At 34.3% G+C, this 57,671-nt stretch carries 41 protein-coding genes (2 of these 41 cut by a window edge); 17 read left to right on the top strand and 24 right to left on the bottom strand.

The features are described from left to right. A protein-coding gene (locus tag BM289_RS23625; protein WP_091498542.1) for an outer membrane beta-barrel protein crosses the window boundary here: on the top strand, positions 1-512 show its 3' portion. 145 nt of this gene lie to the left of the window's left edge; only the last 512 of its 657 coding nucleotides appear in the window; its start codon lies off the left edge, out of view; its stop codon occupies positions 510-512. A gap of 362 nt (positions 513-874) precedes the next feature. Here the strand turns inward: BM289_RS23625 and acnA are convergent, their stop codons facing one another. The 8 genes from acnA to BM289_RS23585 all read right to left on the bottom strand — a co-directional run bounded on the left by acnA (position 875) and on the right by BM289_RS23585 (position 9,434). Then, complete coding sequence (gene acnA / locus BM289_RS23620) at positions 875-3,649, bottom strand: aconitate hydratase AcnA (protein ID WP_091498540.1); 2,775 nt, start codon at positions 3,647-3,649, stop codon at positions 875-877. 141 nt (positions 3,650-3,790) lie between these two features. Continuing rightward, positions 3,791-3,928 carry a VOC family protein gene (locus BM289_RS25685; protein ID WP_244165446.1) on the bottom strand — a complete coding sequence of 46 codons (138 nt, stop codon included), beginning with the start codon at positions 3,926-3,928 and terminating at the stop codon, positions 3,791-3,793. Positions 3,929-4,139: 211 nt separating this feature from the next. Continuing rightward, positions 4,140-4,805 carry a YoaK family protein gene (locus BM289_RS23610; protein WP_091498537.1) on the bottom strand — a complete coding sequence of 222 codons (666 nt, stop codon included), beginning with the start codon at positions 4,803-4,805 and terminating at the stop codon, positions 4,140-4,142. An 11-nt stretch (positions 4,806-4,816) separates the two neighbouring features. Continuing rightward, complete coding sequence (locus tag BM289_RS23605; protein ID WP_091498535.1) at positions 4,817-5,290, bottom strand: Dps family protein; 474 nt, start codon at positions 5,288-5,290, stop codon at positions 4,817-4,819. 1 nt (position 5,291) lies between these two features. Further along, positions 5,292-5,720 (bottom strand): DoxX family protein, encoded by a 429-nt coding sequence (locus tag BM289_RS23600; RefSeq protein ID WP_091498532.1) that lies wholly within the window; start codon positions 5,718-5,720, stop codon positions 5,292-5,294. 10 nt (positions 5,721-5,730) lie between these two features. Beyond that, positions 5,731-7,617, bottom strand: coding sequence for an amidohydrolase (locus BM289_RS23595; RefSeq protein WP_091498530.1), 1,887 nt, complete (start codon positions 7,615-7,617; stop codon positions 5,731-5,733). 98 nt (positions 7,618-7,715) lie between these two features. Continuing rightward, a complete protein-coding gene (locus BM289_RS23590) occupies positions 7,716-8,348 on the bottom strand; it encodes a hydrolase (protein ID WP_091498527.1) in 633 nt (210 codons plus the stop codon). 267 nt (positions 8,349-8,615) lie between these two features. Next, on the bottom strand, positions 8,616-9,434 hold the full coding sequence (locus BM289_RS23585; protein ID WP_091498523.1) for an alpha/beta fold hydrolase: 819 nt from the start codon (positions 9,432-9,434) through the stop codon (positions 8,616-8,618). An 872-nt stretch (positions 9,435-10,306) separates the two neighbouring features. Here BM289_RS23585 and BM289_RS23580 point away from each other — a divergent pair. The 3 genes from BM289_RS23580 (at position 10,307) to BM289_RS23570 (ending at position 25,206) form a co-directional block, all read left to right on the top strand. Beyond that, complete coding sequence (locus tag BM289_RS23580; RefSeq protein ID WP_091498520.1) at positions 10,307-22,315, top strand: MBG domain-containing protein; 12,009 nt, start codon at positions 10,307-10,309, stop codon at positions 22,313-22,315. A 71-nt stretch (positions 22,316-22,386) separates the two neighbouring features. Further along, positions 22,387-23,220: a hypothetical protein gene (locus BM289_RS23575; RefSeq protein WP_091498517.1), complete on the top strand. Its 834-nt coding sequence runs from the start codon at positions 22,387-22,389 to the stop codon at positions 23,218-23,220. Positions 23,221-23,943: 723 nt separating this feature from the next. Further along, a complete protein-coding gene (locus BM289_RS23570) occupies positions 23,944-25,206 on the top strand; it encodes a tetratricopeptide repeat protein (protein ID WP_167365493.1) in 1,263 nt (420 codons plus the stop codon). A gap of 20 nt (positions 25,207-25,226) precedes the next feature. Here BM289_RS23570 and BM289_RS23565 read toward each other — a convergent pair whose 3' ends face one another. The 3 genes from BM289_RS23565 to BM289_RS23555 form a co-directional block, all read right to left on the bottom strand. Continuing rightward, positions 25,227-27,227, bottom strand: coding sequence for a GAF domain-containing hybrid sensor histidine kinase/response regulator (locus tag BM289_RS23565; protein ID WP_091498512.1), 2,001 nt, complete (start codon positions 27,225-27,227; stop codon positions 25,227-25,229). A 137-nt stretch (positions 27,228-27,364) separates the two neighbouring features. Then, positions 27,365-27,925: a DUF2461 domain-containing protein gene (locus tag BM289_RS23560; protein ID WP_143102123.1), complete on the bottom strand. Its 561-nt coding sequence runs from the start codon at positions 27,923-27,925 to the stop codon at positions 27,365-27,367. Between the two features lie 33 nt (positions 27,926-27,958). Beyond that, positions 27,959-28,663 (bottom strand): SDR family oxidoreductase, encoded by a 705-nt coding sequence (locus tag BM289_RS23555; RefSeq protein ID WP_091498506.1) that lies wholly within the window; start codon positions 28,661-28,663, stop codon positions 27,959-27,961. A gap of 593 nt (positions 28,664-29,256) precedes the next feature. Here BM289_RS23555 and BM289_RS23550 point away from each other — a divergent pair. From BM289_RS23550 to BM289_RS23520, 7 genes are all read left to right on the top strand, one after another. Then, a complete protein-coding gene (locus BM289_RS23550) occupies positions 29,257-29,805 on the top strand; it encodes a sigma-70 family RNA polymerase sigma factor (RefSeq protein ID WP_091498503.1) in 549 nt (182 codons plus the stop codon). Positions 29,806-29,916: 111 nt separating this feature from the next. Continuing rightward, positions 29,917-31,074 (top strand): FecR family protein, encoded by a 1,158-nt coding sequence (locus tag BM289_RS23545; RefSeq protein ID WP_091498500.1) that lies wholly within the window; start codon positions 29,917-29,919, stop codon positions 31,072-31,074. 337 nt (positions 31,075-31,411) lie between these two features. Next, on the top strand, positions 31,412-34,663 hold the full coding sequence (locus BM289_RS23540; protein WP_167365492.1) for a SusC/RagA family TonB-linked outer membrane protein: 3,252 nt from the start codon (positions 31,412-31,414) through the stop codon (positions 34,661-34,663). A gap of 10 nt (positions 34,664-34,673) precedes the next feature. Further along, positions 34,674-36,086, top strand: coding sequence for a RagB/SusD family nutrient uptake outer membrane protein (locus BM289_RS23535; protein WP_091498553.1), 1,413 nt, complete (start codon positions 34,674-34,676; stop codon positions 36,084-36,086). Between the two features lie 156 nt (positions 36,087-36,242). Beyond that, positions 36,243-37,277: a TlpA family protein disulfide reductase gene (locus tag BM289_RS23530; RefSeq protein WP_091498495.1), complete on the top strand. Its 1,035-nt coding sequence runs from the start codon at positions 36,243-36,245 to the stop codon at positions 37,275-37,277. A gap of 30 nt (positions 37,278-37,307) precedes the next feature. Beyond that, positions 37,308-38,438 (top strand): TlpA disulfide reductase family protein, encoded by a 1,131-nt coding sequence (locus BM289_RS23525; RefSeq protein ID WP_167365491.1) that lies wholly within the window; start codon positions 37,308-37,310, stop codon positions 38,436-38,438. 84 nt (positions 38,439-38,522) lie between these two features. After that, the gene (locus BM289_RS23520; RefSeq protein WP_091498489.1) at positions 38,523-41,312 is read left to right on the top strand and encodes a M16 family metallopeptidase; all 2,790 of its coding nucleotides are present in this window, start codon (positions 38,523-38,525) and stop codon (positions 41,310-41,312) included. A gap of 301 nt (positions 41,313-41,613) precedes the next feature. Here the strand turns inward: BM289_RS23520 and BM289_RS23515 are convergent, their stop codons facing one another. The 5 genes from BM289_RS23515 to BM289_RS23495 form a co-directional block, all read right to left on the bottom strand. Continuing rightward, entirely contained in the window at positions 41,614-42,522 is a 909-nt protein-coding gene (locus tag BM289_RS23515; protein WP_091498488.1) for a helix-turn-helix domain-containing protein, read from the bottom strand. A 100-nt stretch (positions 42,523-42,622) separates the two neighbouring features. Further along, positions 42,623-43,066 (bottom strand): DUF2147 domain-containing protein, encoded by a 444-nt coding sequence (locus tag BM289_RS23510; RefSeq protein WP_091498487.1) that lies wholly within the window; start codon positions 43,064-43,066, stop codon positions 42,623-42,625. 20 nt (positions 43,067-43,086) lie between these two features. After that, a complete protein-coding gene (locus BM289_RS23505) occupies positions 43,087-43,902 on the bottom strand; it encodes an oxidoreductase (RefSeq protein ID WP_091498486.1) in 816 nt (271 codons plus the stop codon). Positions 43,903-44,110: 208 nt separating this feature from the next. After that, complete coding sequence (locus BM289_RS23500; RefSeq protein WP_167365490.1) at positions 44,111-45,088, bottom strand: serine hydrolase domain-containing protein; 978 nt, start codon at positions 45,086-45,088, stop codon at positions 44,111-44,113. A 105-nt stretch (positions 45,089-45,193) separates the two neighbouring features. Next, entirely contained in the window at positions 45,194-45,823 is a 630-nt protein-coding gene (locus BM289_RS23495; RefSeq protein WP_091498481.1) for a nitroreductase family protein, read from the bottom strand. Between the two features lie 269 nt (positions 45,824-46,092). On the opposite strand from BM289_RS23495, the gene BM289_RS23490 reads away from it, so the two are divergent. The 4 genes from BM289_RS23490 (at position 46,093) to BM289_RS23475 (ending at position 49,851) form a co-directional block, all read left to right on the top strand. Beyond that, positions 46,093-47,145, top strand: coding sequence for a DUF1852 domain-containing protein (locus tag BM289_RS23490; protein ID WP_091498478.1), 1,053 nt, complete (start codon positions 46,093-46,095; stop codon positions 47,143-47,145). Positions 47,146-47,175: 30 nt separating this feature from the next. Continuing rightward, positions 47,176-48,207, top strand: coding sequence for a methionine synthase (locus tag BM289_RS23485; protein WP_091498475.1), 1,032 nt, complete (start codon positions 47,176-47,178; stop codon positions 48,205-48,207). A 58-nt stretch (positions 48,208-48,265) separates the two neighbouring features. Beyond that, a complete protein-coding gene (locus tag BM289_RS23480; RefSeq protein WP_091498472.1) occupies positions 48,266-49,258 on the top strand; it encodes a bile acid:sodium symporter family protein in 993 nt (330 codons plus the stop codon). Between the two features lie 140 nt (positions 49,259-49,398). Further along, complete coding sequence (locus BM289_RS23475) at positions 49,399-49,851, top strand: Lrp/AsnC family transcriptional regulator (protein ID WP_091498469.1); 453 nt, start codon at positions 49,399-49,401, stop codon at positions 49,849-49,851. A 258-nt stretch (positions 49,852-50,109) separates the two neighbouring features. Here the strand turns inward: BM289_RS23475 and BM289_RS23470 are convergent, their stop codons facing one another. Further along, positions 50,110-50,586, bottom strand: a complete 477-nt coding sequence (locus BM289_RS23470; RefSeq protein WP_091498465.1) for a CinA family protein — start codon at positions 50,584-50,586, stop codon at positions 50,110-50,112. 607 nt (positions 50,587-51,193) lie between these two features. Between BM289_RS23470 and ku the strand changes: the two genes are divergently transcribed. Further along, entirely contained in the window at positions 51,194-51,973 is a 780-nt protein-coding gene (ku, locus tag BM289_RS23465; RefSeq protein ID WP_091498463.1) for a non-homologous end joining protein Ku, read from the top strand. 5 nt (positions 51,974-51,978) lie between these two features. Here the strand turns inward: ku and ligD are convergent, their stop codons facing one another. The 3 genes from ligD to BM289_RS25585 all read right to left on the bottom strand — a co-directional run bounded on the left by ligD (position 51,979) and on the right by BM289_RS25585 (position 55,311). Next, the gene (gene ligD / locus BM289_RS23460; RefSeq protein WP_091498460.1) at positions 51,979-54,546 is read right to left on the bottom strand and encodes a DNA ligase D; all 2,568 of its coding nucleotides are present in this window, start codon (positions 54,544-54,546) and stop codon (positions 51,979-51,981) included. 12 nt (positions 54,547-54,558) lie between these two features. Further along, positions 54,559-55,014: a hypothetical protein gene (locus BM289_RS23455; protein WP_244165445.1), complete on the bottom strand. Its 456-nt coding sequence runs from the start codon at positions 55,012-55,014 to the stop codon at positions 54,559-54,561. A gap of 99 nt (positions 55,015-55,113) precedes the next feature. Beyond that, positions 55,114-55,311 (bottom strand): hypothetical protein, encoded by a 198-nt coding sequence (locus tag BM289_RS25585; RefSeq protein ID WP_091498456.1) that lies wholly within the window; start codon positions 55,309-55,311, stop codon positions 55,114-55,116. Between the two features lie 318 nt (positions 55,312-55,629). Between BM289_RS25585 and BM289_RS23445 the strand changes: the two genes are divergently transcribed. Continuing rightward, positions 55,630-56,079, top strand: a complete 450-nt coding sequence (locus BM289_RS23445; RefSeq protein ID WP_143102122.1) for a hypothetical protein — start codon at positions 55,630-55,632, stop codon at positions 56,077-56,079. 35 nt (positions 56,080-56,114) lie between these two features. Here BM289_RS23445 and BM289_RS23440 read toward each other — a convergent pair whose 3' ends face one another. The 4 genes from BM289_RS23440 to BM289_RS23425 all read right to left on the bottom strand — a co-directional run. Further along, complete coding sequence (locus tag BM289_RS23440) at positions 56,115-56,495, bottom strand: hypothetical protein (protein ID WP_091498450.1); 381 nt, start codon at positions 56,493-56,495, stop codon at positions 56,115-56,117. 18 nt (positions 56,496-56,513) lie between these two features. After that, a complete protein-coding gene (locus BM289_RS25535; protein WP_167365489.1) occupies positions 56,514-56,654 on the bottom strand; it encodes a hypothetical protein in 141 nt (46 codons plus the stop codon). 181 nt (positions 56,655-56,835) lie between these two features. Continuing rightward, complete coding sequence (locus BM289_RS23430; protein ID WP_091498445.1) at positions 56,836-57,435, bottom strand: YciE/YciF ferroxidase family protein; 600 nt, start codon at positions 57,433-57,435, stop codon at positions 56,836-56,838. 17 nt (positions 57,436-57,452) lie between these two features. Further along, a protein-coding gene (locus BM289_RS23425) for a catalase (protein ID WP_091498442.1) crosses the window boundary here: on the bottom strand, positions 57,453-57,671 show its end. It continues 1,926 nt past the right edge of the window; 219 of the gene's 2,145 nt are visible here — the last part of the coding sequence; its start codon lies beyond the right edge, outside the window; its stop codon occupies positions 57,453-57,455.

Genomic DNA, 57,671 nt, shown 5'->3' with positions numbered 1-57,671 from the left:
AAGATGGTTTTGAGTATGGAATAGGTTTGGAATATTTTATAATGGATAACGCTTCCGTTGAGTTAAAATATAACAGATTGGATACGAGAATGCCTTTGTATACAAAAGGTATTATACCTAATGACGGCAATCCAATTCCTGCAGGAACTCAGGTTAATGCCGGTGATGATAAAGGCGCTATCAATTACATACTGGCAGATTATACCTATTATTTTGGTTCAAGCTCTCAGAAAGCGCTTCCTTTTCTTGGTGCAGGTTTAGGAGTTGCCATACTTGAAACGCCAAAAAGTGGTAGCGGAACCTATTTTGCTTGGGAGATTAAAGCCGGTGTAAAAGTAAAAACCAATTCGCCAGTATCAATTAATCTTCATGCTTATCTACAGTCTATGTCGGCAGCTGTTGGATATGATTATTACTGGGACTATTATTGGGGTCCATTAGTTGTCAATGATTATGTTTCAACATTTCAGTTTGGTCTTGGTGCTTCGTTAAGTTATGATTTCAGTAAATAATCAATATTGTATTAAATTCTTAGCAAAGCCATAGAAGCTGGCACAAGTAATAGTTTATTTTGAATGTTATTCGCTTATAAATCAAGACAGATGTTTTTATATCTGTCTTTTTTTATGGAATTTTATAAAAATAGAAACTAATCTTTTTCTTATCAAGGAATGAGAAAGCAACATGATAAAAATCATAGCCAACATTGAAGCTTCTTAGTAATATTGTTATCATTTTTCTATTCCTTAAACAATCAAAAATAACAATCATGATAATTAAGAAAACCTATATTTCTTTAATGATCTAAAACATAAAATTCCTAACTATGAAGTCAGGAATTTTAAGTTCAACTTGATTTTTTAAGCTTTTTTCTTTATGATTTATGAAGAAACTGTCTTAAAACATATTGCAGAATACCGTCATTTTTGTAGTATTCAATTTCAATCTGTGAATCTAGCCTTGCTATTGCTGTGAAATTAAAAACTTCACCATTTTCTTTAACAGCTGTTATGGCTAGTTCTTTCAAGGGTGTAATATCTTCTGCAATTCCTGTGATTGTGAAGGTTTCTGTTCCAGTAAGTCCAAGACTTGCCGCGTTTTCACCGTTTTTATATTGTAGCGGTAAAACCCCCATTCCAACTAAGTTACTGCGATGGATTCTTTCGTAGCTTTCTGCCAATACTGCTTTTACGCCAAGAAGAAAAGTTCCTTTCGCCGCCCAGTCTCTCGAAGAACCGCTTCCGTATTCTTTTCCGGCAAGGATAATTAAAGGCGTTTCTGCCGCTTTATATTTTTTAGAAGCTTCATAAATGCTCAATTCTTCTCCTGTTGGAAGAAAAGTCGTAAAACCGCCTTCTTGTTTCGCTAAAGCATTTTTGATACGAACATTGGCAAAAGTCCCTCTGATCATTACTTCATCATGACCACGGCGAGAACCATACGAGTTAAAGTCATTTTTCTCAACACCTCGGCTTAATAAATAACTTCCTGCTGCGGAATTCTCTTTAAACGATCCAGCAGGCGAAATATGATCTGTAGTAACGCTGTCTCCTAAAACCAATAAAGTACGGGCATTTACAATATTTTGCAACGCTTTTGGATGATCTGGAAGGTCTTTGAAAAATGGCGCTTCTTTGATATAAGTCGAATTATCGTCCCATTGGTAAATTTTATCTTTAGGAATCTGCAATTGCTGCCAAATTTCATTGCCCTCAAATATGGTTGCATAGCTGGACTCGAATTGTTCTGGAGTCAGAACATTGCTGAGCATTTGACTGATTTCATCTTCTGCTGGCCATAAATCTTTTAGATAAACAGGCTGTAAATTAGAATCATACGCAAGGGGTTCGTTTACAATGTCAATATCCACTCTTCCTGCTATGGCAAAAATTACGACAAGCATTGGAGACATCAGGAAATTCATTTTGATCTGCGGATGAATTCTGGCTTCAAAATTTCTATTCCCCGAAAGTACAGAAGCCAATACAAGATCATGTTCATCTGCTGCTTTAGCCACATGCGGAGGAAGCGGACCTGAGTTTCCAATACATGAAGTACAGCCATAACCCACGACGTGAAATTTCAAGGCTTCAAGATCTTTTAGTAAATCTGCTTTGATTAAATAATCGGTTACAACTTTTGATCCTGGAGCTAATGATGTTTTTACCCAAGGTTTTGTATTTACGCCTCTTTCTCGTGCTTTTTTTGCAATTAATCCAGCACCAATCATAAGGAAAGGATTTGACGTATTGGTGCAGGAAGTAATAGCCGCAATTGCCACAGATCCGTCAGATAAAGTAAAACGTTCTGAACCAATAGTTACTTCGACACTTTTACTGCCATTTTCGATTTTGGGATCAACCTGAATTTCTTCAGGAACAGGTTTGCTTTCGTTTAAAGGCTGGGAACCGCCTTCTGCCAGCCAGGTTGTAATCTGTTTGGCTGGTTTCAAATATTTTCTGCCAAAGTTTTTGTCTAAAGCATCAATAAAAGAAGGTTCCAAATTTTTAAGAAGAATTTTGTCCTGTGGTCTTTTTGGACCTGCAATAACAGGTTCTATAGAAGAAAGGTCCAATTCCAAAACATGAGTATAAGTAATATTTTCGTCGCCTTTTCTCCACAACAAATTCGCTTTGCAGTAATCTTCAACCAAATGAATCTGCTCCTCCGATCTGCCACTGAGTTTCATATATTCTAATGTTTTTTCGTCAGTAGGGAAGAAGGTAACGGTGCAGCCGAATTCTGGAGACATATTTCCAATTGTAGCACGATCTGGAACACTTAAATTATCAAGACCTGGGCCAAATACTTCCACAAATTTACCTACTACGCCAAATTTTCTAAGCAGTTCTGCAATGGTCAGTACCATATCGGTTGAAGTGGAACCAAGCGGAATTTTCCCTGTCAATTTTAAGCCAATTACTTCTGGCATAATAAAATAAATAGGCTGACCCAAAATAGCGGCTTCAGCTTCAATACCGCCGACACCCCAAGCGATAACCCCAATTCCGTTGACCATTGGCGTATGGCTGTCGGTTCCAACAAGCGTATCTGGAAAAACTTCTCCGTTTCGTTCTATAACGCCTTTCGATAAATATTCAAGATTAACTTGATGACAGATTCCCATTCCCGGCGGTACAACGCTGAAATTGGTAAACGATTCCTGTGCCCATTTTAAAAACTGGTATCTTTCGCCATTACGTTTGTATTCCTCGTCCATATTGCGCAGATATGAATATTCGGTTCCAAAGTAATCAACCTGAACAGAATGATCTACCACAAGATCTACAGGAATCAGCGGATTAATCGCATCTGGATTTTTACCTCTTCTTGCTGCTTCGGCACGAAGTGAAGCAATATCAACGACAGCGGGAACACCTGTAAAATCCTGCATTAAAACTCGCGCAGGCTTAAACGGAATATCTTTGTCTGATGCTTCTGGTTTCCAGTTTAATAAGGTTTCGACGTTTTCTCTAGTAATGGCAAAATCATCGAAATTGCGTAAAGCGTTCTCCAAAAGAATTCGGATTGAAAAAGGCATTTTTTCGATTTCAAATCCTTGTTGCTGCATTGCAGCTAGACTGTAATAAGAAAACTCCTTGCCAGAAGTTTTAAGTACTTTTTTAATCTGGTAAATGTCGTTCTGCATGTTGTGGTTCTTTTAAAATTAAAAATATACGATTAGAGATTGGTACTTTTTGAGCGTAGACTTTTAAAGTTCTCCTTGTTTTAATTTGTTTTTATAATAAAAATACTCTTTTTTCTGCTTTTACAAACCTATTTGTTTGGATTAATTGATTTTAGCCAAATGATTTTCAATGGTTTTTCGATGTGCTTTGTAATGAGCAGGAAGTTTTAAGTTTTTTCCCAATTCATATAAAGGTTCATCTACCGTAAATCCAGGATTATCGGTAGCAATTTCAAACAAAACGCCCCCCGGTTCTCTGAAATATAAGAGTGAAAATATTGTCTGTCAGCTGTTATTTCATCGGTTTTCCCAAGGTTTCTATTATCTTCTGTTTTAGATTCGATTAACTCTAGTTTTAAACCGTCTGGATCTTGGAAAACTAAGATATTTTCTCCGAATTTCTTTGCTGGTTTATCATAATTCACTTCCCGCACTCCGAGCCTATGTTTTTCTAGCCTTCACGATGATACCAATAACAAATAATCATAGCAACACCAGGAATAATTAAAGTCCGTAAACCAAAAAATTTTCCGGCAACGGCTCCTAGAAAACAACCGATAAGAAAACCAATGATTGTAACAAATTGTTTTCTAAAACTTAACAAGGTATCAGTATCTTTTAATCCATTTCTCAGTAGATTTCCTAAGTCAAGAGAAGCTTGCGTTACATTTCCTGTCATCATGGTTGTTGGGCCATGCGTTTCTTTGGCGTAAAGCTTTCCAAAAGCATTTTGAAGTCCCATTGCAAATACAGTTGTCATCGCTATTGTGTATACGGTCCATTCGGCTGTATTTTCTAAATAGCCAAAAGTATAAGAAGCAATACCACTTAGAACCAGTATAATACCTTCCCAGCATAAAATGGTGTAACGGTTCGTGCTTTTTAAAGCAATTCTGCCACCGACAATTACAGCTAAAATAAAAACAGGGAAAGTAAGCAGCTTTACCCATGCATGAATGTCTGAGCCTTTGATAATTTGATAAGCAAAGACAATAAAGTTACCCGTAACATGCGCAGAGAATATAGAATCCGCAGCGACAAAGGTTACGGTATCGCAATACCCTGCTATCATGGTGAGAAGCAGGGTTACGTACCAAATATTTTTTTGTATTTCCATAACATTATTTTTTAGCTTAAGTGTGCTCTAAGCATCCAAGCCATTTTTTCGTGAGTTTCTAAAAGCCCAGTGATATAATCGCTTGTTCCAGCATCTTGAAGTTCTGAGGCAAAATTATTGATGTTTTCACGTAAATGAATCAAAATACTTTCATGATCCACCAATAACTCTTTAATATAGCTGATGCTGTCGTTTTGACCTTTTAATTCTTCTGTTAAATGAGTCAGTGCCAGATATTCTTTTAAAGTTCCAGGAGCGTAGTGTCCTAGAGTTCTGATTCTTTCGGCAACTGCATCAACAATTTCGTCAAGTGCTTCGTATTGCTGTTCAAAGAAAAGATGTTTATTGTAGAAATCTGGGCCTTCAACATTCCAATGTGCTTTTTTTGTTTTGGTATACAATACAAATTCGTCCGCTAAAACTTTTGTTAATACATCCACTACTGTTGTGATGCTTTCTTGTTTGATTCCGATGTTTGCTTTCATTTTAAATAAGGTTTAATAAGTAATAATCAAGTGAATAGGTTCCTGCTCCAAGCGTAAGCAGCAGTAATAAGGATAAAGTGTACATATAAGGAACATCGCGTACTTCTAGAGAATCTTTTCGATGCACTACAAAATAACCAATTGCAGTAACTCCAATTGTGGGAAGAACAGCCAGACGAGTTCCTAGACCGAGAATAATAAAAACAGGAACTACGGTATCTGAAAATGTAGCCATTAATGCGTTTAGTTTTTCTGGTAAATGCAGCGGATTCGGAACATGTTCTTTTTGTCCGTTTTCCAATCTGAATTTTTTCATTCCGTGAACTCTGAATAGTTCAACTGCGAGCAATATTCTAAAAACTAAAATTGCCGCATTATTCACTGCTGATCCTAAATCAGAGTGGAGGATTTGTTTTATAATTTCCATCATTTTGTTCAGTTTAAAATGCAAAACAGGAACAGCCTAGAGCGCCCCAAAATGCGTTATAATTATTTACTGGGACATTGCTCATTCTGGCAACATCATGATTGTGAGCGTGAACATCACAGCTTCCGGAGCAACTATGAATTTGTGCCGTCAGTTTTGGCTTTGCATCCGCTTTTGCATTTTTCTCTATGGCACTTTGTAAACCACTTCTAACCGGATATCCGTTGTAGATATTGGTTGGTGACCAATCTGGTAAAATCGGAATGTGAGGCGGTGAGAATGAAGAAAAATCACCATTAGCATACACAATTTTTCCATCGACAATCGTTAAATCCGATTCGATTTTTTTGATGTCTTCATCGTCAATAGTAAAATAGTCACGGTCCAGAACTACTAAATCAGCAAACATTCCTACTTTGATATCTCCTTTTTTATTCTGTTCCTGAGAAAACCAAGCGCTTCCTCTGGTATAAAGTTCCAAAGCGGTTTGTCTGTTCAATCTCGTTTCGTTGTACAATTGTAAACCTCCAACCGTTTTTCCAACCGTCATCCAATACATTGAAACCCACGGATTGTAACTGCTTACTCTTGTAGCATCTGATCCTGCACCAACAGGTACTTCCATTTCAATCATTTTTTTGATTGGCGGTGTGTTTTCAGCTGCTTTTGCACCGTATCGATCCGTGAAATATTCTCCTTGATATGCCATTCTGCTTTGAACCGCAATACCGCCTCCAAGAGCTTTTACACGTTCGATATTTCTTTCATCAATGGTTTCGGCATGGTCAAAAATCCAAGGAAGTCCATTAAAAGGAATTTCTCTATTGATTTTTTCAAAGACATTCAAAAAGCGTGTAATACTTTCGTTATACGTAGCATGAAGTCTGAACGGCCAGCGGTTTTCAACCAAAAGACGAACCACTTTTTCCAATTCGGCTTCCATGTTTTCAGGAAGATCAGGTCTTGGCTGCAAAAAGTCTTCAAAATCGGCTGCAGAAAAAACCAACATTTCGCCCGCTCCGTTATGACGATACATATCATCGCCTTGATATAATTTTACGGTATCAATCCAATCTTCAAAATCTTCAAATTCGTGTTTTGGTTTTTGAGTGAAAAGATTATAGGCAATTCGAACCGTTAATTGTTTCTTTTCGTTCAATTCATTTACCACTTTATAATCATCTGGAAAATTCTGGAATCCGCCTCCGGCATCAATAACACTCGTTATTCCAAAACGATTCAGTTCCTTCATAAAATGACGCGTTGAATTGATTTGATGTTCATACGAAAGAGTAGGACCTTTAGCCAAAGTCGAATACAAAATCATAGCATTTGGTGTTGCAATGATTAATCCGGTTGGTTCGCCTTTTGCATCTCTCTCAATATGTCCTCCCGGCGGAGCAGGTGTATTTTTAGTATAACCAACCGCTTTTAGCGCTGCTCTGTTCATAATGGCTCTATCGTACAAATGCAGAATAAAAACAGGTGTTTCAGGAGCTATCGCATTGATTTCTTCAAGAGTTGGCATTCTGCGTTCGGCAAACTGAAATTCAGACCAGCCGCCAACCACTCGAACCCATTGCGGATTTGGTGTGCGGTCCACTTGTTCTTTTAGCATTCGGAGTGCATCTGCAAGCGAAGGAACGCCGTCCCATCGTAATTCTAAATTGTAATTCAAACCACCTCGAATTAGGTGAATGTGAGAATCGTTAATTCCAGGAACCACTCTTTTATTTTGAAGATCGATTATTTTAGTTTCTTCAGATGCCAATTCCATTACACTGCTGTCATTTCCCACAGCAATAAATTTCCCATCTTTTATGGCAACTGCGGTTACGTTTGGTGTTTCGGTGTTGAAACTATGAATTTTACCGTTAAATAAAATTAGATCTGCTTTCATAATTCAATTGTTTAGGTTTTAAGCTTTAAGCTTTAAGAGTGCTTAATTAATGCTGCCGGAAATACTATCGATTAGATTCCCGACAGGCAAAATAAATTTTAGTGTTTTAGCATATTGTGAGCGTAGTGGATTCCTAAACCATAAGATCCGCCGTGTTTTTTCATTAGATTCGTTACAGGAACATAAGTTTCCTGACGTGCCCAGTCTCTTTGAAGTTCTAAGATATACTGAATAGAAGTCACAGGCTGCGCACCTGCCTGAATCATTCTTTGGATAGCACGTTCGTGAGCTTCGTCACTCACATCACCGCATGCATCTGTAATGATATAGACTTCGTAACCCTCTTCAATTGCCGATAAAGCAGGTCCAACGATACAAACACCTGTCCATAATCCCGCTAAAACTATTTTTTGTTTTTTAGTTCCAGTAATGGCTTTATAAGCATTTTCATCTTCCCAAGTATTCATTGTTGTACGATCAATATAACCTGAAGTAGCGATTGGATAATATTCTTCGATTTCTGGGAAAACAGGACCCGCGAAACTTTCCTCAAAAACAGTGGTTACAATTGTGGGAACATTAAATATTTTTGATGCACCGCAGATAATGGCAACATTATTACGTAGTTCGCTTATGGCAATGTTGTTGGTAGCAAACGCCATTTGTCCTTCAAAATCAATTAATACTAATGCGTGGTTATCTGGAGACAATAAGTTTTTTGATGGTTTCATGATTTTTTATTTTAATGATTTATAATTAGTTAAGCCAATGAAGTGCCAAACTTTTAGTTTGTTGTATAGTAAGACTTTGTGTTTTTTGGGCACCAAAAAACCTTACGATATTTCGTAATTTTATGAAGCCTTATTCGTTATATATGATAAAAAGTAGAAAGTTTCCGTTTTATTCTGGTTCAAACGGAAACCGTTTTGAAGATTAAAAAACTGTCTTTAAAAGCGTCCTTCAGCAGACAGTTTCAGTAGATTTATAAGAATAGCGGTTTATTCTTTAATAAAAGCCAAAATATCGTTATTGATTGTTTCTGCTTCAGTTGTCGGCATACCGTGAGAAAAACCAGGATAAGTAATAAGTTTTCCGTTTTTCAAAAGTTTAGCTGCTCTCGGTGCCTGTTCCCAAGGAACAATTTGGTCGTCTTCTCCGTGAAGTACTAAAACAGGAATGTCTAAACTTTTAAGGTCTTCTGTAAAATCTGATTCAGAGAAAGCTTTGATTCCTTCATAATGAGCATAAACAGATCCCATCATTCCTTGACGCCACCAGTTGTGTCTAATTCCTTCTTTAATAGTTTGTCCTTCGCGGTTCCATCCGTAAAAAGGAATAGGGAAGTCGTAGAAATATTGTGCTCTGTTGAATCCAGTTCCTTGTCTGATTTCATCAAAAACAGCTAAAGGAACACCTTCTGGATTGTTTTCGTTTTGAATCATAATAGGAGTTACGGCGCTAATTATTACTGCTTTTGCAATACGTCCTTTTCCGTATTTTGCAGCGTAACGGATTACTTCGCCTCCTCCAGTTGAATGCCCTACGTGGATAGCATTTTTTAAGTCAAGCGCTTCTGTTAATGCTGCTACATCTGATGCGTAAGTTTCCATATTATTTCCTTCAGAACTTTGACCAGAGCGACCGTGTCCGCGACGATCATGTGCAATAACTCTGTATCCTTGTTTTAGGAAAAACATCATCTGTGCATCCCAGTCGTCTGATGATAATGGCCATCCGTGGTGAAAAACAATTGGCTGACCTGTTCCCCAATCTTTGTAAAAAATTTCTGTTCCGTCTTGTGCTTTAATAGTGCTCATCTTAATGTGGTTTTGGATTAATAAATGTTTATATATAATTGTTTAAAATTCTACTGTAATTAAATCTGTTTTTGATTCAATTGATGTTGTTGATTTTTTTTACAAACCTACAGCAGGAATGAAAGTTTGTTGATTAATGTAGATTAAGAAAGAAAAAAATCTCTTTTTTTGCGGGTTTTTTCGAAGTACTGTTTTCATGTTTTTAGATTAAGAATATTTTCCGTACAGTATTTTCAAAGAATATGCCGTCTGAGTTAAGGTCTTTATTTATAAAGGCTTGACGGTTTTTGAAGTCTTTTTTGATTTACGGTATTTCGTAAATTTATTATTGGGTTTATTGTTTTTTTTAAAATGATGGTTTTATGAAAGAAAAGGTAGTAGAGAAAGGGTGCTTTGTAAAATATATCTAGACAATGACAGCTTATTGATTCAAAATTAACGCTATTTTAAAAATGTCTCTTTTTTGTCCACCCTTCCAAATAGGCTGCTAAACGAAGATATTTTTAGTTTTGAAGTATAATCGAGCGCCCCTTTTAATCTTAGTCCTCCATAGAACAAATAAACTTAATCCTACTTGAAAAAAATGTACCTACCATTATTTTTGATGTGCTTTAGTTCATCTATAATCTTTCAAAATCCCAATATTTCTTGTCTTAGAAATATTGGTGAGTGTCTGACTTCTTTTCAAACTTCTAAAAAGACATTTGGTTTGAATAAAGAACTATTTAAAACGAATATCAGACAGATAGTCTTTAATGAAAAAATTTCCTTCTCATTAAATGTATCTACAATTTACAGTGTAAGCTAACGCTGTAAATAACAGTTTAACAAATAACCAAACTATATAAATCAATTTTATTACTTACTTTTTTATGGAAAAAAACTACTTATTGATTTTAAAGTCTTTAGTTTTTATATGGCATTTCTGTCTGGAGAAAACGAAAGATCTTAGTCTTTTTAGAAAGCAACCCAATTTGTCAAGGTACACACTTGTAACTTGTTTCTTTTTCTTTACTGTTTTAGTACAATCTCAAACAATAAAATATGTAACTGTAAATGGTTCTGGAAGTAAAGATGGAAGCTCGTGGACTAATGCTTCTGATAACTTACAGAAAGTGATTAGTTCATCAGACAGCGGTACACAAATATGGATTGCAAGAGGAACATATACGCCAAAAGTAGCATTAGCGCCTAACAACAGTACACAGGACAGAAACAACACTTTTGGACTAAAAAAGGGTGTACAATTATATGGAGGTTTTATTGGTAACGAAACAAATCTTTCTCAAAGAAACATTACTGCAAATGAAACCATTCTTAGTGGAAATTTAGGCGGTGGAAACTACGCACATCATGTTATACTTATTTATGCTCTTGAAGAGAATGAGAATTATTATTTAAACGGACTGACTATTAGTGATGGAAGAGCTGATATATGGGACTTTTATAAAATATCTACAGAAACTAAAGGAAATTCTATTAATGATAATATTAAAGACAAATACCCGGATTGGTATGTTTCAATGACAGAAAGCCCTTATTATAACTATGCTTCATTTGGTTTGCAACTTGCAGGATTTAGTGCCTTACCTGGCATACCTTCAGTTCCGGGAGGAGACATGACAATAACGGAAATACTTAACACTTCTTACCCAAAAAGTAATGGAGGTGCTATATACAATATTAAAGGTGCTTTAACATTAGAAAATGTAACATTTAAAAATAATAAAGGGATAGTCGGTGCGGCAATATGCTTACAGGAAGGAGCTCATACCACACTTAATAACTGTACGTTTACTAATAACATAGCGACAGATAATGGTGGTGCAATTAACTCCAGTGCTAGTTATTTGACTATTACAGGAGGAAATTTTAATAATAACAGTGCGCCTCTGGGGGGAGCTATTTCTGATTTAGATGGAAAACTTTTAAATCTAAGTAATGTAACATTTAGTAATAACCTGGCGAATAAAATTAAGACTGGTACAGGCTATGGCGGGGCTATTTATATTGAAAAAGTGAGTCAGGATAATTCGTCATCGAGGATTGTCAATAATTGTACTTTTGATAACAATAGTGCAGATGTTGCAGGTGCTATTTATGCTGACGAAAACATACGTAATCTTAAAATTACGAATAGTGCATTTACTGGCAACAACGCTTTGATGGAGGCTTCTACTACAATTGCCGGAGGTGGAGGAGCTATTATGCTTCGCAAAGTTATAAATGCAGAACTAACATCAAATAATTTTAGTAATAACAAAGCTTTAAAAAGTATAGGAGGAGGAACGTTTATAGTTCAAACAAATGGTATTACTTTTTCAGGAAACACATTTTCAGGAAATAGTTCTTTGTTAGGAGGTGCTATGTGTTTACTTGAAAACAAAAGCACAACGACTTTAAACGGAAATACATTTACAGGAAATAGTGTTACAGATATAAGCAGTTATTCTGTTTCTGGATTTGGAGGTGCTATAGTATCTGCTAATGATAATAATATTAAAATCTCTGACAACATATTTACAGGAAATACTGCTAGTAAATTTGGAGGAGCAATTAATTTCGAAACGATTACAGTTAATTCTGTCATTAATAATAATACTTTCAATACCAATACTGCTACCAAATTTGGAGGGGCAATATATGCCAATGCCATTGGCGATAATGTTACTGCTAAGGTAACGATAAACAACAACAATTTCGAAAGCAACAATGCTGTTGAAAGAGGTGGGGGAATATTATTAGCGAACGTAATTGCTGCTGATATACATACTAATTCATTTGTTGGAAATAAATCCAATGTAGGGGCCGTTTTAGATGTTGAAACGTATAAGAAAAGCCAATTTTTCAACAATACCGTTAAAAATAATGTTGGAACCCTAGATAGTAACGGACAATCAGGCTGTATCATTGCCGTGATTGAAGGTGTAAATACATTCTATAATAATGTTTTCACAGGAAATGAAAGTTTTACAGCTGTTTTTTATGATAATTCAACTGTCGATTTTATAAACAACACTGTTTGGAATGAGAAACCGGGTTATAGTATTTACACGTTTAGTAAAAAAGTAAAGCTCTACAATAATATTCTTGAAGAGCTTAATGGTTCAAATACTTCTGCCGATGTTCAGAATAATTCTTTTAGGTACGATAATCAAAATAAGTTTGTGAATAAAAACAATAATATTCGCGAAACGAACCCTTATTTTGCTGATGCAGCCAATTATAATTTTAATTTAACAGGCTGTAGTTCCATAATAAATAAAGGGAATAATTCATTATATACAAGTGAATATCCAAATACCGATTTTGCAGGAAAGAATAGAAAAGTAAGTACCATTGATATTGGTGCTTATGAAAATGAATTGGGTGCATCTGGCAAAACAATACCGACTGTTGTTGCAGCACAATCTTTTTGTAATGAAGCTATTGTAAATGATTTAAAAGCAACAGGTTCAAACATTAAATGGTATAGTCAGGCTGTAGGAGGAAGTCCGTTAGCCAGTAATACGGCTTTAGTTTCTGGTAATACCTATTACGCAAGTCAAACGGTTAATAGTTGTGAGAGTGATAGAGCGAGCGTTACTGTGTCGATAAGTTCGACAGAGCCACCAACTGCACAAACTCCACAAAATTTTATTATTGGCCAATCGGGAGCTAAAATTATAGTAAATGGGAGTAATTTAAAATGGTACACACAAGAAAAAGATGGTACAGCGTTAACAGCAGTTCCTTCTTTAAATATGTCGTCTGAAAATTCTGCTACCTATTGGGTGAGTCAAACCAACGCTAATAATTGCGAAAGCGTTAGAACTAAAATAGTTGTGAATGTAACCAAAATACCGCTTACAATTAAAGCTATTAATAAAGTAAAAGTATTTGATGGGAATGTTTACGGAAATACTAATTATACTGTAACTTATTCTGGTTTTGAGCCTGGTGATAGTCAGTCCAATAGTATCTCTGGAACTCTTGCTTTTTCAGGTGATGCCGCTACTGCAACTGAACCTGGTATTTATAAAATTATTCCTCAGGGTATTACTTCTACTAAATACACCGTTTTGTATGAAGAAGGAACATTAGAAATTAAATCGAATTTAATTTTAAATGATAACATCTTATATGTAAAACAAAACGGAAACGGAGATGGTACTTCATGGAACAGCGCTTTAAGTAATTTGGAGGTTGCTTTAACAAGAGCTTCTAATATTAACTCCGTACATACAGATGATAATGATCCTAAAAAAGTCAAAAAAATATTTGTAGCTAAAGGAACCTATCAACCGGCTTCAGGGAAGTCATTCATAATGCCTAAAAACATAGAAATATATGGCGGATTTGATCCTGATAATGCTATTACAAATCTAACACATCAGCGTATTACAGGTAATTTAAATGATGGAAGTATTTTAAGAGGAAATAATGCATCTGTTATTAAAAATGATGGCAATGGCTTAACCAATAATGCTCTTTTAAACGGTTTTACAATTACAAATGGTAATGCAGCTAATGGAGGTGGTATATACAATAAAAATGTTACGGCAAGATTTGAAAACTGTATCATCAGAGCAAATAATGCTGCTACAAACGGAGGTGCTGTTTATAATGAAAGCGCCAATACAACATGGATTAACTGCTTAATTATTAATAATACAGCACCAAATGGAGCATCTATGTACAACAATGCATCGCTGCCTACGCTGCTTAATGCTACTATAGCAGATAATACAGGTGCGCAGGGAGCAGCATTATATAATGCAAATGGTTCTTCTGCAAGAATTGTAAATACAATTAGTGTAAAAAATAGTTCAGACATTGTTAATAATGCCAGTAATCCTTCTTATGAAAACAGTTTGATACAAGGTATAGGCGGTGTTACCGGTACAACTGCTGTTTTTGACGCGAATTATTCGTTATCAACTACTAGTGCTGCTCTAAATACTGGTAAAAATAATCCTGCTAGTATTGTTTTACCAGCCAAAGATTTAAAAGGCAAATCCCGTATTATTGATACTACTGTAGATATGGGAGCTTTTGAGAGAAATAAAATTCAAACCATAACAGCGGCTGCTATTACAAAAAAATATGGAGATGAACCATTTACACACGGTACAGCATCAAGTGGATTACCACTAGAGTATACATCTTCTAACAATAATGCTGTCGCTACAATTGAAAATGGTAAAATTAAAATACTAAATGTTGGAACAGCGACTATAACAGTGAACCAACCAGGGAATACTGCTGAATATGATGCTGTTAGCGGGAGTTTTTTGTTAACCGTAGATAAAGGAGTCTTAACTGTAAGTGCAGATAATAAAGTTAAAATTCAGGATGGTGCTAAATTTAACGGATTCACGGTGTCTTATTCCGGGTTTGTTTTTGCGGATACTCCGGATAATAGTTTAACGGGAACTCTGACGTATGGCGGAACTGCTGTAGACGCTACTAACATAGGTACTAATTACACCATAATTCCGTTAGGATATGCATCTTCGAAGTATAATATTACATACACTAATGGTAATTTAAGAATTGAACCAGATATTACCCTAACGGATGGTACTTTATACGTTAAAAAAGGAGCAACAGGTAATGGAACATCATGGAATAATGCTCTGGGAGAAGTTAGAGATGCACTGGAAATAGCAAGAATAATTAATTCAAGCACAAGTGCAACTAAAGCAACAAAAATGTTTGTATCTGTTGGGCAGTATACATCTGTAGATAACAAGAGTTTTTATATGCTTAAGGGCGTTAATATGTACGGAGGTTTTGATCCGGATAAAGGTGTTACCACACTTTCTCATAAAAGAAAATTTGCAGAGACTATTCTTGTTCAGGGAGCCAGAGGAAACAGGGTAATCGAAAACAATGATAATGGATTAACTAATACCGACATTATTGATGGATTCACAATCGGAGGGTCTTCTGCTAATATTGCATATGAAGGAGGAGGTATTTATAATAAGAATAGTTCTCCTACTATTGTAAACTGTATAATTAAGGATAATTCATTGTTCCCTTTTCCATACTATCTAAACAGAACATATGGTGGTGGAATATACAACGATAACAGTAATCCAGTACTTATAAATTGTATTATTACCAATAATAAAGTTGGAGTTGATGGAAACGAAGCTGGTAATGCCGGATATTATGGATATGGCTCAGCTATGTACAGTGTTAATAATAGTAATCCAAAATTATATAACTGTACCATTACAGATAATAGATCGATATCCGGAAACAATGGAGATGCGCCGGCAATTGTCAATCTTACAAATTCTGTAACCTCATTGTACAATTCTATATATATGAATAATAACAAAGGAGTTTCCAGCGGAATAGTTTCTTATAATAGTATTGTTCAAAAAGACGATAATATAACAGAAGGTATTTATAACAATGGTGCGACCGTTACTTTTGATGCCATATTTAAAACAAATACTAGAGCGTTAAGAGAAGACAGTTATGCAAAAGATAAAGGATCAAATTCACACTACACTTTTAATAGTCTTTCAACTTATGATATCAACGGGTATAGCCGTTTATCAGGAACTATTGATGTTGGTGCAGAAGAATTGCGAACAGTTCAAAACATTACAGCTGATGATGTAGCAAAAATCTATGGAGATTCAGATTTTATCCATCCATCAGCAACAGTTAGCAGTGGTTTACCATTAACTTACACTAAAAGTAGCAACGTGAATGTTGCTGTTATTAAAGAGGGTAAAATTCAAATACTGAATACGGGTACATCTACTATTACAATCACTCAAGTTGGTAATGGGAGCTATGCTCCAACAGAAAAGACCTTTGTTCTAACTGTAGCAAAAGCAACCTTAACAGTAAAAGCAACCGATAAGACTAAATTTGCCAATAATTTGGCAATGCCAACTGCAGATTATGATGTAAATTTTATAGGTTTTGTTAACGGTGATGATCGTACGAAGTTGACAGGATCAATTACATATTCAGGTGATGCAATAGGAAAAACAGAAGTTGGTATTTATACCAATGGTATAGTACCTGGTGGATTATCTTCTAATAATTATAGTTTTATTTATACAGCAGGAACTTTAAAAATAGTACCAAATACTAAGTTGACCAATAACATATTGTATGTAAAACAGGGAACAGTTGGCGGTGATGGTTCTACATGGGAATTAGCGTTAAACGATTTGTCATTAGCTTTACGTTATGCTACCATTCTGAATAATAATACACCAAATACTGTAAATAAAATCTATGTTGCTAAAGGTACTTATACACCAAAATACAGCGCAAGAGATAACTCGAACTTTATTGACGAAGGAAGAGACAATAGTTTCTTATTATTAGACGGCGTAAAACTATATGGAGGTTTTGATGGAAATATCAGCGATGAGAGTTTAAATGACAGACGTATTCAGGAGAATAAAACAATTTTGGATGGGCAGTCTCTCATCAATCATATTATTACGGTTTCTAATTCAGCAGGCAGTAATGAGATTGATGGTTTCAGTATCGTAAAAGGTGCAGCGGCAAGTGCGGCACATTCGACAGAGGGAACTGTAACTATAAACGGAAAGGCTATTACAAGAGAATATGGAGGAGGAATACGTGTACACAGTTCTAACCTTATTGTAAAAAACTGTATTCTTTCAGAAAACACTTCGGGTTTTAGAGCTGGTGGTATGTATGTTACAGATAATTCTAATGTTTCAGTATATAACACGTTATTTTATAGTAATTCAGCTTATCATGCTGGAGCAACTGGTACTTCGATAGGAGTAAATGCTGCCAATGTAAAAATTGTGAATACTACTTTTGGAGATGATATAACTAATGCATCTCATCTTTTCACCATTGGAGCTTCTAACTTAGAGGTATTTAATGCTGCTTTCAGGGATACTCCGGGTAACAATGATATAAATAGAGAAGGAGGGACAGTTACAATTAAAAACTCTTTGCTGTCTAAAGCGCAATCTTTATACACTTCAATGACATTAGCTAATAATTTCTATGCACAGCCTGCTGATTTTGTTGATGCAAATGCATTTAACTTTGCTTTAAAACCAACATCTGTAGCAGTTAACAAAGGAGATAATACGTTGTATGAAACAGTAATTGGAGGTAATAAAGATATTGCAGGTAACACTCGTTTTCAAAACACTACTATAGACATGGGATGCTACGAGTCTAAAATAATGCAAACGATTACAGCTGATGACATAACAAAAAAATATACAGATGCTGACTTTGTCGTAGGGACTGCATCAAGTGGACTGTCACCCCTTACTTATAGTAGCGGTAATACTAATGTTGCTTCCATTACAAAAGATAACAAAATTCATATAGTAGGGGTTGGACAAGCTACAATAACAGTTGTGCAAAATGGAGATGAGATTTATGCTCCCGCAACCAAAACCTTTAAACTTACGGTTGGAAAAGGAGACTTTTCTGCCACTTTACAACCGGAGACATACACTTATGATGGTGCTGCAAAATATCTAAATGTTTCAGCTTTACCAGCAGGAGCTACTGTGTCTTATGAAGGAAACGGACAAATAAATGCAGGAGACTATACTGTTAAAGCAATTATTAACGGAGGTGAATATTATAATGATATTACATTGTCTAACACACTTAAGATTAATAAAAAGAACCTTTCAGGTATTTCATTTCCTTCAAATACATTTACTTATGATGGTTTTGATAAACACCCTGAAGTATCAGGAATTTTACCTGAGGGATTAAGTGTGGTTTACTCAAACACGCAAAAGAATGCGGGTGTTTATAACAATGTAAAAGCTACGATTTCAGGCTCTAATTACAACACGCTTGAATTAACAACTTCTATGACTATTAATAAAACGGATCTTCCAAGCGGAATATTTTTATTAGAAAAAGAAGAAGTGTATGATGGTACTCCTAAAAGATTATCGCTTGATGGAATACTTCCTGATGGAGTTACAGTAACTTATGCCAATAATGATAATATCAATGTGGGCTCATATAATGTTACAGTTAATATTAACGGAGGAATCAATTACAATAACAAACAGCTTATTGCTAAATTAACCATTGTAAAAGGCAATCTAACAGATAATTTCGTTCTGGCATCCAGCACTTTCACTTATGACGGAAGCGAAAAATCATTAGCGATTCAAGGTAGTCTTCCTAGTCAGGTATCTGTAAGTTATACTAACAACAACAAAATAGAAGTTGGTACTTACAGGGTTTATGCTGTATTGAGCAAACCAAATTATAACGATAAAGTTGTAGAAGCCGATTTAATTATCGAACCAAAAACGATAAATGCTGTAGTACAAGGTACAATATCAAAAGTTTATAATGCTAATGCTGTTATAGCATTAAATGCTAATAATTTTGCTTTGGAAGGAGTTGTTGATGGTGATAATGTACTAGTAGATAATCCTGCAGCTGGTGATTTAGATAATAAAAATGTAGGAGTAAACAAGCAAGTTACTATTAACAATTTAAAACTATCGGGAACTGCTTCTAAAAACTATGTATTAAGTGCAACTACTTTAGTAGCTAATATAGCAGAAGTGAAACTTAAAGAAATAGAGGTTTCATTGAAAGGAAGTGCAACCAAAATGTTTGACGGAACAACTGATGCAGTTTTAACCGCTTCTAATTTTGAGCTCAAAGGAATTGAAGCAAATGAAAATGTAACAGTAAGCAATTCGTCATCAGGAGTATATGATACTAAAAATGTAGGGACAAATAAAACTATAACAGTTGAAAACTTAACAATTAGTGGAAATGATGTTTCGAATTATATTTTAAATTCTCAGACTGTTTCAGGACAAATAGGTGAGATTACATCAAAGACAATCACGGTAACAGCTGATGCTTCACAATCAAAAGTATACGGTGCTGTTGAGCCAGCTTTGAGCTACACTGTCACTCCTGCTTTAGTAACTGGAGATTCATTCACAGGTACTTTAGAGAGAATAGCTGGGGAAAACATAGGAACTTATAAAATTGTGCAGGGAACATTGAGTGCAGGTACAAATTATAGTCTTACCTATGTTGCTAATGATTTTAAAATTACGGCAAAACCAATCACAGTAACGGTAGATGTTTCTCAAACAAAAGTATATGGAACAACAGACCCAGTTCTTACTTACTCTGTTTCACCAAGTTTAGTTGGAAATGATGCTTTCTCAGGTGTTTTGCAAAGAATAAGAGGAGAAAATGTTGGGACTTATGGCATAGAACAAGGAACGTTGACCGCAGGCACTAATTATGCCATTACTTATATTGGTAAAGATTTTGTCATTACTGCGAAGACAATTACAGTCACTGCTGATTCACAAACTAAAGTGTATGGAGAAAATGATGCCGCTTTAACGTATTCATTTACACCAGCTTTAAAAAGTGGAGATGCATTCACAGGAACTTTATCCAGAGTTTCGGGAGAAAACATTGGGGATTATGCTATTACAAAAGGCAGTTTGAGTGCAGGTTCTAACTATAGTATTAATTATGTTGGTGAAGATTACACAATCACGCCAAAACCGATTACTGTAACTACGAATGCTTCTCAAACAAAAGTATACGGAACAACAGATCCAACTTTTAGCTATTCGGTTTCACCAGCTTTAGTAGGAAATGATACTTTCACAGGAGCTTTATCTAGAGAAGTTGGACAGAATATCGGAACTTATGCCATCAAACAAGGAAATTTGAGTGCAGGAGCAAATTATACAATTACTTTTGAAAGTAAAGATTTTGAAATTACACCAAAAGAAATCACGGTAACAGCTAATGCTTTACAAACAAAAGTATATGGTGATACTGATCCTGTTTTTACCTACACTTCAAGCGAAGCTTTGGTAACTGGAGATACTTTTAGCGGAAGCTTAAGCAGAGCAAACGGCGAAAATGTTGGAACTTATAGTTATTCTATTGGCAGTTTAACAGCAGGATCGAACTATGTTGTCACTTTGGTTGGTTCAAATGCCTTCGCTGTTACAGCAAAACCAATCACAGTAACTGCTGATGCTTTTCAAACAAAAGTATACGGAACAACAGATCCGGTTTTAACTTATTCGGTTTCTCCTAGTTTAGTTGGAAATGATATTTTCTCTGGAGTTTTAGAAAGAGCAATTGGAGAAAATGTAGGAACTTATTTAATAAGAAAAGGAACCTTGACTGCTGGTAACAACTATGCGATTACCTATACTGGTGAAGATTTTGAAATTACTGCCAAAACAATTGCAGTTACAGCTGATTCACAAACTAAGGGATATGGAGAAAATGATGCCGCTTTGACATATTCATTCACGCCAGCTTTAGAAAACGGAGATTCATTTAAGGGAACTTTATCCAGAATTGCGGGAGAAAATGTTGGTATTTACGCAATAGGACAAGGAACTTTGAGCGCCGGATCTAATTACGCTATTAATTATACCGGTAAAGATTATACGATTACGGCCAAACCTATTACAGTAACAGCTAATGCTTCTCAAAAGAAAGTTTATGGAACAACAGATCCAGTTCTTACTTATGCGGTTTCACCAGCTTTAGTTGGAAATGATACTTTCACAGGAGCTTTAGAAAGAACAATTGGAGAGAATGTAGGTTCTTATGTTATTAAACAAGGAGATTTGAACGCCGGGTCTAATTATACAATGACTTTTGAAAGTAAAGATTTTGAAATTACACCAAGAGAAATAACAGTAAAAGCAGATGCTTCACAAGCAAAAGTATATGGTGATGCAGATTCTGTTTTCACTTATACTTCAAGCGAAACTTTATTAACTGGAAATACTTTCACCGGTAATTTAAGCAGAGCAAACGGCGAGAATGTTGGAACTTATACTTATGCTATTGGCAGTTTAACAGCAGGATCTAACTATGTTGTCACTTTAATAGGTTCAAATGCGTTTGCTATTACCGCAAAACCAATCACTGTAACAGCAGATGCTTCTCAAACAAAAGTGTACGGAACAGTAGATCCAGCTTTGACCTATTCGGTTTCACCTGGTTTGGTTAGAAATGATACTTTCTCAGGTGTTTTAAAAAGAGCAATTGGAGAGAATACGGGAACTTATGCAATAGGACAAGGAACCTTGACTGCAGGTAACAATTATACCATTACTTATAATGGGAAAGACTTTGAAATTACCAAAGCAGATCAGGTAATCACCTGGAACCAAACTTTAGTTTCAAATTGTGAAGGAGCAACGACAAGTGTTTTAACGGCTACTTCAAATAGTGGTTTACCAATAAGTTATGCTTCTTCTAATGAGAATGTGGTGACAATTTCTAATGATGAGTTGATTTTTAATAATCCTGGTTCAGGAACTGTTTCAGCTTCACAAGCGGGGAATAACAATTACAATGCTGCTGAAACTATAGTATTGCCAGTTTTAAATAGCCAACCAAATTTGATCAAGCAACAGTTTGATAATGTTATTTTCTTTGACAATAGTTCAAAAGAATTTAAATCGTATACCTGGTATAAAGACGGAATTCTAGTTGCAGGTCAGACTTTGCAATATTATAAAGAAGTTGGAGGTTTAAACGGGACATATTACGCAGTTGCAACAAAACTAGACGGAACGGTAATAACTTCTTGTCCATTAACCATATCTTCAAAAGGAACAGTTGAAACAATTAGAATTTATCCTAATCCTGTTAAACCTAATGCTAGTTATCAATTGATTACCAGTTTGGATGCTGCTAAAATGATAAATGCCCATGTTGAGGTATTTGGAATAAGTGGATCATTGGTAGATCAAAAAACAACCAATGAAAATGAGACAACTTTACTGGCTCCGGCAGTTGAAGGTATCTATATTGTAAGGATCACTTTGGCAAATGGTAAAACGTTTACAAAAAACCTTTTAGTGAAAAACTAAATAATGAAAGAGTATGAAGTCCCCATTTTTATAAATGGGGATGGAGTATTCGGGTAAAAAAACTAACATACATGAAATTTAATAGTAAAAACATTTTAGGAATTATATTAATACTATTTTCTACAGTTGCTAATGCTCAATTTTATATAGGTGTACAAGCTGGAGCAGGTAATCTTGAAAGTAATGTAGATGGAACACTAGCCGAAACTAAAATGGGTGGGGCTGTAAAAGCAGGATATATCTATTCATTTACAAAAAATATCGGAATTGGTTCAGGAATAGAATTCTCGCAATACAAGCAAAATCTGTCTTTGGTTTCTCCTTCTAGCACACTGACAAATTATGAAGTAGATGCTTCCGGTTCGGCATTTATTTACAATGTTACGACCAGTAATTATAAAGAAAAGCAAACATTACACGCTGTTCAGATTCCGCTTTTTCTACAATTAAAAACCAACATCAATAAAGGAATCGATTTTAATTTTAGAGCAGGAGTAAAATATTTTTTGCCTCTTAGTTATAAAATAAAAGCCACAGCAGATAATGTGAATGGTACAGCTTATTACCCTGATTTTAATCTTACAATTGATAATTTGCCTGAATATGGAATAGGACAGGAAAGCAGTTATGCAGCATCAGGGGAATATGAAACAAAAGGAATTTTCATGAGTTCTTTCGAGTTTGGATTTACATTTGATATTGGTAAAAAGAATTCTTTGTATGTAGCAATGTTTCTCGAAAAAGGTAGTGGAACGATACTTGACCAAAAAAACAATCAGTCTTATGTAGGATTTAATCCAACATCAACAAACGATAGAAAAGCGAATGGTTTGTACAGTACAGAACAAAATGCTAAAATTACACCAACAGCATTTGGTTTAACATTGGGATGGAATTTTAAATAATTTTATTTTTAAGAAGAAAATTAAAGATTACAATTATACTATCCTCCATTAATCGATTAATGTCAAATAATAAAAAAACAACCTTATCGGGTTGTTTTTTTATTTTTATAATGTCTTAAATCGGGAAAAAAAGTTTAACCAAATCTGATATGAAAGTCGGATGGAAGGTATTAAACAACTTTCAAAGTAGTTTTATGTTAATTTTTTTATTAAATAAAATCTATATTTTTTTAATTTAGCGTTTCAATAACCCCAGTTTCCAAAATGACTTTCTGTACAAAAAAAATTATCTTCTTTTTTGTGTTATATGCATTTGTTTTTTGTACAAAATTACAATCTCAAAAACTATTTTCGTTATCCTCAGATTCCTTAAAAGATATTGAATCTATAATAGTAAAAGAGAATAATCCAAAGAAAGAAGACACTTCAGTAGTAAAAAAAAGACTGGCTTTTTTAAGTAAATCATCCGATAAAAAAAACAATATTTTATATTCTGCACTTTTGGCAAATGGTTATGCTGCTTTTTTTGATAAAATAAATCCAAAAAGTGAGCATTATTATTTACAATCTATTCAGGAAGCTAAAAGGAGCAAGGATTTAAGTCTTATCATCTGGACGCAGTTAAACTATTCCAAGTACTTATATTTTTATTGTCAGATAGACAAACTTATTCCGATAGTTCTCCAAACTATGGAAGAAACCAATCAGATTGACCCTTCTGAAATGATTTTACCAGCAGAAACCTTTCAATTTTTTGGATGGATTATGTTTACTGTAGAAGATGAGTCTGCTTTAGATTTTTTAAAAAAATCAATGCAGTACATGAAAAAACCTTCTTCAGAATCTGCAAGTGTTTTAAACGCAATTGGGAACTGTTATTTCAAAAATAAAGACATTACAAATGCCATGCACTATTTGGATAAATCTGAAGCTATGGCATTAAAAATAGGTGATAGTGTAAGATATGCTAAAGTCTTAGGCGATAAAGCACTTATTTATGAAAAAAAGGGGAATATAAATACTGCTGTAAATCTTTTAAAACAGGATATAGCTTATTCTCAAAAGTTCAAAATTGAAAAAAATGAGATGTATGCGTCTATATTGTTGGCAAAAATTCAGCTTAAAATAAATAATAAAAACGAAGCTGAAAAAATTCTGGAAAGAGCAGGGGAAATTGCCGGCACTAAATCCTACTACAGAAGTTCTTTAAAGGAAGTAATCGAATTAAAGCTTATGCTTTTAAATGGAAATCTTCAAAAAGAATTGATTTTGAGACGACAGCTCAAACAGCTTGATGAGTATTTGCTTAAAACAAATGGAAATACTGTATTGAGAAGGTCGAATTGGCTTATTCAGAAAAATAAGTATGAAAATGAAACCAAACAAATCCGATCACAATTAGAACAAGGAGAAAGGATTAGAAATATCAGTATTTTAATTTTAATCTCAACGATACTGTCCAGTGCAATAGCCTATACTTTTTTAGTCAAAAGATTAGATACAAAAAGAGTAAAGGTAGAAGAATATGAAAGCGATCGTTTGATTTTTGAAGAAAAGCTTAAAGATGCAAGTTCTAATATCGACAGTTATGCTGAGGATCTTCAAAATAAAGACAAACAAATATTAAGTTTGGAGGATGAACTCGAAGGCATTAAAAGTTTTGCTGCAAAACAGTCTGAAGAAGATAAAAGTAAGCTTCAGGAAATGCTCAGTTCTCACTTAGTTACAGATGAAAATTGGAGTGCTTTTAAACGAGAATTTATCAATCAATACAGTGATTTTTATAATGCCATTATAGAAAATTTTCCTCAGTTAAAAGAATCTAATCTTAGGATAATAATGCTCCAAAAATTAAATCTCAATAATTATGAGATGTCTACTTTATTGGGAGTAACAGTTGACGCAGTTAAAAAAAGCAAGCAGCGATTAAAGAAAAAATTAGGAGATAAGTATGAGTTGTTGTTTGAAATTATTGAATATAAATAGTTTAAAAAAATCACTTTTATTTAGTCGCTTTTTTCCTTTTGCAGTTCTTTTATAATTTCCTGAATGTTGCAGTGTAATATATCCAGATTGTCAGCAGTCTCAGCAGTAAATTCTTTTTTATGAGCCTGCTCTTCAATATAAGCGAGCTCCATGCTTAAGCCTTTCAACAGAAAAAGATGCAACCATACTTGAAGCTGTTCAGCAGTTTGCAGTACTGATCTGAAATCTTTTTGATAAACAGCTCGTTGTAGTTCTTTAAGTTCAGAAGGTGCTTTTAGAATAAATTGAGAGGTTACTTCTTTTTTCCAGCCGGGTTTTACAAGGTCAGTTTGCTCAATTGCCGATAAATCTGCTTTAATGGGGATAAAAGGACGTCGCTCTTTTTTCAAAGCTTGTTTGATGGCTTCCAAAAGTTCGTGTTGTTTAAAAGGTTTTGGCACATAACCGTCCATTCCTGCATTTAGGCAACGATGTTGTTCACCAGCAAGAGAATGAGCCGTCATGGCTATAATTGGAATCTCATTTTTAAGTTCTCCGCGAATATATCTGGTGGTCTGATAACCATCTCGCACCGGCATTTGAAGATCCATTAATACCAGATCATATCGATTTTCCGAAAGTAGTTCTATGCCTTGATCTCCATTTTCTGCTGTGTCAATTTCAAATCCAAATCCTTCAATGACATTCTGTGCCAGTTTTTGGTTCAAACGATTATCTTCAAGAAGCAGAATTTTAAGTCTGCCAAGATCATTTACTGGAAGTATTTTTGGAGTTTCTTTTATTTTGGCTGGTTTTTTATAGGCAACGGTAAAATAAAATTCAGAACCTATTCCTTCACGGCTTTTAACCTGTATTTTGGAATTGTGAAGTTCGACCAGTTCTTTGACTATGCTCAGTCCAAGTCCTGTTCCTCCAAATTTTCTGGTGGTGTCTTCCTGGCCTTGTCTAAATCTTTCAAAGATAGTGTCAAGATGCTGTTTAGGAATTCCGATTCCGGTATCTTTAACCGAGAACCGAATCAAATAACCATCTTCGGTTTCTCCTTTATTTTTAACAGAAATAGTCACTTCTCCCTCGGCCGTAAATTTAAGGGCGTTTCCTGCCAAATTTACCATTATCTGATTCAGTCTTCCTTGATCGCCTGTAATAATCTCAGGGAGTTCTGCATCCAGAAATAGATTGAATTCTACTCCATCGGTAGCTTTTACCTTTAACAGGTCATAAACATGTCGAAGCGATTTCTTTAAATTAAAAGGCTGTAATTCGAGTGAAAGTCCGCCTGACTCAATTTTGGAGAGATCCAATATATCATTTACAATAAGAAGCAGATTTTCTCCTGCCGTTTGTACGTCTTGTACAAAAACACGCTGCTGTTTATCGAGTTGGGTTCCTGCTAGTAATTCGGTAAAACCAATAACGGCATTGAGAGGAGTTCTGATTTCATGACTCATGTTGGCCAAAAAGGATTCCTTTGCCAGTATAGCGCTTTCGGCAATTTTTTTCTGTCCATGCAGTTCACTGTTTTTTATCCCGAGTTCCATAGTGGTAATAACATGGCGTGCTACGATATGAAGTGCTCTCCTTTGATTTTCATTGAGAGTTCGGGGTTCATGATCTGCAGCACATAAAACTCCAACCGTATAACCTTCAGGAGTAACCAAAGGCATTCCTGCATAGAATCTTATTTTTAAACCACCTTTTACATCGGGATCATCTTTGAAACGCTCACTAAGCAGTGTATCATGAATTTCAACCAAAGTGGAGTCCATAATAGTATAACGGCTGAAAGTAATCTCGCGAGGCACTATGGAAAAGCCAAGACCAATTTCGGACTTGAACCATTGACGGTTTTCATTGATAAAAGCAATATAGGAAATAGGTACACCACAAATGTATGATACTAAAGAAGTGGCATCATCAAAGGCGTGCTCCGAAAGTGTTTCCAGCATATTGCTGTAACGCTTTAAAATATCTAGACGTTCGGATTCATTATGAGGCATAGATAAAGGGGCATTTCGCATGACGGATAGATTAAACCTTAAATCTATAAAATCGTCTAGATTGTTGGTTATATATTTATGCAGTATTCCTTATATAATTTACAGTTGGAATTTTTTGTTTGTATTAAGTCGATTAATTATAAAATAAAAACGCTGAATCAAAGACCATTAGCCACTTTAAAGGCTTCGGAGGCACTATTAAGAAAAGCCTCTTTTTCATATACCGAATTGTAAAGAGCCTTTTTTTGTTGCAATAAGACCATAAGTTTGTTTTGGACATTCTTCAATTCATCGTTTTTTACTGTTTGCAGAAGCGCTTGCTGTTCTATTTCTTTTTTATCGAATATATGTAGTTCTTTAAGAGCTTTATAATATTCAATAGACGCAGTTTTAAGTTGTTCTCCTTCTTGGATGCCGTCAGTAGAAAGTTTTTTGATGTCAGTAATTAGTTTATCGAACTCTACAGCCTGTTGATCCACAGCCATTGCAGCGCCTTTAAAATCATCCTTTTCCAGATATTCCAGCTTTTTTTCACCCGAACCATTTTTTCCAACAACAATGGCAAAGGCTCTCCGTTCCGATTGATCCAGCAACTCCATAAAATCAGTTGCCTTTGATGATTTACAGGAACTCATAGTTATAATTAGTAATACTGTTATGGAAATATTAAGTCTCATCATCATTATAGTTTTATTCGTCTGAAGTTGAAAAACAGCCATTTCAGGCTGTTTTTTATTCTGGTAATGTTTTAATTACTTTGTTTTTGTCGGGCGGATTTCGATTTTGCTTGGCAGTACATTAGGATTCATTTTCAAAAGATCTACAACCATCTGACCTATATCTGATGGCTGGATTTTCCAATTGTCATCTTCATTCGGAATATTACCATTAAAGTTTGTACTGACAGAACCAGGCATAATCGTGGTGCATTTTACGTCATAATCACGCAGATCCAGCATAGCAGCCTGAGTAAAACCAACAAGTCCAAATTTTGATGCATTGTAGGCAGTTCCTTTGGCAAAAAAAATTGCTCCCGCCAACGATGCTATTGAAATATAGTAGCCTTTGTTTTGTTTGAGCTGTCCGCAGGTCGCTTTCAAGGTATGGAATGCGCCTGTGAGATTGGTATCAATCATGGCATTCCAGTCATCAAGGGATATTTCGTCTATAGACGCAAATTTTCCTATACCAGCGTTGGCAATAACAATGTCCAGTTTTCCAAATTCAGATACAATTTGTTCAACGGCTTTGAGTTCGTCATCAAAATTTCTAACATCAGACTCCAGTACAAGCACGTTCTGGTTTCCTAATGTCTGTTTAGCCTTTTCAAGTGCTTGATTGTCTCTTCCTGAGATGGCTATTTTTACACCGTTATGTAATAAAGCTTCAGCGATGCCGAGACCAATACCTTTTGAAGCGCCTGTTATATAAGCTACTTTGTTTTCTATATTCTGCATTTTTATAAAAATTATTTGAGTTCTTTTGGAATGTTGTTTTTGTGGTTGGTATGCTGGGATGTTCTGTCCTACAAAACATTTGTGTCATAAAAATACAATATTTTTTTTCAAAAGGAAATAGCCAAGATTCCAATATGGAATTGCTGTTTTTTAGGAAGCAAAAGGAGATTCAAAAGTACTGTAACAATAGGAGAAAGCGCTAAATATTTGATTTATAGATTTAAAATTTTTGCCAGCATCGTTTCCTGCTAACAGAAATTAAATTTTAGTAGGATTAATGGATCTGGAGCGATACTATTGCAAAAAAAGATTTGGTTGAAATGATTAAAAAAGAATTACAGTAGCAAATTCCATCTGTACAATTTTCTTTATTACAGTCTGTAATCGACCCTTAAGCTTTAAATGAATACTCTTTAAAATTTAAGATTAAGAATTATTTCTAAATCAATAATAAAACAGCATTAAAATATTATTTTTTAAAGTAAGAGTCTAGCAAATAAAATATACTGTAAAATGACATCGATTTAAATCCTGATATTATTAATTTATTATTTTTACAGCCAGACATAAAATTTTAAAAAGGCACGGAAAAATTGAATTCAGGTAATAGCCCACGTATTAAGGACGATTTAAAAACGGTATTTGACCTATATTACGAAGCTCTCGTATTATATGCAAATCGCTTTGTGATTGTTCTTGATGAGTGTGAAGATCTCGTTCAAGACTTATTAATTGAATTATGGGAAAAAAATCCCTATTTTCCCGATGATATTTCCCTTAAGGTTTTTTTATACAAATCGACACGTAATAAATGTTTGAATGTTATTAAGCATAGTAAGGTTAAAGATAAATATGCTGTAGCAAATTCTATCGCCCAGTTAGAAGATGACAGCTTGTTTTTAGAACAAATTTTAGAGGAGGAAATAGTAAGACAATTGTATCAGGCCATTGAACTGCTTCCAGACCGTAAAAAAGAAATTATAAAATTGAGCCTGAAAGGATTAAAAAACCAAGAAATCTCAGAAATACTCAGTATAAAACTTCAAACTGTAAAAACTCTGAAATCCCAGTCCTATACCATTCTACGACAGCAGTTTCAGGATTTGGGAACTCTTTTATATTTCTTATTATCGGAAGTATAGCCCTTTGTTTTGTGGTGTTTTAACTTTTTTTTTGTTTTTTATGTAAAAAAAATCAAAAAGCGATAGTACTTTTTTATCTCTTTGTTGTTCTATATAAAAAAGGATAACCTAATGCGAGATATTTTCCACTTATCAGTATTGATAATTAAAAAGAAACTTAAGATTTTAAAAGATGATGAAAGGCATCTTCTAAAGTCAATAAGAGCCGAACACTCTATTACTAAGAAAACTGATTTTATAAACATTGTCAAAAAAATTTCAGATTATTCTTTAATAAATAAAGAGAAGGCTTGGAATTCGATTTTGGAAAAAAGAGCACAAAATATAGTTCCACTTTATCAAAGTAAAAAACAGTCATGGTACAAATATGCCGCCGCCGCATCTTTAGTGTTGCTTTTTTCCGTTACTTATTTTGTTTGGAATGAAAAGGCCTTTAAATCACAAGACAAGATTGTAATAAATAAGGATATTGAAATTGGAAGAGACAAAGCGACCCTAACCCTAGAAGACGGATCAGTAGTTGGACTTGAAAAAGGTACTGCTTACAGTAATTCGAATGCTTCCAGCAATGGCGAGAAAATTATTTATAAATCAGGGCAAAAAGCCACTTCCCAAGTTTTCAATGTTTTAACAATTCCGACTGGCGGTCAGTTTAACATTCAACTGGCAGATGGAACCAAAGTTTGGCTTAATTCAGAATCTCAGTTAAAGTTTCCTGTAGCTTTTACAGACGGAGAAACAAGAGAGGTGCAACTTATTTATGGAGAGGCTTACTTCCAAGTTTCTCACAGCACAGAGCATAAAGGATCTCATTTTAAAGTTTTGTCAAAAGGACAAAATATTGAGGTACTGGGAACTGAATTTAATCTTAAAGCTTATCAGGATGAGGAATCTATTTTTACCACTCTTGTTAATGGTAAAGTAAGGTTATCAAGTCCAAATGCAGGAAGTACATTTTTAAAACCGGGACAGCAGTCTGTTTTGGATAAAGAAGGAAATGAATTTATTATAAAAAATGTCGAGGTATTTAATGAAGTTTCATGGAAAGAGGGCATATTCAGCTTTAATGCGATGCCATTAAAAGATATTATGAAAGTGCTGGCGAGATGGTATGATGTAAAAGTGGTGTTCAGAGATCCTAAAAATGAATTAGTTCGCATTAATGGAATATTAGACAAAGATCAAAAAATAGAGGAAATTTTAAATATAATTAGTAAAACAAACAAGATACCGTATGAAATAAAAGAGAAGACAATTATTTTTAAATAAATCTTTAAAAAGGAAAAACGGCTTGAATCTGGAAAATACTAACCGTTTGTTCCCTTAATAAGGTTTATAATTAAACGCAAAGATTAACCAAAAACCAACCAAATTTATGGAAATTAATTTTACCAGTGCTTTTTTGTGGAAGAAAAAAAGCATCTCGATTTATCTTATGAGAGCAATAGTTATTTTTTTATCCTTTTTCTTATTTAGCTTTATACCCAATGAAGTATTGTCGCAAAATGCCAAAATTGTAATTAAGAGCGATATTACTCTAACTCCTGACCAAGTTTTTAATTTAATCAGGCAGCAGACTAAATATAGATTTGCATATCGTTATGATATGTTTGCTAGCCTACCTGATGTTAAGCTTGAAAAAGGTACAATCACAATAGAAAATCTACTAAGGAAGACATTATCAGCAGGAAATTTCCAATATGAAGAATCTGCAGATAATACCATTATTATTAAAGAAGTTCCAGTAAATACGGCACAAAAAACTGTTGCAATAGAAATCACAGGAAGGGTTACAGATAATAACGGAGTGCCGTTGCCGGGTGTTAATGTGATTTCAGAAATGAATTCCGCGCGAACAACTACATTGGTAGTAACCGATTTCGATGGAAAATACTCTATTAGTGTTCCTAACGAACAAACCGTACTGATGTTTTATTTTATGGGATTTGAAAGTCAAAAAATTACCGTAGGAAATAAAAAAGTTATTGATGTGACACTGAAACCAAGTGTGAGTAAGCTGGATGAAGTTGTGCTTATTGGTTATGGTCAGCAAAAAAGTACCAATGTTACAGGTGCCGTTTCTTCTGTAAAAATGACCGATTTTGTACAACAATCCAACGGTGTAGCTGGTTTTGATCGCGCTTTAGGCGGATTGATAAAAGGAGTTCAGGTTTCTCAAAATTCGGGTCGTCCAGGTTCTCCGGTTATGATCAACATTAGAGGAATTACTTCTCCTTTATCAGGAAGTTTAAATCAGCCGTTATATGTTATTGATGGAGTGCCTTTTAATGTAGATGGAATGCCGGGAACTTATGATGGAGGAAGTAATCCGTTATTGACCTTAAATCCTAATGATATTGAAAGTATCAACATTCTAAAAGATGCCGCTGCAACTTCAATCTATGGTTCTAGAGGAGCAAATGGAGTTATCATTGTAACTTCTAAAAAAGGAAAAAAAGGAAAGCCAGTTACCAATGTTAATTACAGTACTTTTTTTGCAACACCAATAAATACTGTACGCAGTTTAAACACGGCTGAGTACAAAGATTTTTACAACAGAATTCTTTCCAGTTCTACAATGTCGCCTTATGATATGGGGATGCTGAATTTTGCCAATATGGATTTCTCCAAAAATCCGCCTACATATTTAGGTTTAAATGAAAAAGCTTTTGGTAAAGAAGATATCAATTGGAATGATAAAGTTTTTCGAGATATGGCTTTGACACAACAAGCTAATATTAATTTTTCAGGAGGTTCAGACATGACCAATTATATTTTCGGATTATCTGCTATTGATCAGGAAGGTTTGATTGTTAACGATAACTATAATCAATACAACACTAGATTTCATATAGATTCTAAGCTTTCTAAGTATGTAAAAGTAGGAGGAACGATGAATGGCGGTTATAATAGATCGAAATCAGGAGAAACTTCTACAAGAACAAATGCAGGAGTAAATACAGCAGCGGTTCAGGCAAGGCCAGATCAGCCTTATTTGGATGCACAAGGAAATTTAATTCCGTGGTCGGATTACACGTATGGATTTGAGACTTTTACACCAAATCCTTTGCAGACACTAAATAATAAAAACATCCGAAATTCATATAATTTTATTGGAAATTCTTATATCGAAGTAACTCCAATTTCAAATTTAACGCTTAAAGCAGATGTAAATTCGGCTTTGTTTATCAACCAGAATTCTATTTTTTCGCCAAAAAGTACAATGGTTAATTTCGGTTACGCAAACAAATCAACTTTAACTGATTTAGAAAACGTAAACAGTAACCTTACCACCAATTTAACGGCTAATTACGATTTTAAAATCAAAGACAATAATTTCGGTTTCCTTGTTGGTTATTCTTGGGACAGAACGAAATACAGAGATAAGAGAAATGCTTATTCAGGTTTCCCAGATGATGAAGTGTTAATCAATGCAAGTTCAGCAGAAAGAGTAACTTCATATTCTGATCAAACTGTAGAATCAGGAATTAACTCTTTGTTTTCTCGTTTGACTTATAATTACAAAGACAAATACAATCTTACGGTTAACTTTAGAACAGATGCATCATCTAAATTTGGTCCAGACAATAAAAGAGGTTATTTTCCGTCTGTTTCTGGGACATGGAATTTAGCCAAAGAAAATTTCTTAGCAGACAATGACTATATTAATAAACTGCAATTGCGCGGTAGTATTGGTAAAGTTGGATCTACCAATGTTGCTAATTTTTCTTATCTGCAATTTTTCAGCACCAGTTCTTCTAACTTATACGGAGGTAGTACAGCCGTAGTAGCATCAAGCACACTGCCAAATCAAAATATCGGATGGGAGACTACAAAAGAGTATAATTTAGGTTTAGATTTCTCAGTTATAAAAGACAGAATCAAAGGTAGCTTTGATTACTACAACAGAAGTACTACTGGAGCATTGGCACAAACTCCTGTTCCATTAGAATTAGGGCCTTCGCAATATTATTCTAATTTAATGGATGTTTCAAACAAAGGAATTGAAATTTCATTAGGTGCAGATATTATTAAAACTCAGGATTTCTTATGGAATTTTAATATTAACTGGTCATTGAACAGAAACATTTTAGAAAAATTAAACAGCGCTACCATAAGTAGCAACATTGCGGATAATTACACAGTAGGAAAACCTGTTGGAACTTTAACAGGATACAAAGTGGTTAAAATAATTCAGACTCAGGAGGAATTAAACAAACTAAATGCTGGAGCACCAGATGGTGTATATAGCAGGGCTTCTTTAAGTGTTGGTGATTATATGTTCGAAGACATTAACGGAGATGGTAAAATTACGTCACTAGACAGAACTGTTATCGGAACAATGCAGCCAGATTATTTCGGAGGATTTTCAAATGTGCTGACCTATAAAGGTTTATCGTTAAGTTCTTTATTTCAATATTCTGTTGGCGCTCAGGCTTATTGGGATATGCTGTTGTTTCAAGGAGGCAATTATTTAGGACAGAATGTGGTGGCAGAATACGGCAACAATACATGGAGCCCAACAAATACAGATGCCAGATTCGCAAAACCAACTTATCAGGATCCATCAGGAAACTCAAGATCTTCAGACAGACAAATGTATAGCACCTCTTATTTAAGACTGAAAAGTATTCAGTTAACCTATCAATTACCAAAACAAATTATAGATAATCTTCATTTAAGTAGTGGTAATGTTTTCGTCAGCGGAACCAACTTATGGACATTAACCAAATGGCCAGGAAGCGACCCTGAATCTTATGGAGAAAGCGGACTTCCGTCAATCACAGGAAGAACTAGAAATAATGATCCGTATCCGCTTGCAAAAGCAATTTCGGTTGGGTTTAATCTGCAATTTTAATTTAGCTATTATGAAAAAAATAAAACATATTAAGTTTATATATCTGTGTATCTGCTCTCTTTCTATCGCAAGCTGTAGTATTGATGAAGTAAAACCAATCAACCAATTGACAGATGAAAATGTCATCAGGGATAAAGAGTCTGCACAAAATGCTTTAAATGGTGTGTATAAACAATGGAGAGAATATAACACAGGATTTTTACCGATTCATTTGGCAGCAGAAGGGAATGAAGGCTTTATTACTGGCGCTATTTCTGGTTCTACAGGTATGAATCTGAATCAGGTAGATCCTGACAATGATTACCTTTCTTCAGTTTACAATAATTACTATGCGATAATCAATCAGGCTAATATTGTAATTGAAAAATTAGAAAACGGCGGTGCAGTAGGAATTGACGAACCTAGTAAATTACAAATGATTGCTCAATCAAAATTTAACAGAGCACTGGCTTATTTTAATCTACTTAGAAATTTTGGACAGTTTTATGATTTAAGTTCAAATTATGGAGTAGTGGTACGAACTAAATTCTCTCGTGACGTAGAAGCTCAGAAAAGAAATACAGTTCAAGAAACCTATAATCTGATTATTCAGGATTTGGAATATGCAGTAACTAACGGACCTAAAAATGTAAAACATTATTACGGAGGAAGTCTGGCAGCAAAAGCATTACTTGCAAAAGTAAAACTGACTACTAAAGATTATACAAGCGCGGCAACTCTGGCACTTGAAGTAATCAACAACACAGAAAACTATGCACTTGAAACGAGTTATGCTGCAATATTTACAAACACATACAATTCAAAAGAAGTAATTTTTGCACCTTATACCAATCTAAATACTACTGAAAAAGATGTTTCGATGAATCAAATCAACAGAACGACTTACAGTACTATTTTAGAAAAAGTGGCAGATGCACAGGTAGCTGGAGCAGGAAATTTAACCGGAAATGGATCAGGGTATGATTCCAGATTTTTATTTGCTTATTCTGCCAACACAAAAGGAACCAATAAGCAAGGTAAATATCCTTTTAACTCAAGTGGAAATACGGGAGTTGGAAACACCAATTACTACCTTAGAATGGCAGAAATGTATTTAATATACGCAGAGGCTATAGTACGTAGCAACGGTGATTCGAGTTTGGCGCTTTCTAAATTAAATGCTATTAGAAATCGTTCAGGAGCAACGGCTAAAGTATTTACTACTAAAGAACAATTGTTAAAAGACATTCGTGAAGAAAAACTCCTAGAACTGTTTTTCGAAAATGGAGAATGCTGGTACGATTTAATTCGTTATCATGCTTTAGGAGATGTTTCTGCATTTACTGAAAAACCTTCTTTAAAGTCTGTGAATCAATTTATACTTCCAATTCCTTTGAAAGCAATGATTGGCAATAAGTTGTTGGAAAAGAATCCAGGATATTAGATATCCATTATTCTTGAATCGGAATTAGTATTCATTTTTTTTAATGCTTAGTGTTTATCTGATAGGTTGTTAAAACCTATCAGGTACACTAAATTATTACCCTATTTTAAAATTTCAACATCAATTATACTTTAACATTTTAGCAAAAAACAAACAATGAAAACAAATTTTAAACAAATACTTGTCCTAATGGTTTCGCCATTCTTTTTAATGAATGCACAAACTAAAAATCCTGACTTTGCAGTAGTTTCAGGAAAAATATCTAAACCGCTTGAAGGCAAAGAATTAAAAATATTGAACAGAAAAGAGAATAAAAACTTTACTGTAAAAATTAATAGTGATGGTACTTTTAAAGAAACTATAAAATTAGATCAACCAGGCTATTATAGTCTTTATTATGCAAAAGGGAATGTGGTATATCTTAAAAGCGGATCGGACTTAAAAGTTAAGTTTGTAAATGAGGCTAAATCGCTAAAATTTGAAGGAAAAGGAAGCATCGAAAACTCGATATTATACTTAAAGGATTCGCTTAACAATGCTTTGATTGGAGAATTTCCATATAGTGATTTTTTAAGTCTGGAAGAGAAGGAATATGACAGACAGATTAATGCTTATAAAAAAACAATAATAGATTTAGTAGAAAAGAATAAAGGCAAAATTGATCCAGCATTTTCAGCCAAACAAATTGAAGATGTTTCTAAATTGAAAGAAAGCATGCAACCAATGTATGAAGAACAGAAAAAAATCTTAAAAGAATTGGCTCCTGGAATGGCATCTCCTGAATTCAACAATTACTTAAATTATGCAGGCGGAACAACTTCATTAAAAGATCTTCGTGGCAAATATGTTTATATAGACGTTTGGGCAACTTGGTGTCATCCATGTTTAAATGAAGTTCCATTTTTGAATGAAATAGAAGAGAAATACAAAGGTAAAAATATCGCATTTGTCAGTATTTCTATTGACAGAGAAAAAGAATTGGAGAAATGGAAAGCTACGATTGTTGAAAAAAAGATGGGTGGCATACAGCTTTGGGCAGGTGGTAATTCTCCTGTAGAATTTTCAGATCGTTATTATATTAAAGGAATTCCTCGCTTTATTTTGTTAGATCCAAAAGGCAATATTGTAAACCAAAATGCACCAAGACCTTCAGATGAAAAATTGGTAAAACTACTGGATAGCTTATTGTAAAAAATGGATCATAAAATCAAAAAAAATATCATGAGAAATACAATTTTAAAATCGGGTTTATTGGCTTTAACGCTGATAAGCACCATAACTTCCTGCTCGAAAAAAGAAGAAGGTTATACCATAAACGGAAAATTTACAGATGTAAAAGAGGGAATAGTTTATCTTGAATTTACAGATGGCGAAAAGAAAATAACCGATTCTTCAACCATAAACAATGGTAGTTTTACTTTTAAAGGTAAAGTAAGCGAACCTTTGTTGTATGTGATAAAACTAAAAGGAGCAGAGTTTGGAACTCGTTTTTTGCTGGATAACGAAACAATCACTTTTGAAGCTAAAAAAGATTCTATTCAAGAAGCAAAATTTTCAGGGGCAAAACAGGATTCTATTTATAAATCCTACTATAAAAACGAATTCAAAGAGGTTAATGACTTAGTGGCTCCAGTTTACAAAATGGCAGATTCTTTAACTCAAAAAGGGAAAGTTAAATTGACTTCAGAGCAAAAAGCATTCTTAGATAAACGTTGGGAAGATTTACAAGCTCAAGGGGATAAGCTGACAGAAGAATTTATCAAAGCTCATAAAGATAAATTGGCAGGAGCTTTAATCATTAATGAGCGAGTTGTGACATTGGGAACTCCCGAGAAAGTAAAAGAATATTATGCTCTTTTAACGCCAGAAGTTCAAAACTCATTTTATGGTAAAAAAGTAAAGAAAGAAATTGAAATTGCAGAGAAAACAGCGATTGGCGCTACAGCTCCTGAATTTTCGCAGACTGATGTTAACGGAAAGGTGATAAAACTTTCAGATTACAAAGGGAAATATGTATTAGTAGATTTCTGGGCTTCTTGGTGCGGGCCTTGCCGTAAAGAAAATCCCTATGTAGTTAAAGCTTACAATATTTATCATGAAAAAGGGCTTGAAATAGTAGGAGTTTCTCTAGATGATAAAAAAGAGCTTTGGGAAAAAGCGATTGAAAAAGACGGATTAACTTGGAATCATGTTTCGGATCTAAAGGGATGGAAAAATGAAGCAGCTGTTTTATATGGTGTAAAGATGGTCCCTACCAACTATTTAATTGACCCTGAAGGTAAAATTATTGACAAAAACCTTAGAGAAGAAGCACTTCACTCTAGATTAAAAGAAATTTTTATAAAGAAGTAAGTTAATTCTGTTTTTATAATATAAAACCATTTTTAAAAGTATGAATAGTTCTATATTTACACGAATAATTTCAATCAACAAAAAATGAAAAAATACATCTTTTTGGGCTATTGCTCACTAGCTTTCTGCACCCTGATTTCAGCGCAGAACAAATCGGTTAATTTTAAGAAAATCAAAGAATTAGGTGGAATTGAAGAATATTTGTACGAACCAAACGGCATGAGTGTGCTGCTGTTACAGGACAATGCCTCGCCGGTTGCAACCGTACAGATTGTCTACCGCGTAGGTTCTAAGCACGAGGTTTTGGGAAACACTGGCTCAACGCATCTTTTAGAACATTTAATGTTTAAAGGAACGCCGACTTTCAACAAAAAGAATAAAACCAGCATACCTGATGTTCTCCAAAATAACGGAGCGCAGATAAATGCCACAACCTGGTACGACCGTACCAACTATTATGAAACACTGCCAAGTGATAAAATCGAGCTGGCACTTCAGATTGAAGCTGATAGAATGCGCAATTCTTTGTTATTAAAAGAAGACAAAGATGCTGAAATGACGGTTGTAAGAAACGAATTCGAACGAGGCGAAAACAACCCTAACAGTTTATTGGACAAAGAAATCTGGGCTTCGGCTTATATTGCACATCCTTATCATCATTCCACAATCGGATGGAAATCGGATATTGAAAAAGCGCCGATTGAGGTTTTGAAGAATTTCTATAATACCTATTACTGGCCGGATAATGCAACTTTAACGATTATCGGTGATTTCAGAAAAGAGAATGTTTTTGAGCTGATTGAAAAATATTTCGGGAAAATTACCAAAGCACCTCATGTAATGCCTCAGCCTTATACGGAAGAACCGCAGCAGTACGGCCCTCGTAAAATTGTGGTTAGAAAACCTGGAGAGTTGGGCGTTGTAAACAAAGCCTACAAAATTCCAGGTGCCTTAAATGAAGATCTTCCAGCTTTGAATATTCTGGCTCAGATTATTGGAAATGGGCCATCTGCAATTTTGAATAAAACTTTTGTTGATACTCGTCTAGGAAATTATTCTTATGCCAGTGCTACAAACTTTAAAGAAGTTGGACTTTTTACCATTGGAGTAGGATTTCCGACAAGTTCCAAACATGAAGATATTGATGCTAAAATCAGTGAGGTTGTGGCAAAAATCCAGAAAGAGGGCGTGACTCAGGAGGAAGTAAATCGTGTCGTGGCGAAAATCAGTGCGCAGACTGTCTTAAAAAGAGATGGTTCTGGTGTCATTGCATCTGAACTAAACGAAGCGATTGCATCGGGAGATTGGACAGATTATATTACAGGTATTGACCGATTGAAAAAAGTAACTCCTGCGGATGTGATGCGTGTGGCTAATAAATATCTGGTGGAAGACCAGAGCACAACGGGTTATTTTATTCCGAAACAGTCTGGAAATCAAAATAAAGACTTGGCAAAAGCTAATAATTTGATAGAAGAAAACGGACCTTTTTATTACAGACATCCAAAAGAAGAGGATAATCACTCAGTAAGCAATTCTTTAGAAGTTTCTTCGACAAAAAATACATTTGAAGAAATTACAACAGCAGAAAATGCAGTTGAAAAAACAGCAGCTTATAAAAGAGAAAAAGTTTCAGGAATCGATGTGGTTTCAGTAAGAACTTCGGCTAAAGATTTTGTGACTGTTGCGGCGAGCATTTCATTAGGAAATTATGCCAGTGAAACTAAAAATGATGTTATTCCGGCCTTAACTGCTTCGATGTTATCAAAAGGAACAACTCTGAATGACAAATTCAAATTCTCAGAAAAACTGCAGAAATTAGGAGTGAATTTAAATGTGAATGCTTCTTCTTTCAAAATAAATATTGGATTTAAATGTTTGAAGAAAGATCTGGATCAGGTTGTTGCTTTACTGGCAGAAGAGTTGAGAAATCCGCTGTTTGACGCCAAAGAATTTGAAAATTTGAAACAGCAGTTTATCGGGAATGTCAAACAGGATTTAAACAATCCAGGAACAAGAGGAGATATTGCTTTATCACAAGCGATTTATCCTAAAAACAATCCAAATTACAGTTTAAGTGTTGAAGAGAATATCGAAAATATTAAAAAAGCGACACTGGATGAAGTAAAAGCTTTTCATAAAAAATATTTTGGTACTGCGTCAATGCGTCTGGTAATTGTTGGAGATACAGATGGAGCGAACTTAAATAATTCCTTAAAAAAATCATTCAAAAACTGGAACGGGGGAGTTTCGGAAAAATTAAAATTTGAAGAAGCTTCAAAAGCAGCTTCAAAAACAGAAGTGGTAACCATTCCTGAAAAACCAAGCGCTGAATTATACATTGGACAATTCACCGGTTTAAAAAGAGCAGATGCCGATTATATTCCGTTTTTCATTGGAAATTATACTTTGGGAGCCGGATTTGCAGGTCGTTTAATGCAGACGGTTCGTGATAATGACGGTCTAACATATAACATTTCATCCGGAATTGGAGGAAATATAGAAACGGGAGGTTATTGGTATGTAAACGCTTCTTTCAATCCGAATTTATTCCAGAAAGGACTTGACGCTACAATGGTTCAGGTTGATAAATGGGTAAAAGAAGGTATCACGGCAGAAGAATTGGAAAACAAGAAAACCAATTTAATAGGAAGCTTTAAAGTAGGAATGTCTACTACAAGCGGAATAGCGAGAACAATTTTAGGTTTTATTGAAAGAGGATTGGAACCAAATTATATCGACCAATATCCAAAAGACATCGAAAAAGCAACGTTGCAACAGGTAAACGATGCGATTAAAAAGTATGTGAAACTGGATAAAATGATTATTATCAAATCGGGGTCTTTGGATAAAGAAGGGAATCCTTTGAAATAAGTTTTCAGTCCCAGTTTTCAGTCCCAGTCCCAGTCCCAGTCTCAGCTTTCAGACTTGAAGATTAAACTTTGAAAAAGTTAGAATGCGACTGCGACTAAAAATCAAAAAAAGTCTTCCCAATACTTCATTTAGAATCTGAATTAGTAAGCAAATTTTATAGGAAAGACTTTCAAGAGCTGTCCTCAGACAGCTCTTTGTCTTTTAACTTAAATTAAAAATGTAAATAGTAAGGATAAATAATTCAGGTAGCATCATGTCATAGTTTATCCATCATGAACATAAATATAAATTGTAAAAAAAATCAATTTAAGTTTCTATACTCCTTAGGAGTTTTTCCTGTTTTGATTTTAAACAATTTACTAAAATACTGAGGGTATTCAAAACCGAGAGAGTACGCAATTTCTGCAACAGATGAATCTGAATTCATTAAAATGTTTTTGGCTTCTTCAATAAGAAAGTAATGAATGTGATCCTGTGCATTCATTCCAGTTTCTTTTTTTAATAGGTCTGTTAAATAATTTGGAGATAAATGAAGTGCATCTGCAAGATCTTTTACTGTTGGGAGCCTGTTGTTTTTTAAATCACTTTTGTTAAAGTATTCCTTAATAAGGTTTTCTACTTTAGCGACAATATCTCGATTTGCGTTCTTTCGGGTTATAAATTGTCGGCCGTAATAACGTGAACAGTAATTGAGCAGCAGTTCAATATTAGACACAATTAAAGTCTGACTGTGATTGTCTATGTTCTCCTGAAGTTCGTTTTGAATCTTTACAACACAATCATATAATATTTGTTTTTCTTTTTCTGATAAGTGAAGGGCTTCTGATGTTTCATAAGAAAAGAAGGTATATTCTTTCATTTTTAATCCCAGAGAAGTATTACGAATGAGGTCGGGATGAAAAAAAAGTCCCCAGCCCATCATGTCGTCTCTTTTTTCGATTTCATTATCCATCGCCATTGTCTGTTTAGGAGCAATACAGATTAGGCTTCCTTCTTGAAAATCATAAGTCTGTTTGCCATATCGCAATCCGTTTGCACAATAATTTTTAAACATTATCGAATAAAAATCACAGCAAATACGGGTACCTTCTTCAACATATTCGTCTACTTTGCTAAAATCAATAACAGCTACTAGCGGATGATTGATATTGCCCTGTTGTACAAACTTATTTATTTCAGAAATACTTTTTAGATTGATTATCGGTTTCATATGTTCTTCATTAAAAAACAAAAATAATTTACTTTTTACAGCTCAATTTTTACATTGTTTAATTCTTTTGGTATCATTTTTAAAGTATGATTGTAAAGATTCATGGTTTATATCTATGCCAAGTTACTGTTTTTCCTAATAATGATATTCCTAAATAACCTCTCAAAGAAAGTTTGCCATCTTCAATCCATGCTTTGCAAGTATAGGTATCGCCACTTGGAGGGTCGTAAATTTTTCCATTAGTATATTCTTTCCCGTTCCATTCTAATCCTGTCAAGCTGATGATGCCAAGAATGTTTCTAGCTCTTAATCTTGCATCTGGATTTTTGCTGTCTTTTTTAGAAGTTATGTCATCTTTTTCAACTACAAGATTTCCCCATAAAAGTTTGGCTGCATAATGGGAACCATCTTTAAAAAACTCCATTCTGACATCCTTTTTATCAGATTCCCAGATACCAATAATAGTTTTTTCGTTAATTTGAGCCTGTATCTTAGAGAACATAGCGAATAAAAGCACAAACAGAATTTTAGCCGTTTTCATCATTTTTTATTTTACAATTAGGACTACATTTGGCTCATTACAATTTTGTCAAATAGCTTATCTCCAAGATAAGTTCTCATCCAGACCATTGGTTTGGCAAATTTTCCAACTCGATAACGTGTTTTCGGATTATTGCTGTTTACAATTTTAAGGATAGTATCAGAAATAACAGATGGATTGGAAGAGCCATTTCCTTCTGCAGATTTTTTAGTTCCGTCAACTATTTTTTCCATCAGATTGATGTAAGCACTTTTTTTGGAGATTTTTGAGAAGTTGTCTAGTAAGACAGAACCAAATTCAGTTGCAATAAAGCCAGGTTCCAAAACCACAACCTTAATGTTAAAAGCTTTCAATTCTAATCGTAAGCAGTCGCTTAGCCCTTCTACTGCGTGTTTGGAAGCGTGATACCAGGCGCCCATAGGAAAGTACATTTTTCCTCCCATAGAAGATGTATTAATAATTGTTCCTGAATTTGATTTACGCATATGTGGCACTACCTTTTGGGTTACAGCCGCAATTCCAAAAACATTTACTTCAAATTGTCTTCTGGCTTCATCTAAAGAAACATCTTCAACAGACCCATATAAACCGAACCCGGCGTTATTCCATAAAACATCAATTTTTCCTTCTTTTCGAATAATTGCATTTATAGTAGCTTCTATTTCAGATTCATTTGTTACATCCATCTGAATAGGATATCCTCCTAATGCTTTTAAATCCTGCATTTGATTAATTCGTCTTGCGGTCGCATAAACTGTATGACCTTGTTTGATAAGTGCTTTTGCAGCTTCTTTTCCCATTCCAGAGCTTGCCCCAGTAATTAAGATTATTTTTTTCATTTCTTATTTTGTTTAAAATTATAAGACAAAATTAGAATGATAACAGAGGTGAAGATTAATACAAATCCATGATAGTTGTATACTTTTCTAATATAACCGCTTAAAAAAGATTCACTAAAAATATTTAGTATTTCTGAACTTGGATTTTTGTTTGCAAAATTGTTTTTTGATAAAATAAATAATCATAAAAATTAAGTATTAATTATACTTAATTTAATGTTTTTTTTATGTCATTAAGAAAATTAAATACAGGAAAGGCATCTCCTTGGTTGGTAAGTACAATAATGGTATTTCCATTTTTTAAATCTCTCCAGAGCAGACTTCTGAAGCCTGCCAATCCGCCAGTATGTTGGGCAATCAGTATTCCATTTGATTTTTCAATAAACCAGCCTAAACCATATTTAGAATTGGAGTGATCTTCTAAAACTGGTGTTTGATACAGGAGCTTAGTACTTTGCTCTGATAATAATTGATTTCTCCTTAATGCCTTGTCGAATTTATATAAATCTTCTGCTGTAGAATAAATACCCCCATCTCCTGTTGTAAGTATGGAATAATCATCTATTTTTTTATTTCTGTCATAGCCTATAGCTTTGTTTGGAATAATTGTATTGGCTTCATAAACTGTTGTTTGGTGCATTTTCAAAGGATTGAAAATCTTTTCTTTCAAAAATTCGGCATAAGTTGCTTTGGAAACATTTTCAATAATTAATGCTAGGATAATGTATCCAGAATTGCTGTATTGAAATTTTGTTCCTGGTTTAAATTCTAATCCATCCTGACTATGTAGCCAATGAATTACATCTTTATTTGTCAGTCCTTGCTTTGTGAGTATGTTTTCATAATCTTTTACTCCAGAAGTATGATTTAACAATTGCTTTATGGTAATTTGTTTGGCGTAGGCTGGAAGATCGTTTAGAAACTTTGCTGCATTATCATTGAATGAAATAAGGCCTTTTTCAGCAAGAATGCAAATAGCTGTTGCAGTAATTGTTTTACTTAATGAAGCAATATAGAACGGGGTTTCTTTTGTTAATAATACTTTATTATTTAGATCTCTGTAACCGAAAACTGTATCAATAATTATTTGATTGTTTTGACTTATTAATACACTGCCGTTGAATTTTCCATCTTCATAATAGCGATTAATTACTTGATTTGCATTTTCATTTTGGCATCCTAGCAACAAGAAAAATGTTAAACAAAAAAATAGATAAAAACGGTTCATATTCAAGTCATCTTTAATTTATAAATCTGTATCTGAAAATTTATCAGCTTATATCTGATAATATTAGTAAATTTTCGTTATCATTTCATCTATAGGCAAACGAACTTTTTTCGTTGCTGCCATATAGTCTTTATCCGAATCACGATATCCTAACGCAAGGATAACTGTGGAATGCAGCCCTTTCTCTTTCAAACCCAAAACCTCATCGATAGTAGAAGCATTAAATCCTTCTATAGGAGTGGCGTCCACTTTCAATTCTGCCGCCGCAATAAGTGCGGTTCCTAGTGCAATATAAGCCTGTTTGGAAGCCCAAATAGCTTTTTGCTCTGCGTCAATAGCACCAAAATAGGCATGCAGTCCATTTCTAAATCCTGACAAGGTACCGGCATCAAGACCTCTTTGTTTTTCTGTCATTGCCATATAATCGTCAATGTAAGTCGAAGTCATGTCATTGAATGCAGCAAAAACCAGCAAATGAGAGCAAGATTCAATTTGTCTATTATACGAATCAGCACCTAATTTTTTTTGGATTTCTGGGTTGCTTACAACAAAAACACGATAAGATTGCAGACCACAAGAAGATGCTGAAAGATTTATAGCCTCTAAAATCTGATCAACCTTTTCTTCTGCTACTTTAATGTCAGTGTAAGCTTTTGCGGCGTAGCGCCATTTCAAATTTTCTATTAAATTCATTTCTATATCTATCTTAAATTTCAGCAAATATAAATTATTAGTTTTCTTTTTAGAGTTTTTGAAGTGCCATGAGAAACTTCAAATCAGTTAGATTCTGGCTCTAGAAAGAATAATTATCTGTTTTCCTTTATTATTATATTTGAAAAAAGGTTAATAATCTTTAAATCGGTATTAAAAAAGAATAATTATCTTAATTTTTGAGTTTTATAAAATATTAAATCTTTTATATTCAAATTTGCAGGGTAAAAAAACTAAAATATTGCCATCAAATGAAAGCGAATATACAAGAAGATTTAGGAATAAGTGAAAAACAGGATATTGAAAACACCCAGAATGCACTCCAGAGGGATTTTGTGTTCACGCTAAAAAACACTTGTTTAGATGAAAACTATCAACCTTCAAGTAAAACGCGTCTGACCACCAATTTTGCCAACTTAGCCAGAGGATCCAATCGTCAGCAAAACTTACGCAATGCCTTAAATATGATTAATAATCGATTCAATGCATTGGCTCATTTGGATAATCCAAAAGGGGATCGTTACCATGTGAAACTTGAAATCCTCACAGTAACGATGAGTATTGATGATAAAAATGGTAGTAATGATCTACCGATGATTGAAGTTTTAAAAACGAATATTATGGACCGTAAGACTGGCCAGCAAATCGAAGGGGTTGCCGGAAATAATTATTCTTCTTATGTTCGGGATTATGATTTCAGTATTTTATTGATTGAGCATAATAAAAATAAAGCTACTTTTTCTATTCCTGAAAATTTTGGTGATTTGCACGGAAAACTTTATAAGTGCTTTGTGAATTCAGCCACTTATAAAGAGCACTTTAAGATGTCACCGATCATTTGTCTAAGTGTATCGAGCAACAAAACGTATACCCGCACTGAGTATCAGCATCCAGTTCTGGGCTTTGAGTATCAGCAGAATGAGTATTCTCTCACTGATGAATATTTCTCTAAAATGGGTTTAAAAGTTCGTTTTTTCATGCCTCCAAACAGTGCTGCACCAATGGCTTTTTACCATTCCGGAGATTTGCTTGCTGATTATACTGATCTTGGACTAATCAGTTCAATCAGTACGATGGAGACTTTCCAAAAGATTTATCGCCCTGAAATTTACAATGCCAATTCTGTAGCAGGAACAATCTATCAGCCAAGTCTTAAACACGAAGATTATTCACTGACTCGCGTGGATTATGACCGCGAAGAGCGCAGCCGACTGGCTGTTGAACAAGGTAAATATGCAGAAGAACATTTCATTAAACCTTACAAAAGTCTCTTGGAACAATGGTCTGCTAATTTTATCCTTTAATTGATTACAACGCATTAAAATTATACTATTATGAAAAAAATATTATTACCTACCTCTATTGTTGGAAGTTTACCCAAACCTGCCTGGCTTGCACCACCAGAAAAACTTTGGTCACCATGGAAATTAGAAGGCGATCAGTTGCTGGAAGGGAAACAAGATGCGTTGCGCATTTCTCTGCAGGAACAACAATTGGCAGATTTGGATATCATTTGTGACGGCGAGCAAACACGCCAGCATTTTGTAACGACTTTTATCGAGCATTTAAGCGGTGTGGATTTTGAAAATCGTAAAACAGTAAAAATCCGTAACCGTTATGATGCGAGTGTTCCAGTGGTAGTGGGTGAGGTTGCACGTCAAAAAGCAGTTTTTGTTGAAGATGCTAAATTTTTACGCAAACAGACTAACAAGCCTATAAAATGGGCATTGCCAGGCCCGCTGACAATGGTAGATACTTTATACGACGACCATTATAAAAGCCGGGAAAAATTGGCATGGGAATTTGCGAAAGCACTCAATGAAGAAGCAAGAGAACTTCAAGACGCGGGGGTAGATATTATTCAGTTTGATGAACCTGCATTTAATGTGTTCTTTGATGAAGTAAACGATTGGGGAATGGCAGCTTTAGAAAGAGCCATTGAAGGTTTACATTGCCAAACTGCGGTTCATATTTGTTATGGTTATGGAATACAAGCAAATACTGATTGGAAAAAGACATTAGGTTCAGAGTGGCGACAATATGAAGAAATTTTTCCAAAAATTCAAAAATCCAAAATTGATGTGGTGTCTTTAGAATGTCACAACTCCAATGTGCCATTAAATTTAATGGAACTTGTTCGCGGTAAAAAAGTAATGGTCGGTGCCATTGATGTCGCAACCAACACTATTGAAACACCAGAAGAAGTAGCTAATACATTGCGTAAAGCTCTTGAGTTTGTAGATGCCGAAAATCTTTATCCTTCCACAAACTGTGGTATGGCTCCGCTATCTCGAAATGTAGCTAGAGGCAAATTAAGTGCTTTAAGTGCAGGAGCAGAAATTATACGCAAAGAACTTGGGATTTAGTCTTAAAATATAGTAAAATGGAGTCCATGTCTCCACGGAGAAATAATATTTAAACGCATTGAAGAAATTATTAGAAGTATTAAAAAAAGCAGGTTTCGACGGTTTCCTGTTAATGATAGCCACCATGATTCTGCTGGCTTATTTTTTGCCAAAGCCAGGCATGGTCAAAGAACCTGTTTCGCTGGAGGAGATTGCTAATGTTGGCGTTTCCTTGATTTTCTTGTTTTATGGCATGCGACTGAGTGTTGAGAAACTAAAAGCTGGACTTTCCAACTGGAAAATGCACATTGTTGTCCAGTTTACTACCTTTTTATTTTTTCCGCTGCTTGTTTTGGCATTTCGGCCGTTGTTTGTCAATAACGGTTTCGAGTTGCTTTGGCTGGGTGTATTTTTTCTGGCAGCTTTACCGTCTACAGTATCCTCTTCTGTGGTCATGGTTTCCATTGCCAAAGGAAACATTCCTGCAGCTATTTTCAATGCAAGTATTTCCAGTTTGATTGGAGTAGTGGTTACGCCACTCTGGGTTGGGCTGTTTATAGCTTCTGCAACAGGTGATTTTGATGTCACTCAAATCGGCTTAAAGTTGATTCTACAAGTCTTGTTGCCTGTCATCATTGGTATCAGTCTCAACTCTCGTTTCGGCGTCATTGCTGAAAAATACAAGAAACAGCTTAAATATTTCGATCAGGCAGTTATTCTAACGATTATTTACACGTCGTTTTGCAAGTCATTCTCCGAACATCTTTTTGAAGGCTTCACCGCCCTTGAACTTGCCGGACTCGCGACAGGAATGATGGCCTTGTTTTTTGCTGTATTCTTTTGTGTTGGATTACTCAGCCACCTGCTTGGCTTTTCAAATGAAGACCGTATTACGGTCTTATTCTGCGGATCTAAAAAATCATTGGTACACGGCACTGTTATGTCAAAAGTGCTCTTTCAGCACAGTACCATTACCGGAATCGTATTGTTGCCATTAATGCTTTACCATGCTCTGCAATTGATTGCCACCAGCATCATCGCCCAGGGTATGGCTCGTCGAAAAGAAGTGTGATTTTTTTTTATGAATTTAAGTGCAGGTTATTATATTTTTAATTGGTGCAAAATAAGATTTTTATATTGTTTTTAGTTGTGTTTAAAGAATTTTATTCTAATTTAGAAATAAATTAAACCTCATTTAAAGTAAAATATTCTATGGAACATATAGACGATATTGATCTTCAGTTATTAAATATACTTCACGATAATTCTAAATACACCGTAAAGGAGCTTGCTAAAATGGTAAATCTTTCTGCATCCCCCGTTTTTGAGCGTATTAAAAGATTGGAGAACAATGGTTATATTAAGAAGTACATAGCGCTTCTTGATGCAGAAAAATTAAATAGGGGATTCATTGTTTTCTGTAATATCAAATTGAAACAACACGATCGTAATATTGGAAATCAGTTTGTTAATGATATTATGAAAATAGAAGAAATTGTAGAATGTTACAATATCTCAGGAGACTACGATTTTTTAATGAAAGTTTCTGCCAAAGATATGAAGCATTATCAGGATTTTGTTTTTAATAAATTAGGTTCAGTTGAAAGTATAGGGAGTACCCAAAGTACCTTCGTTATGGCGGAGATAAAAAATATGTATGGATAGTTCCGTGTGGTTTAAAAATTATTTTGGAATTGTTAATATTTAGTATCGAGAAATTACGATAAACCAATAGAAACATACACGCAGAATATCCACTTCAAAACCATTGTTCAGCTTCGATTAAATCTTTAATAAACTGTTTTTAGTCTGTTTAGAATAAACAGACTAAGGATTTCTCGTGAAAAAACGAACTATTAATTGTTTAGGACATAAATGCTTAAAAGTCTACAAATTTGTATATAAAAAAGAGGCAACTATGTCTCAATTGATTATAGCTAAAACTAGTTCTGCCGACTTATCAATGGCTTTTAGAACAATCTGTTCAGGAGTTCCAGAAAATACTTCAGCATGTTCTATTAGGTTAAAGGGAGTAACAATGCAGATGAAAATTGTACCTACAGGTTTTTCTTTGGATTCGCTACCTCCTGGTGATGCCAATCCTGTTATAGCGACAGTAAAATCTGCACAGAACATTGCGGCTGTTTTTTCAGCCAGATATCTTGTAACCTCTGCCGATTCAGGAGTGTATTTTTCAATTATATTATGGGGAACGTTTAAGATTTGTTCTTTAACAAATATGTCATAACAGACAATACCGCCACGAAAAACTTTTCCAGAATTTTTAGTCATGGAGAACTCTGCCGCCATGCGTCCTGCCGTTACGCTTTCTGCAAATGCAATATTGTAGTTCTGTGATTTTAGAATACGAGCACATTTAGATATTATTTCAGTTGGCATGTTTTTTTAATTTCTTTAGTTTGATAGAGTTTAATTTAGTACGGACAACAACGGATGCAATTTTGAAGCTAATCTTCGGAAATATAGGATATGTTTTGATAGGGATGAAGATTAAATCCAAGAAAATAGAATAAATTAAAATTAGCACTACTAAACTATAATAAAAGATTTTGCAAAGGGTTATATGATTTTAGTTCTTAATTGTTTAATTAACAGCTTTTTGTGTTTTTGTTTTCTGGGAATTTTGTAAAAACCGAGTGAAATCTAATACCTTTTGAACCTAATAAAATTGTAGTTTTATTTAGTGAAGATTTTTAATAAAAGCACTAATTCTTTACCAACTATTAAGAGAACTAAAAAGCGACCAGCGGGATTGTCTGAAACGGTGTGTGTGGAAATTTAGTTAATTATAATACTTTTTAGGTACCGGCTGGCCGCCGAAAGAACTCCTTGGTTTTTTCTAAGGAGTTTTTTATTGTTTTCAAAACTATCCTGTTTGTTTATAATGAAAAATTAATAATTAATATTCTATAAAACTTAAGAATCATATTGTAAGAGAAAATAGTAAAATGTGGATTACTTTTAAATAAAATTTAAAACATGTATTATGAGATCAATATGGACAGGATCGGTGAGTTTTGGGTTGATAAATATTCCGATCAAGATGTTTTCAGCGGTGCAGGAGAGCAGTCTCGATATGGATATGCTCGATAAAAAGGACAATGCCAATATTAAATTCAAACGAGTAAATGAAAATACAGGAAAAGAAGTCGATTTTGCCAATATTGTAAAAGGATACAAACTCGATGACAAATATGTGATACTTGAAGATTCTGATTTTGAAGCTGCTGATGCTGTTAAAACCAAAACAATTGCAATTGAAAGTTTTGTTTTGGAAAAAGAAATTCAAAGTATTTATTATGAGCAACCATATTATTTAGAACCTGATAAAGGAGCTCTAAATGCCTATGGTCTGCTTCGTGATGCGTTAGAAGTCACGGGTAAAGTAGGTGTGACACGATTTGTTTTGAGGAATAAAGAAAGCCTTGCAATTTTAAAACCATATAAAGATGTCATCGTTTTAAACCGAATCAGGTTTGAGCAGGAGATAAGAAGCACCAGCGAACTGAAACTTCCTCCTATATCCAAAAAAGCGACTAAAGAAATGGATATGGCAGAAAAATTAATTGATCAACTTACTGAAAAATTTGACATAACAGGGTTTAAAGACGAATACACTGCCAAACTTTTGGACATAATTAAAAAGAAAGCCAAAGGAAAAGTTAGTAAAACTTCCCCTAAATTAAAAGTTGTTCATAAACAGAGTGATGATTTAATGGAAATGCTGAAGGCAAGTTTGAAAAACAAAACTAAAAAATCGTCTTAACCTCCTTATTTTCTTTCTTCCAACTTCTGAATGATTTTTTTGATATTGGCTCCTTTTGATAAAACAGGTTGCCATAAATCTCCTTTTTTCTCAAAGCGTTTTAACACATTTTTGATGGTAAACTGTGATGGATGCAATTTTTCACTGACTTCGCTCCATTCCAACGGAGTTGAAACCGTTGCGCCAGGCTTTGGACGAACAGAGTAAGGCGCTGCTAAGGTCTGTCCTTTTCGATTTTGCAGGTAGTCAATATAAAGTTTATTATTTCTTTTTTTGATGCTGCGTTCCGTTGTGGTTTTCTCCGGAAGTCTTGACTGGATTTCTCGTGCAATGAGTTCCCCGAGGATTTTTATCGAATCATAGTCATATTGTGCGCCAAGTGGTATATAAATATGAAGTCCTGTTGCTCCGGAAGTTTTACATAAACATTCTGTTTCCAATTCGTCCATTAATTGTTTTACTGTTTTGGCGGTTTCAATTACAACAGCAAAATCTTCTTTCGTTGCAGGATCTAAATCCATAACAAGCCAGTCCGGATTTTGAATATGTTGGATGGTAGAATTCCACGGATTCATTTCTATACAGCCAAGATTTGCCATATAGAGTAATGTTTCTTTATTGTTGCAAATGAGGTAGTCAATATTTTCATCATTTGATTCGGAGTATATTTTTTTTGTTTTGAGCCACTTAGGGGTTTTATCAAGATCGATATCCTTTTGATAAAAGGACGGCGCATCGATTCCATTAGGAAAACGGTTCATTGATTCGGGACGGTCTTTTAAATAGGGAAGAATGAGAGCTGAAACTTCATTATAATATTGGACAATTTCTCCCTTGGTAATCCCGTCTTTTGGAAAATAAATCTTATTCTGATTGGTTAAGTGCAGTGTTGTTTTCCCAATTTTCACATCATAATCATTTTCTGTTTTTGGGACTTTTAAATCTTCCATTATATCCTTTTTCAGCGTTTTGTTTTTAATTTCATTACCATCGGATGTATTCTTTCCATTTGTCTGGAGTTGTACTTCGGCAATTTTCTTATCAACCCGTAATCCTAAATAAACAGGATGCCGCAAATGCTTATCCTGTGTCCATTCAGAATATTTTACTTGGCAGATCAGTTTCGGCTTGACCCACTGAATTTTATCTCTTAATGGAACTTTTTCTGTGAGAGGGGATTTTTCAATAAAATAGGGAAGAAGTTTGGTGTAAAGTTCTTTTAGAACAGCTTCTGTAAAACCAGTGCCGCATTTTCCAATGTACTGTAATTCTTTCCCTTTAAATTGTCCAAGAAGTATCGCACCAAAATATTTTCTTGAATTCTTTGGTTCGGTAATCCCAATAATTATGGCTTCTTCTTCATTTGAAAGTTTAATTTTGAGCCAGTTGCCACTTCGATTTCCTATTGAATAGGAACTGTTGGATTTTTTGGCTATTATACCTTCACTTTTATTTTTTCGGGCTTTTTCCAATTGCTTTATCCCATTACCAACAATGTGTTCCGAGAAAAAAATATTGGTAAAAGCGTATTTATTAAATAAGATTTTCAGCAGTTCTTTTCTTTCCAGTAAAGACAATTCTGTTAACAGATTACCATCTAAATTCAATAAATCAAAAACATAGTATTTTAGATGACCAAGTCCAGTTTTCAAGTAGTTTTGTAGCATTTGAAAATCGGCTTGACCAGAATCATTTTCAACCACAACTTCTCCATCCAGCACAACAGTGTGATCTATTTTTCGAAGTTCATCTGCAATAGGTTTAAATGATGCGGTAAAAGAAATTTTATTACGACTGAATAACTCTATTTGATCGGGATTTATGACAGCAATAGTTCTGTAGCCGTCGTATTTGTTTTCAAAAATCCATTCTTCATTATCAAAAGTCTTTTCAAAAGTATTAGCCAGCATAGGTTTTATGAAAGCAGCTTTACTTTTAGGATTAGGATTTTTTTTTACTGTTTTGGTTGTTTCTTTAGGACTGCTTTTGGAAACTATTTTTTTTGATTTTACCTCTAGTTCTTCTAAAGTTCTTTTAGAAATAACGGATTTGTTTTTTTCTAAGATGTCATCATTTGAGGCGTATTGATCTTGTTTTTTTATCAGCAACCAAGCATTTTCCTGTTTTCCGTGAAGTTTTACAAGAGAAAATTCGCCTTTTAGCTTTTTTCCTTTTAAGATAAAACTCAGACGTCCTTTTTTTAGATCATCGAGTACTTGTTTCTCGTTATCGGCTGTTTTTTCGTCAGAGGTATAAGTTCCATTATCCCATACGATTACATTTCCAGCACCATAATTTCCTTCTGGAATCGTTCCTTCAAAATCTTTGTAGCTGTAAGGATGATCTTCGACCATCATAGCAAGACGCTTAACATCAGGATCCATTGAAGGTCCTTTTGGAACTGCCCAGCTTTTGAGAACGCCATTCATTTCCAGTCTGAAATCATAATGAAGATGCGATGCAGCATGTTTCTGCACTACAAAAATGAGTTCACTTTTTGATTTTGCGATTGTTCCTTTCGGTTCGCTTGTCTGTTTAAAATCTCTTTTTTGGTTGTATTTTGACAGTGACATACGCTTTTATTACTATTTTATGAGAGTTATTGTAATAGTATAAAGAACCGCGGCAATAGCAGCAAATATAACGTGGGCAAAGAACAATTGAATGTAATACCCTCGAAAATCAATTCGTGGCTGATGGTTTGTGATGTTGAAAATAATAATCCAGCTAACTACGCCAATTATACCACTGATAATTCCTAATAGCAAAGTCCCAAGTATCGATATAGGAACGATATTTTTTGTCCACGCAAAATAATACCCAATTACAAAAAGCAGACCTATAACATAATGCAGCAACCAACCGTAGATTTTTTGAGAATGTGCATTTGGCTTTAATTTCATTTTTTCAATAACATAAGCCAGAAGAACAGGCTCTTTATACAATTCCCTGAAACTTTCTGACATTGAATAACTGAACCACGTCATTACTGTTGTTGCTGCTATAGAAACCAATATAAGCTGTATTAGGGTATAAATCATAATGGCATTTTTTTACTTGTCTAAATTTACTTAGAGATTTTTTAGGAATGTTATACTATTTATGATAACAGATTGTATAATTAGCATTAAGTTTAGCAGTTATGCTTCGGCATCAGGGGAATTGTATTCATTATCAATATTTTGACTACATTCTGGACTTTCAGGCTTGTCATCCCAGTCGCCCCAGTCTCCTTGATACACTTTTCTGCATATTAATTCGTCGTTTTCGCCTGAGTAAATTATCGTGCGGGATATTTCACAATAACTTTTGCTTTGTTTTATTTTTAAATTTTCCATTGCTATTTTTAGTGTTAGAAATTATGAACATAAAAGATTGAATTTGAACTCCCAAATTTAATTTATGAGATAAATCATATTTGTATAATTTAAATTCTTCGTTGTATTATTCCCATGTTGTTTCTAGATGATGGTTGTAAGACACAAAAGCAAAAAGACCACATAAAACAAGACCTTTTATAAGGTAGTTTCTATTTCATATTATGCTTTATATGGAAATTATATAACTTCTCAGGTGTAATTGTATAAATTGCCAATGTTCTAATGTTGAAATTTGTAAGATACATTCAATACTTACAAATCAAAAAGAGAATTATCATGGATAAGAATGGAACAATTATTATTATAGATGAAAATAAAGAAGATTTCAGCTTATTTGTACAAATCTTTGAGGAAATGAATTTAAAGAATGAATTATTACATTTTATTAATTTTCATGAAGCACAAACGTTTCTCGTATCGCAGCAGTTAAAACCCTTTTTATTTTTTTCAAACATATTGAAGTTTAATGGAAATTGTAAACAGGAAGATATCGACTATAAAACTATTTACAAACGATTTAATTCTCCTTGTCTTTTCTATTCGATTTTCTTTTCAAACTGTTTTGTAATAGATGCTTATTCGACTCCAACCAAAAGTTATTTTGTTAAACCGTACAGTGAAGAAAAATTTAAGCAGGTCTTAAACACAATTGTACAATACTGGAAAGCAGAAAAAAAGCCTAAACCTTTGACTAAGGAAAAAAAAGAAAAACAAAATTTTTTATAAACAAAAGCCGTCTAAACAAGACGGCTTTCGTGTTTTTAAAGATTTCGATCTGGATTTGTTCCTTCTTCGTCATCTAGGTTTCCTAGATCTTCATTGTCCAACTCGTCGTTGTCAATTTCATCGTCATCAAAGTCGTCTTCCAATTCATCATTGTCAAATTCATCGTCCAATTCGTCGTTGTCCAGTTCATCTGTGGCAAATTCATCAATATCTGATTTTTCATTGCCAAGATCTTCATTATCAAATTCAGTAGTGCCAAATTCTTGGCTTTCTAGATCATTTGCATAATCAGGTTCAGCATTATCGGATATGGAATGATCTGCTGGTGGCGCATCAATATCTGGATCTTCGTATCGTTCTTTATTTTGAAAATCCTGATCTTCCAGATCGTAATTTTCTCTTTCTTCAATTTTCATAATACAATTTTTTAAATGTTACTTTTTGGTTGAGCCTGTTTCTTTTTTCGAATCCGAAGCAGGTTTAGAACCGCCTTTTGAAGCTGTTTCTTTTTTATCAGTTTTTTTGTCTGATGCCTTAGCACTCTCAGTGCTTTTTTTGGTGTTTGAAGTTGTCATAATATATTTTTTTAATTTGTTAATAAGCCAAATGTACACGGACTAAAAATCAATATTTTATATAAAATGGCACTTCTAATTGTATAATTAACAGCTGGTTATTCTTTTAAAATAAAAAAAACACCTGTTTAAAATACAGGTGTTTTCAAGTAATAAAAAAAGTAAAAAATAGAAGCATTTTTTATTCTGCAGCCACAATATTTACCAAATTCAATGCTACGTCGTTTAGTAAACAATCTGCTTCTTTTTCTTCTGCAAGCGTTTGGGTTAGTAATTTGGCAACATCATTTTCGCCAATTGTTTTTGCAAAAGCTACTAAGGTTCCATAAGTAGCAATTTCATAATGTTCGATTTTTTGCGAAGCGGCGATTATGCCAGCATCTCTTACTGCGCCGGGAGTCGTTTCCAAAAGAATGCTGTCTCCTTCTTTTAATAAACCCGCCATCGCTTCGCATTTTTTTCCTTCGGCTTTTTCTCCTAATAAATCAAAGACCTGTTCCAATCTAGAAACCTGATTTTGAGTTATTGAAATATGCTCTAAAATAGCTCCTGAAAGCCCTGCTGATGAAGCATTATCTGCCATTTTGGGCAATGCACCAACCAACGCATTTTCTGCCCAATAAATGTCCTTTAAACTGTCAATAAATAAATCTTTCAATTCTGCAGCAGCATCTGGTGATGGTTCTACAAAATTTACTTTAGCATTGTTTTTAATATCTTTTGTCTGACTTGCTTTTGGTTTTGCAGCATTCGTCTGACCTTGTTTTTCTGAATTTTTCATTTTTATATTCTTTTTGATTAATTGTACAAGTTTGGTTCGCGCTGCCAAAAACGATGTTTGGTCATGGCGTTTATAAATTCCTGAGCAAATGTTTCGCTGGCAATTTCGCTAGTTACAATAACGCCTTCATCATCATTTGTAATTTTTGAAGCAAATGGTGCAGCATTAATTATTTCTGAGGCTTCACCATCGGCACCAATTACTTTGCAGTGTTTGTAGGCATCGTTCAAGTATTC

Source organism: Flavobacterium phragmitis (assembly GCF_900112575.1).
GTDB lineage: Bacteria > Bacteroidota > Bacteroidia > Flavobacteriales > Flavobacteriaceae > Flavobacterium > Flavobacterium phragmitis.
The sequence above is the reverse complement of the archived record's forward strand: the minus strand, read 5'-3'. Positions and strand labels throughout refer to the sequence as shown.

Coding starts and splice junctions, on each gene's coding strand:
- acnA (WP_091498540.1), bottom strand. CDS start 3,649: ATGCAGAACGACATTTACCAGATTAAAAAAGTACTTAAAACTTCTGGC.
- BM289_RS23610 (WP_091498537.1), bottom strand. CDS start 4,805: ATGGAAATACAAAAAAATATTTGGTACGTAACCCTGCTTCTCACCATG.
- BM289_RS23605 (WP_091498535.1), bottom strand. CDS start 5,290: ATGAAAGCAAACATCGGAATCAAACAAGAAAGCATCACAACAGTAGTG.
- BM289_RS23600 (WP_091498532.1), bottom strand. CDS start 5,720: ATGATGGAAATTATAAAACAAATCCTCCACTCTGATTTAGGATCAGCA.
- BM289_RS23595 (WP_091498530.1), bottom strand. CDS start 7,617: ATGAAAGCAGATCTAATTTTATTTAACGGTAAAATTCATAGTTTCAAC.
- BM289_RS23590 (WP_091498527.1), bottom strand. CDS start 8,348: ATGAAACCATCAAAAAACTTATTGTCTCCAGATAACCACGCATTAGTA.
- BM289_RS23585 (WP_091498523.1), bottom strand. CDS start 9,434: ATGAGCACTATTAAAGCACAAGACGGAACAGAAATTTTTTACAAAGAT.
- BM289_RS23580 (WP_091498520.1), top strand. CDS start 10,307: ATGGAAAAAAACTACTTATTGATTTTAAAGTCTTTAGTTTTTATATGG.
- BM289_RS23575 (WP_091498517.1), top strand. CDS start 22,387: ATGAAATTTAATAGTAAAAACATTTTAGGAATTATATTAATACTATTT.
- BM289_RS23570 (WP_167365493.1), top strand. CDS start 23,944: ATGATTTTACCAGCAGAAACCTTTCAATTTTTTGGATGGATTATGTTT.
- BM289_RS23565 (WP_091498512.1), bottom strand. CDS start 27,227: ATGCGAAATGCCCCTTTATCTATGCCTCATAATGAATCCGAACGTCTA.
- BM289_RS23560 (WP_143102123.1), bottom strand. CDS start 27,925: ATGGCTGTTTTTCAACTTCAGACGAATAAAACTATAATGATGATGAGA.
- BM289_RS23555 (WP_091498506.1), bottom strand. CDS start 28,663: ATGCAGAATATAGAAAACAAAGTAGCTTATATAACAGGCGCTTCAAAA.
- BM289_RS23545 (WP_091498500.1), top strand. CDS start 29,917: ATGCGAGATATTTTCCACTTATCAGTATTGATAATTAAAAAGAAACTT.
- BM289_RS23540 (WP_167365492.1), top strand. CDS start 31,412: ATGTTTGCTAGCCTACCTGATGTTAAGCTTGAAAAAGGTACAATCACA.
- BM289_RS23535 (WP_091498553.1), top strand. CDS start 34,674: ATGAAAAAAATAAAACATATTAAGTTTATATATCTGTGTATCTGCTCT.
- BM289_RS23530 (WP_091498495.1), top strand. CDS start 36,243: ATGAAAACAAATTTTAAACAAATACTTGTCCTAATGGTTTCGCCATTC.
- BM289_RS23525 (WP_167365491.1), top strand. CDS start 37,308: ATGAGAAATACAATTTTAAAATCGGGTTTATTGGCTTTAACGCTGATA.
- BM289_RS23520 (WP_091498489.1), top strand. CDS start 38,523: ATGAAAAAATACATCTTTTTGGGCTATTGCTCACTAGCTTTCTGCACC.
- BM289_RS23515 (WP_091498488.1), bottom strand. CDS start 42,522: ATGAAACCGATAATCAATCTAAAAAGTATTTCTGAAATAAATAAGTTT.
- BM289_RS23510 (WP_091498487.1), bottom strand. CDS start 43,066: ATGATGAAAACGGCTAAAATTCTGTTTGTGCTTTTATTCGCTATGTTC.
- BM289_RS23505 (WP_091498486.1), bottom strand. CDS start 43,902: ATGAAAAAAATAATCTTAATTACTGGGGCAAGCTCTGGAATGGGAAAA.
- BM289_RS23495 (WP_091498481.1), bottom strand. CDS start 45,823: ATGAATTTAATAGAAAATTTGAAATGGCGCTACGCCGCAAAAGCTTAC.
- BM289_RS23490 (WP_091498478.1), top strand. CDS start 46,093: ATGAAAGCGAATATACAAGAAGATTTAGGAATAAGTGAAAAACAGGAT.
- BM289_RS23485 (WP_091498475.1), top strand. CDS start 47,176: ATGAAAAAAATATTATTACCTACCTCTATTGTTGGAAGTTTACCCAAA.
- BM289_RS23475 (WP_091498469.1), top strand. CDS start 49,399: ATGGAACATATAGACGATATTGATCTTCAGTTATTAAATATACTTCAC.
- BM289_RS23470 (WP_091498465.1), bottom strand. CDS start 50,586: ATGCCAACTGAAATAATATCTAAATGTGCTCGTATTCTAAAATCACAG.
- ku (WP_091498463.1), top strand. CDS start 51,194: ATGAGATCAATATGGACAGGATCGGTGAGTTTTGGGTTGATAAATATT.
- ligD (WP_091498460.1), bottom strand. CDS start 54,546: ATGTCACTGTCAAAATACAACCAAAAAAGAGATTTTAAACAGACAAGC.
- BM289_RS23455 (WP_244165445.1), bottom strand. CDS start 55,014: ATGATTTATACCCTAATACAGCTTATATTGGTTTCTATAGCAGCAACA.
- BM289_RS25585 (WP_091498456.1), bottom strand. CDS start 55,311: ATGGAAAATTTAAAAATAAAACAAAGCAAAAGTTATTGTGAAATATCC.
- BM289_RS23445 (WP_143102122.1), top strand. CDS start 55,630: ATGGATAAGAATGGAACAATTATTATTATAGATGAAAATAAAGAAGAT.
- BM289_RS23440 (WP_091498450.1), bottom strand. CDS start 56,495: ATGAAAATTGAAGAAAGAGAAAATTACGATCTGGAAGATCAGGATTTT.
- BM289_RS25535 (WP_167365489.1), bottom strand. CDS start 56,654: ATGACAACTTCAAACACCAAAAAAAGCACTGAGAGTGCTAAGGCATCA.
- BM289_RS23430 (WP_091498445.1), bottom strand. CDS start 57,435: ATGAAAAATTCAGAAAAACAAGGTCAGACGAATGCTGCAAAACCAAAA.